The organism is Terrabacter koreensis, from assembly GCF_054783315.1.
The window spans coordinates 54,986-111,671 of sequence record NZ_BAAGQU010000006.1 but is presented as its reverse complement, the minus strand read 5'-3'; the positions used below and the strand labels follow the sequence as shown (position 1 = coordinate 111,671).

Below are 56,686 nucleotides of genomic sequence, written 5' to 3'. Positions count from 1 at the left end.
GGCATCATCGTCGACGAGCCGGATCCGCTGCCGTCCCTGTTCGCCGCGGGCGAGGCAGCACTGCGCGAGATCGAGTCGCTCGAGGCCGAGAAGGCCCGGCTGGAGGGTCGGCTCGTCGATGCCTACGCGTCGCTGCACACGGTCCTCGAGCAGCAGCAAGAAGTCATCGGACTGTCGAACGGTCCCGTCCCGCTGCGTGCCGACGCCGTCGTGACGCAGGAGATTGCCTGCGCGACAGGCGTCGGCGCCGCGGAGGTGTCACGACGCCTCGAGCTGGCCACCGCACCGCGACGTCACCGTGTGCTGCACGCAGCCCTGCGCACGGGCAGGGTCAGCCTGTACCGGGCGCTGCGCGTGGTCGCCGAGACCCGCCTGCTGGACGACGAGCTGCTTCCCGCGATCGAGACAGCCGTGCTCGCGCCCGCCCCCGACGGGTCGATCGCCTCGCAGCGGTTGTTCTCGGCCAGGCTGCACCGTCTGGTCCGGTCGGCCGACGACCGGTCGGGCGACGAACGCCGCCGGTGCGCCGAGGCGTCACGCAACGCTCATGGCCGGCTCACCGACGACGGCGTCGGCACCTTGACGGTCACGGCACCGGCCGAGACCGTGGTGGCAGTGCTCGATCGGGCGGACGCCATGGCTCGCGCGGCCCGAGCAGCGGGCGACTCGCGCACCCTCGACCAGCTGCGCAGCGATGCCATCTGCTCACTGGCACTCTTCGGCTCCCTTGCGGCTGAGCACAACTCGTTCGGCGCCGCCGTGCCCGCCGCCAGCGTGCGCATCGTCGTGCCGTTCGAGGTCGCGGCCGGTCTCTCGAACGCCGCGTGCGAGCTGCCGGGCCACGGCTGGGTCACCGCGGCCCACGCGCGCCGCATCATGACTGCCGAGGGCTCGGTGTGGCAGCGGCTGGCCGTCGACGTCGACACGGGTCGGACGCTCGAGCTCTCCATCGACCGCTACCGCCCAACCCGCGCCATCGTCGAGCATGTCCGTGCCGTCGACGGCGTGTGTCGCGCGCCAGGGTGTCAGGTCCCCGCCGACCGTTGCGACCTCGACCACCTCGTGCCGTGGCCGCTGGGCGCGACCACCGTGGGCAACGCACAGTCCCTGAGCCGCGGCTGCCACCACCCGAAGACCGCCGGCCTGTGGTCGGCGGCACGCGCGCCCGACGACGGCATCCGGTGGACGACCCTCACCGGCCGTGAGTACGTCGCCTACCCCCGCGACTGGCGGGAGGCCCTCCACGACACGGGCGCGTCACCCCCGTCCCCCGCTCCCCCACCTGACGAGCCGCCTCCGTTCTGAGATCAGAACGTGCCGTCGTGACGGCGAGCGCCCGCCACAACGGCAGCCAGATCGACACCGTGCGCCTGCCGCCCGGTGACGGCGTAGTCGGCCAGCCTCCCGGCAGCCCGCTCGAAGAGACGGCCGGCACCGACCTGGTTGCCCCGCGCCTCGTGCGTCATCGCGACGCACAGCTGCGCCAGGCCCTGCCACAGGTCGCGCTCCTCGTCGGGACCGGCCTTCCACCGTGCCTCGAGGACCTCGTGGGCCGAGAACGGCCGGCCCTCAGCCACCAGCTCGCGCGCCACCCGCAGCGTCTCGTCGGGAGGCAGCGCCTCCTCCGGCACCGGCTCCACGCCGTCGGCGCCGTACGGCAACGGGCGCCCTAGAGCGTCCCGGGGTCGAGCCTGGCGGGCGCGACCCCGGGTGTCGCGGTCGCGATCAGGAGTGGTCACGACCCCAGCCTGTCACTGGACGGAGATGAGCACTGCCTCGCCTCTGGCCGCGGCGTGCGTGTAGAAGTCGCGCAGTCGGGCGACGTTGGGCATGAGGTACGCGTCCAGCACCCCCGGCTCGTCCCACACCTGCGGATAGATGTCGAGCCGCTGCATCTCGCCGGCGTCGAACCGTGCTCGCAGGTCTGCATCACTCACCCTCCCGAGGGCGGCAGCAACCTCTCCGACCGCCTCCGGCTCGAGCAGGCGCGCGGGCCCGTAGCCGTTGTCCTCCCCCACGGGCCGACCGCCCAGGATCGCGCCCCCCGCCGCGCCGGAGTCACCAGCCGTCCAGTCGGTGCCGGTCAGCAGGAAGTGGATGCCGTGCCAGGACTTGTCGAGGTCGAGCCAGATCGGCTCGCTCCCGGGTCGGTCTGAGCCGTCGGCTTCGTCGTCCTCCTCCTCGTCCCAGACCAGCTCCTCCGCCAAGGACTCGTCGGCGTGCAGGCTCGCCAGGAGCTGCTCGTCGAGGGTCCGCGCCACCACCGTCATTCCCATGGGCCCGACCCTAGGGCCCGCCGGCGCTCGGGAGGGGCCGCGACGGCATACCTTGGCGCGCATGAGCACAGGGGACTCGAAGACGACCCAGTCGGCGACGACGGCGGAACCGCAGGGATGGCTCGCGGGGCCCGTGAGCCGAGGGCTCGCACTCGTCCTGCTGGCCGCGAACCTCGTCGTGCTGGGCCTCATGGCGCAGACGCAGGCGGAGGCACTGGAGCGGCTCGAGCGGAACGTCGCGTCACTACCCGCCCCTGACGTATCCACCGAGGCGGACCCAGAGCTCTGCTGGCTCGTCGGTTCCCTCGCCTACGCCTCGGGCCAGGGCGACAAGCTCAAGACGGTGCTCGACACCGCCGGCAGGGACACGCCGTGCGCGACGGACGCGCTGCGGGGGGCCGCGGGAGTCAACCGCTGACAGGGTCCGGACGGCTGGAGGTGGGGGTGGTCGACCTCGTTAGAGTGTCGGTCTCGACACCTACGTGAAGGGGTACCGATGACGAGCCCGGTTCGGCTGGACCTCGACTACCGCGCCCGAGCGTGGAAGCGCCTTGCCACCAAACAGTTCGACGTGCTCGTGATCGGGGGCGGCGTGACCGGCGGCGGCGTCGCGCTCGACGCGGCCACGCGCGGCCTCTCGACCGCCCTCGTGGAGCAGCGTGACTTCGGCTCGGGCACGTCGTCTCGCTCGTCGAAGCTCTTCCACGGCGGCCTGCGCTACCTCGAGCAGATGAACTTCGACCTCGTCCGCGAGGCGCTCAAGGAGCGCGAGCTCATGCTGAGCCGCATCGCGCCGCACCTCGTCAAGCCGGTCTCGTTCCTCTACCCGCTGACGAACCGCGGCTGGGAGCGCCCCTACGTCACCGCGGGCCTGACCCTCTACGACTCCATGGGTGGTGCTCGCTCGGTCCCCCGGCACAGGCAGCTCACCCGCACCGGCGCCCTCAAGCTCGCGCCGGCCCTCAAGCGCGACGCGCTGACCGGCGGGCTGCTCTACTACGACGCCCAGGCCGACGACGCCCGGCACACGTTGACGACGGTCCGCACCGCGGCGGCGTACGGCGCGACGGTGGTCTCGAGCGCGCGCGTCGTCGACCTGCTCCGCGCCGGCGAGCGGGTGGTCGGCGCCGTCGTGGAGGACGTCGAGACGGGCGAGACCGTGCAGGTCAAGGCCTCCGTCGTCATCAACTGCACCGGCGTCTGGACCGACGACATCCAGACCATGGCGGGCGGTCGGGGCCGGTTCCACGTGCGGGCCAGCAAGGGCGTGCACATCGTCGTCGCCCGCGACCGCATCAACTCCGAGACCGGCCTCATCCTGCGCACCGAGAAGTCCGTGCTCTTCGTCATCCCCTGGGGCACGCACTGGATCGTCGGCACCACCGACACCGACTGGGAGCTCGACCGCGCGCACCCGGCGGCCACCCGCGCCGACATCGACTACATCCTCGAGCACATCAACACCGTGCTGAAGGTGCCGCTGAGCCACAGCGACATCCAGGGCGTCTATGCCGGCCTGCGGCCCCTGCTCTCCGGTGAGAGCGAGGACACCAGCCAGCTCTCGCGCGAGCACGCCGTCGCCCGCCCGCAGCCCGGCCTCATCTCCATCGCCGGCGGCAAGTACACGACCTACCGCGTCATGGCCGCCGACGCGGTCGACGCCGCTCGCGAGGACATCGGCGGCGATGTCTCCGACAGCGTCACCGAGTACATCCCGCTCTCGGGCGCCGAGGGCTACGTCGCGCTCGTCAACCAGATCGACCGGCTCGCCCGCCACCAGGACCTCCCCGTCTGGCGCATCACGCACCTGCTCGAGCGCTACGGCTCGCTCGTCCACGAGCTCTTCGCGCTGGCCGAGGACGACCGGTCGCTCTACGAGCCGCTGCCCGGCGCCGAGGAGTACCTCAAGGTCGAGGCCCTGTATGCCGCCACGCACGAGGGTGCGCTGCACCTCGACGACCTGCTCGCCCGCCGCACCCGCATCTCCATCGAGACGCCGAGCCGCGGCATCGACAGCGCCCGCGCGGTCGCCGAGATCGTCGCGCCGGTGCTGGGCTGGGACGCCGACCGGGTCGAGGCCGAGGTGGCCGCGTACGTCGCCCGTGTCGAGGCCGAGCTCGAGTCGCAGAAGGAGCTGGCCGACTCCGAGGCCAACGCCGAGCGGCTCAGCGCCCCCGACGCGCGCCGCATCCCCGTGAGCAGGGCGGGCGACCCGTCCTGACCCTTCTCGCGCGCCGAGTTCCTACACTGACGAGGTGAGGACTCGACGCGGTCTGGCCGCGGTCGCCGTGGCGGCTGCGACGCTGCTCGCGGCCGCCTGCGGCGGGCCGACCCCTTCATCGGCCCCCGGCGCAGTGACCACCTCGCACACCGAGCACTCGACCTCCGCCGCGCCCAGCCCTGCCGCACCCACGCCGCTGCGGGTGGGCGAGTCCCTGCGCTCGGTGGCATCGCCGGTCTCGTACACGCCCCAGGCGCCGACGACGGGCACCGACGACTACCGCTGCTTCGTCCTCGACCCGAAGCTGGCGAAGGACCAGTTCGTCACCGGCTTCGACATCACGCCCGGCCAGCCCGACGAGGTCCACCACGTCATCCTCTTCCGCGTGCCGCCGTCCGCCGTCGACGCGGCCAGGGCTCGCGACGCCGAGAGCGGAGGCAGGGGCTGGACGTGCTTCGGCGGAACCGGGCTCGGCTCCCGCGGCGCGACGCTCGACGACGCGCCCTGGGTCGGCGCGTGGGCCCCCGGCGGCCGCGAGAACGTGCTGCCGGCCGACGTCGGCATCCCCATGCAGCGTGGCTCGCTGCTCATCATGCAGGTGCACTACAACCTGCGCCACGGCGTCACACCCGACCGCACCTCGGTCTCGCTGCGCCTCTCGTCGTCGCCGGGGCTCAAGCCGCTGGAGACGATGCTCTATCCGGCACCTGTCGAGCTGCCCTGTCGCCCAGGGAAGTCCGGATCGCTCTGCGACCGGTCCAAGGCCATCGAGGACGTCACCAGTCGCTTCGGTGCCATGTCGCCTCGCATCGTCAACGGGCTGCTGCTCGTCTGCAACGGCACGGTGCTGCCCTCGCCGGGGCCGACCCAGTCGTGCACCCGCACGGTCGAGGAGGCTGCGACCGTCCGCGCGGTGGCCGGCCACATGCACCTGCTCGGGTCGTCGCTGCGCGTCGAGCTGAACCCCGACACGGCGTCGGCGCGCACCCTGCTCGACATCAAGGTCTGGGACTTCGACAACCAAGGCGCCGTGCCCGTGCCGGCGACGTCGATCAAGCCCGGCGACTCGATCCGTGTCAGCTGCACCCACGACCAGTCGTGGCGCGACAAGCTGCCAGACCTGCAGGGCCTGCCCGAGCGCTACGTCGTCTGGGGTGAGGGCACCACCGACGAGATGTGCCTCGGCCTGCTGAGCGTGACCCGCCCATGAGCGGGAGTCACCGGGAGGCGACGACGGACGTCCTCGTCGTCGGCGGCGCCGGCGTCGACACCATCGTGCGCGTCGACGACCTGCCGGTGCCCCTCGCCGACTCGCACGTCGTGCCGCCCATCGACACGGTCGTCGGCCACACCGGCAGCGGGGTCGCCCTCGGCTGTCACCGGCTCGGCCTCGCCACGTGCTTCGTCGACGTCATCGGCGACGACCACGAGGGCGCCATGCTGCGCGAGCGGTTCGCCCGGGAGGGCGTGCGCTTCGAGCACGTCGTGCACGAGAGCGGCACGCGCCGGGCGGTCAACCTCGTCGACGCCACCGGGCGGCGCATGTCGTTCTACGACCCGCGCCACCCCTACGACCTGGCGCCCGACCCGTCACTCTGGCGCGGCCCCCTCGGCGAGGGCGCGCGGCACGTGCACGCGTCGATCATGCCGTGGACCGTCGGCGCCCTCGCCGACGCAGCCGCTGCCGGCGCGACGACGTCGACCGACCTGCACGACTGGGACGGCCGTAACCCGCACCACCGACCGTTCGCGTATGCCGCCGACCTCGTCTTCGTGTCGGGCTCACGCCTCGGGCCGGCCGAGGACGACGTCGTCGCCGACATCCTCGACCGCGGCCCGGCCCGGCTCGTCGTCGTGATGGACGGCGCCGACGGCAGCCGCGTCACGGTGCGCGAGGGAGGCTCGTTCGCGGTGCCCGCCGTCGAGATCGAGGGACGGCCGGCGGTCGACTCGAACGGCGCCGGCGACGCGTACGTGTCGGCTTTCCTGCACCGGTGGCTCGGCGGCGGTGACGCCCGCGCCGCCGCCCGCGCCGGCACCGTCGCCGGTGCCTGGGCGTGCGGCACCCCCGGGACGCACTCGAGCCTCATCGACGAGGCCGAGCTCGGTCGCCGGACGGCTGCCGCCTTCGGCGGTGCGGGCCGAGGATGAGGCCCAGCCCGCTCCGCGACAGGTCTCAGGCCGAGGGGGCCTCGCCCGACTGGTCGCCCGCGATGTTGACGAGCCAACCGATGCCGAACTTGTCGGTCAGCTGCCCGAACTCGTCGCCCCACATCTGCTTCTCGAGGGGCATCGAGACGTTGCCGCCCTCGGAGAGCTTGTCGAAGTAGCCGCGCAGCTCGTCGGAGTCGTCGCCGCTGAGGCTGACGGTGATGTTGTTGCCGGGCTCGTAGCTCATGCCCTCGGGAGTGTCGGACGCCATGATCGTGTAGCCGCTGGGCGTCTCGAGCTGGGCGTGCATGACGTTGTCGGCGCCGGGGCCGGTGTCGCCGTACTGCCCGAACGTGCTGACGTTGAGCTCACCGCCGAAGACGGACTTGTAGAACTCCATCGCGTCGCGGGCGGTGTCCTTGAAGCTGATGTAGGGGTTCAGGCGGGAAGACATGTGACCGTGCTCCTCTCGGGGAATGGGTGTCTCTCACCCTAGGACCGGCGTCCGACACCGAGGTGGCGTTCGGAGGAACAGGAGCCGTCAGTACGACCGTCGCGAGCGCCCGGCCCCCCGGGTCGACCCGAGGGGCGCCTGTCGTCGCCCGTCGTCGGTCGGGCCGAGCCCGCCCTGGCAGCCGGGGCAGTAGAACATCGTGCGCTCACGCGTCGGCTCGCCGATGGGGGCGACCCGCACCGTGGTGCCGCAGCGCCGGCACGGCCGTCCGCTGCGGGCGTGCACGTAGTGGGCCTCGCCGAGCTGGTAGCTGCCGGTGCTCGACTGCAGGGCGTGGCGGCGGCCGTTGTCGATGAGCCGGTGCGCGCGGCTCACCACGCGCTCGACGACGTCGCGGTCCAGCTCGCTCGTCGGCGTCCACGGCGGCATGCGCTCGAGGAAGAGCGTCTCGGCGCACCACATGGTGCCCACGCCGGCGAGGTTGCGCTGGTCGAGCAGGGCCTGACCCAGCGGCTGGCCGGAGCCCAGCACGTTGTCGACGGCTCGGGGCAGGTCCCAGTCAGGGCCGAGCACATCGGGGCCGAGGTGCCCGACGAGCTCACCCTCGCGCGCCGTCGGCACGAGGTCGAGCATGCCCAGGCGCAGCCCGAGCGCGGTCCAGTCCTCGGCGGAGACGAGGGCCCGCAGCTGCGGGTTGCGGCGCCACCGCTCGGCGAGACCGGGCGTCGCCTCGACGCGCCACTGGCCCTCCATCCGCAGGTGGGAGTGCAGCGTGAAGCCACCCTCGACGCGGTGCAGGATGTGCTTGCCGCGGCTGACCACCTCGAGCGTCGTGCGGCCGGACAGGTCGGCGGTCGCGATCTCGCCGGGCCAGCGCAGGTCGGACTCGACGATGACCCGGCCGGCGAGCGCCTCGTTGAGGCGCGTCGCCGTCCGCCAGACGGTGTCCCCCTCCGGCACGGCACCTCCTCGTTCGCTGGTGATGGCTCGCTGCGCAATGGGCCGCTGGCACACGCTGTCGGCCCGGTGCTGGCGCGCCGACCCATGCCACGCCCGCAGGCCCGGTGCCATCGTGACAAAACGGACATCGACGAGGATGCCCCGGACCGGAGGCGACGATGACTTCGACGCGAACACTCACCCTTCCCGTACCCGCCAGAGCCGTCCGAGCGGTCGGAGTGCTGCTCGCCCTCGCGGTGACGGTGGCGACGACTCTCGTCGTGGGGGCGGCGCCTCCGGCGCAGGCCGCCACGCTCCAGCAGGTGGCGAGCTTCGGCAGCAACCCGGGTGCGCTGACGATGTTCAGCTACCGCCCGGACGGCTGCCCTCCGGCGCACCGGTCGTCGTCGAGCTCCACGGCTGCACGCAGGACGCGACGACCTACTTCACGAACTCCGGCTGGCGCACCTTCGCCGACCGCCACGGCTTCGCCCTGCTGCTCGCGCAGCAGAGCAGCAGCAACAACTCGAACAAGTGCTTCAACTGGTTCGAGCCCGGCGACATCACGCGCGGCCAGGGCGAGGCCGCGAGCATCGCCCAGATGGTCGACTACGCCGTCGCGAACTACGGCAGCGACTCCCGACGCGTCTACGTCACGGGCCTCTCCGCCGGTGCGGCCATGACCGCCGTCGTGCTCGCCGCATACCCCGACAAGTTCGCGGGCGGCTCGATCAACGCCGGCATCCCCTACAGGTGCGCGACCTCGATGACCGCCGCGTTCTCGTGCATGAACCCGGGCGTCGACAAGACGCCCGCCGCCTGGGGTGACCTCGTGCGGGGTGCGTATGCCGGCTGGTCGGGTGCGCGACCGAAGGTGGCCATCTGGCACGGCCAGTCCGACACCACCGTCGCCCCGCTGAACGGCGTCGAGCTGCGCGACCAGTTCACGAACGTGAACGGCGTCTCGCAGACACCGACCTCGACCGGCACCATCGCGCCGGGGGTGACGTGGGAGGACTACGGCGGCCGCGTGCGACTGACGAAGGTCGCCGGCATGAGCCACGGCACCGCCGTCGACCCCGGGACCGCCGCGAACCAGTGCGGCACCGCCGGGGCGTACTTCATCGACACGGTGTGCGCCGCGTACTACGACGTCGCCTTCTTCGGCCTCGACGGCGGCACGCCGCCGACCTCGACCGGCACGACGACAACGACGGCGACGCCCTCACCGACGACCACCACCACGTCGACACCGGCGCCGACGTGCATCACGTCGAGCAACTACGACCACGTCGTGGCCGGACGTGCCTACCAGTCGGGTGGCTACGCCTATGCGGTCGGCTCGAACCAGAACCTGGGCCTCTACAACACCTTCTACACGGCGACCCTGAAGCAGAGCTCCCCCGGCTACTGGGAGAGGTGCTAGGCGCAGGCGGGGCGCACCTCAGCGGCGCAGGCGCAGACCTCGTGGCGTCATGTGGAACCCGGCCTGCGAGAGCGCCTGCACGAGAGGGTGTCCCGAGCCGAGCACCGAGGCGCCGTCGGCCTTCTCGACGGTGAGCCGGCCGAGGGCGCCCTCTCGCACGGCGAGGGCGAGGGCGTCGGCGGCACCCTGGAGCCGGTCGGGGTCGTCGGACCAGCACAGCATCGTCTTGCCGCCCCGCTCGACGTAGAGCACGAGGTCGCCGTCGACGAGGACGACGAGCGCACCGGCCTTGCGGCCGGGCTGGTGTCCCTTGCGCCGGGAGCCCTTGCCGGAGTCGTCGGTGGCCGCACCGTCCGAGGACGAGTCGTCCGTCGCGTCGGTGACACCACGCTCGGGCCAACCGATGGCGGCTCCGTAGGGGTTGGCGGGGTCGCTCGCAGCGAGCACGAGGGCGGGCGGGCCGGTGCGTTCGGGGCGGTTGCGACGGTCGCCGCGTCGGGCCGGTTGCGACGGCGTCAGCCACTCGTCGCCCTCCGCAGGGTCGACGCGGTGGCCGCCGCCGCTGTCGGCGCCGGCGCTGTCCGCTCCCGGTAGTCGCGACATGGACCGCAGCCGGTCGACGGCCCCGGTCGACGCGAACTGCGACGCGCCGAGTCCCTCGACGAAGTAGCCGCGGCGCACCTTGCCCGCCTCCTCGGCTGCCACGAGCACACGGTAGACCGCGGCGAAGCCACCGGGCACGTCCTCGGTGGCGACGGAACCGCGGGTCAGCACGCCGTAGCGGTCGAGGAGCAGCTCGGCGTTGGTGACGGCGCGCACCGTGGGGTCGGTCTCGGCGGCCGGCAGCGCCGTCCAGCGCCCCACACCCGTCGACGGCCCCGACCCGACCGCACGCCCGGCGGCGAGCGCCTTGGAGGTCGCGGCGTCCTCGGCGGCCTCGACCTGCGCAGACGTCGTGCCCGCGAGCGGGCCACGGAGAGAGCCGAACCGGCCGAGTGAACCCCGCCGGCCGGCATACCTCGTGGAGCGGGGTCCAGAGGTGGTGCGCTTGTGCGCGGTGCGGCCGCCGGCGAGGAGCGCGCGCAGCGGCGCGATGGTGTCGTTCGTGATGCGGCCCGACCACAGCAGGGACCACAGGGCGTCGTTGAGCTCGGTGTCACCGAGGCCCACGCGCGTCGACAGGGCCCGGAAGAAGTACGCGCCACCGCCCTCCAGCGCGTCGAGCACGGCCTGCTCGGCGTCGGTGAGGTCGACGACCTCGGGCGGTGTGAGGGTGAGGTGGGCGGCGTCGGCCAGGTGCAGGCTGACCCAGCCGTCGTCGCCGGGCAGCGAGCCGTGACCGCGCCACACGACCTCGCCCGAGCTCATCACCTCGTCGAGCAGGGCGGGGGTGTAGCCGGCCACGCGCGCGGGCAGCACGAGCGACTCGAGCGCGCTCGCCGGCACCTCGGCTCCCGTCAGCTGCTCGACGGCACGCAGCAGCCCCTCTCGCCCGCGCAGGCCACCGCCGACGCCCTGCCACTGCGGCAGGAACCGCGCGAGGTCGGCCTGGGCGACCGGCTCGACCTCGTGGCGCAGTGCGGCGAGCGAGCGGCGGCGGAGCAGGCGCAGCACCTCGGCGTCGCAGAACTCGGGGCCGTGGCCGCCGCCGTTCTCGGTGGGCAGCAGCTCACCCTCGACGACGCGACCGGCCGACACGAGCCGGCGCAGGGCGTCGTGGACGACGGCCGGGCCCACGCCCCACCACGCGGCGACCGTCTGCACGGCGAAGGGACCGTGGGTGCGGGCGAACCGCGCGACGAGGTCGGCGAGCGGGTCGGGCACCGACTCGAGGAACGCCTGCGGCACGCCGACGGGCAGCGCGGTGCCCAGGGCGTCGCGCAGCCGGGCGGCGTCCTCGATGGCGGCCCAGCGGTCCTCGCCGCCGACGCGCACGGCGATGACCCGGCGCGCCGCCTCGAGCTCGGTGAGCGCGGACTCGACCGCGGCGGGCTCGAAGCCCTCGGCCGCGCGGGCCACGACGTCGCGCAGCGAGAGCGGGCCGAGAACCCGCAGCAGGTCGGCGACGTCCTCGGCGTCGCGGGCGCCGCGCTCGGGCGTGAGCCGCTGCAGCTCGGCCTCGGTGCGGGCGACAGCCTCGGGGTCGAGCAGGTCGCGCAGCGCGAGCGCCTCGCCCTGACCGAGCAGCTCGGACAGCAGCGAGGGGTCGAGCGCCAGCGCCGCCGCCCGACGTTCGGCGAGGGGTGAGTCGCCCTCGTAGAGGTACTGCGCGACGTAGCCGAAGACGAGCGACTTCGCGAAGGGGCTCGGCTGGCTCGACTCGACGTCGACGACCTTGACCGACCGCGAGCGGATGTCGGTCATCAGCTCGACGAGACCCGGCACGTCGAAGACGTCCTGCACGCACTCGCGCACTGCCTCGAGCACGATCGGGAACGAGGGGTACTGGCTGGCCACCTCGAGGAGCTGGGCGGCCCGCTGCCGCTGCTGCCACAGCGGCTGGCGGCGGTCGGGGCGGCGACGCGGCAGGAGCAGGGCGCGCGCCGCGCACTCCCTGAACCGCGCTGCGAACAGGGCCGACCCGCCGATCTCCTGGGTGACGAGCTCGCTGACCTCCTCGGGCTCGAGGGTGACGAGCTCGACGAGCTGCTGGCCGACGGCAGCGCCGTCGTCGAACTCGAGGTCGGGCAGGCGGAAGACGATGCCGTCGTCGCCGTGCATCGCCTGGACGTCGATGCCGAAGCGCTCGCGCATGCGGGCGGCCACGCAGAGCGCCCACGGCGCGTGCACCTGCCCACCGAACGGCGACAGCACGGCGACCCGCCAGTCGCCGATCTCGTCGCGGAAGCGCTCGACGACGATGGTGCGGTCGTCGGGGACGTGCCGCGTGGCCTCCTTCTGCTCGGTGAGGTAGCCGATGAGGTTGTCGGCCGCCCACTCGTCGAGCCCTGCCGCGGTGACGCGCTCGCGGGCGCGCTCAGGCGTGAGGCCGACGAGCTCGCGGACGAAGCCGCCGAGGGCGCGGCCGAGCTCGGCCGGCCGGCCCTGCTGGTCGCCCTTCCAGAACGGCAGCCGGCCGGCCTGGCCGGGGGCCGGCGTGACGAGGACGCGGTCGTGGGTGATGTCCTCGATGCGCCACGTCGACGTGCCGAGCGTGAAGACGTCGCCGACGCGCGACTCGTAGACCATCTCCTCGTCGAGCTCGCCGACCCGGCGACCGGGGCCCTCGCCTGACGCGAGGAAGACGGCATACAGGCCGCGGTCGGGGATGGTGCCGCCGCTCGTGACGGCGAGGCGCTGGGACCCGCGGCGGCCGCTCAGCGTGTCGGTGACGCGGTCCCAGACGATGCGCGGGCGCAGCTCGGCGAACTCGTCGGACGGGTAGCGGCCCGCGAGCATGTCGAGCGTCGCCTCGAGGACGGAGCGCGGCAGCGACGCGAAGCTCGCCGAGCGACGGACGAGGGCCTCGACGTCGGCGACGGTCCAGTCGTCGAGCGCGCACATCGCGACGACCTGCTGCGCCAGCACGTCGACGGGGTTGGCGGGGATGCGGAGCGACTCGATGGCGCCGGCCCGCATGCGCTCGACGACGACGGCCGTCTGGACGAGGTCGCCGCGGAACTTCGGGAACAGCACGCCCTGGCTGACCGCGCCGACCTGGTGACCGGCGCGGCCCACACGCTGCAGGCCGCTCGCCACCGAGGGCGGGCTCTCGACCTGGATGACGAGGTCGACGGCTCCCATGTCGATGCCGAGCTCGAGGCTGCTCGTGGCGACGACGGCGGGCAGGCGTCCGGCCTTGAGGTCCTCCTCGATGGCGGCGCGGTGCTCCTTGCTCACCGACCCGTGGTGCGCGCGGGCGAGCACCGCGGGCGCGCCACGCGAGGCACCGGACTGCGCCATGACCTGTGCCGGCGGCTGCGTCGACAGCGCCGCGAGGTTCGGCGACGGCAGTCCCTCCTGCTCGGCGAGACGTTCCTCCCAGATCTCGTTGAGCCGGGAGGTCAGGCGCTCGGCGAGGCGCCTCGAGTTGGAGAAGACGATGGTCGAGCGGTGCTCGGCGATGAGGTCGACGATGCGCTCCTCGACGTGCGGCCAGATGCTCGCCTGGGGCGCGTTGCCCGCGGCCGGGCCCGAGAGGTCGGGCACCCCCGGCGAGATCTCGGCAGCTGCCCCAGACAGCTCGCCCATGTCGGGCACGGGGACGACGACGTCGAGGTCCCACTGCTTGGTCGACGCGGGCTGCACGATCTCGACCGGACGGCCGCCGGCGAGGTAGCGCGCGACCTCCTCGACCGGGCGCACCGTCGCGGAGAGGCCGACCCGCTGGGCCGGCTTGGGCAGGATCGCGTCGAGGCGCTCGAGGCTGAGGGCCAGGTGCGCGCCGCGCTTGGTGCCGGCGACGGCGTGGACCTCGTCGACGATGACCGTCTCGATGCCCTTGAGCGCCTCACGCACCGACGAGGTCAGCATGAGGAAGAGCGACTCGGGCGTCGTGATGAGGATGTCGGTGGGGGTGCGCGCGAACGCGCGACGCTCGTTGGCGGGGGTGTCACCCGATCGGACGCTGACGCTGATGTCGGGCGGCGGCAGCTCGAGCCGGGTGGCGGCGTGACCGATGCCGACGAGCGGCGCCCGCAGGTTGCGCTCGACGTCGACGGCGAGCGCCTTCATGGGCGAGACGTAGAGCACGCGGCACCGCTCGAGGCGCTCCTCGGGCACCGGCTCGCTCGCCATCCGGTCGATGGCCCAGAGGAACGCCGAGAGGGTCTTGCCCGAGCCGGTGGGCGCGACGACGACGCAGTGGTGCCCCGAGCTGATGGCGTCCCACGCACCCTCCTGGGCGGTCGTGGGCGCGCTGAAGCTGCTCCGGAACCACTCTGCGGTCGCCGGAGAGAACCGCTCGAGCACGTCGGCTCGCTTGCTTCTCGCCATCGGGGCCAGCCTGCCATCCGGCGCCGACACGCGCCGCGCAGCACCGTCAGACGGCTGCGGCGACCTGCCGCTCGAGCGGCTCGAACATCGCCGCCTCCTCCTCCGGACGCAGCGCGGTCGGGCCGTAGAGCCAGTCGACGAACGAGTAGTCGCGCACGTCGCGGTCGCGCATGACGTGGTTGCGCCACAGCCGGTCCTCGCCGGTGAGGTGCCACAGCCGCCCCCACGCCCGCGCCGTGGTGAGGACACGCCGACAGTGCTCGGGACGCACCGCCTGGTACGCCGCCAGCGCGGTGTCCCAGTCGAGCGTGCTGCCGTCGGCACCGGCGTCGAGCTGGGCGCCGACGTGCTCGGAGAGCACCCAGGCGTCCTCGATCGCCATGACCGCGCCCTGGGCGAGGTACTGCAGCGGCGGGTGGGCGGAGTCGCCGGTGAGGGCGATGCGGCCGACGACCCACTGGTCGATCGGGTCGCGGTCGTACATCCGCCACCACTTGTCGCGCCACATGAGCGGCAGACCGGCGCGCACGTTGTCGCAGGTCTGGTCGAAGGCGGCGTCGAGCTCGTCGGGGGTTCCCCAGTCCTCCTCTCCCGCAAGGGCCTTCGGGGACTCGAAGACGGCGACCTGGTTGAACATCTCGCCGCCACGCAGCGGGTACTGCACGAAGTGGCACTTCGGCCCGACGTAGACGACGACGTCGCCGAGAGCGATGTCGAGCTGCTCGACCTGACCCATCGGCACGGCACCGCGGTAGGCGACGTACGCCGACGAAACCGGCTGGTCGTCGGAGATGAGCTTCCTTGCGACGGAGTGCAGTCCGTCCGCGGCGATGACGACGCGTGCTGCCTCCCGCCCGCCCGCGTGCACGACGGTTGCGCCATCCGACCCCTGCTCGTATGCCGTGACCGCCACGTTCGTGACGAGGTCGACACCCGCGCGCTCGCAGGCCCGGAGCAGCGTGCCGTGCAGGTCGCTGCGGTGGATGACGACGTAGGGGAACCCGTAGCGCTCGCGCGCGTCGCCGAGATCCAGCCGGGTCAGCTCGGAGCCGTCGACCGCGTCGCGCATGACGAGGTTCTCGGGCACGACGCCCAGGGCGACGACCTCGTCGAGCAGGCCCCACTGGTCGAGGATCCTGGTGCAGTTCGGGGCGATCTGGAGGCCGGCGCCGACCTCGCCGAACTCGGCAGCCCGTTCGAGCACGCGCACGCGCAGTCCCTTGCGGGTGAGGGCGAGCGCGTTGGCGAGGCCGCCGATGCCGCCTCCGACGACGATCGCTTCGATGCCGTCGACCGGCTGGGTGGGGTTGTGGTGGATGGTCATCTCGACTCCTTCGTCGTCAGGGCGTTCAGCGGGTTCAGGGGGCTTCGCGTGGTCAAAGCCACGGCGGCAGGACCGGGACCGCGCCCCCGTCGGAAGTGAGGCCGGTGTGCTCGCGGCCGGTCGCGTACGCGGCGAGCTGGGCGAGCGGTCCGCGCACGTGGACCGGCTCTCCTGCGCCCACGACGGGCCAGGCCGTGCTGCGCGGCGTGCCGTCGACGGAGTCGGTGGGGTCGGTCGAGACGAGCACCACGGCCGGGCCGTCGGCGCTGCGGGACCGCTTGGCCGCGACGTCGTGCAGCACCTCGAGGAGGAAGTCCGTCGGCAGGTCGTCGAACCCGACGCCACCGTCGAGGTCGACGGCGTGCACCATCACCTCCCGGGTGCGCATCCACGGCACCTCCGTCGCCGGGACGGTGCGTCCCTGCGCCGTGCGCACGAGCCGGGTCCAGCCCGCTCCGTCGAGGACCCCCAGGGCCGTGTCGAGCGCGGCAGCGCTCTCGGAGAACCACTCCCGCAGCCGGGCAGGGGCGAGGAGCGACCCCTTCTCGATGGCGGCCCCACGCTGCTCCGGGGACGCGTACATCGGCGTCTCGACGTCCGTGCGCGCCCACGTCGCGAGGTTGACGAGCGCCTCCGCGTTCGCCGCGACGTGGGCGACGACGTGCGCCCGGGTCCAGCCGGCGAGCGCGGTCGGATCGGCGAAGGACGCGTCGTCCAGGCCGTCCAGGGCCCGCTGGAACAAGGCCGTGCCGGCGGCGACGAGGTCGCGCGACCAGAGCAGCGTGGGCGACATCAGCTGCGCCCGTCCGCGACGACGACGTTCTCGCAGCGGCCGAGGCCCTCGATCTCGGTGACGACCTTCTGGCCGGCCTCGAGGTAGCGGGCGGGCTTGCGGGCGTGACCGACCCCGCCCGGGGTGCCGGTGGCGATGACGTCGCCGGGGCGCAGCGTGATCATCGTCGAGAGGTACTCGACGAGGGCCACGGGGTCGAAGAGCAGGTCGCCGGTCGTGTCCTCCTGGACGACCTCGCCGTCGACCTCGGCCCGGATGGCGAGGGTCGGGCGCACGCCGCCGGGCAGCTCGTCGGGCGTGACGAGCCACGGGCCGAGCGGCGTCGTCGACTCCCAGTTCTTGCCCTGCAGCCACTCCTTCGTTCGGAACTGCCAGTCGCGGGCGGTGATGTCGTTGAGCACCGCGAAGCCGGCGATGGCGGCCTCCGCCTCGGCGGTGCTGGCGCGGCGCACCGTCGCACCGATGACGACGGCGAGCTCGGCCTCCCAGTCGAACTGGTCGGTCTCGTCGGGGCGCAGGATGTCGTCCTCGGCACCGACGAGGGTGTCGGCGTACTTGCTGAAGATCGTCGGGTACTCCGGCAGGTCGCGTCCCATCTCGAGGATGTGGTTGCGGTAGTTGAGCCCGACGCAGAAGATCTTGCCCGGTCGCGGCACGACGGGGGCGTATGCCGCCTGGCCGGCTTCGGGCGCAGGTGCACCGGCCTCGGAGCCCGCGGCGATCTCACGCCAGTCCGGCTGCGCCAGAAGGGCACCGACGTCGGGGACGCCGAGGGGCACGAGCACCGGGCCCTCGACGCGTACGGCCTGGGTGGCGCCGTCGGCGGTGCGGACGGTGGCGAGCTTCATCAGATGGTTCCTTCGGTCTCGGTGCGGAAGAGGTTGAGGCGCTCGAAGATCGGCGCGTCGGAGAAGCGGAAGAGGTCGAGGGCGCCCGAGTCGGAGTCGGACGTGGAGGCCTCGGAGCGGACGGAGAGCGGCTGCCAGGAGGGGACGACGAAGAGGTCGCCGCGCGTCACCGACCAGCTGAAGTCTCCGACCGTGACCGTGCCGGCACCGTCGAAGACCTGGTAGACGGACGAGCCCGTCTCGCGGACCGGGTCCGTCTCGGTGCCGGATGCGACGCGGTGGAACTCGGTGCGGATCGTCGGCAGCACGTCGCCCCCGTTCGTCGGGTTGGTGAAGCGGATCGCGGCGTGGCCGTGCTCGACGGTGCCGCCGAAGCCCTCGGCCTCGAGCTCGAGCTGGTCGGTGAGGGCGCGGTCGGTGTCCTCCCAGCGGTAGCAGAGCAGGGGCGAGCCGGGCGTCGACCCGAGCTGGGACACCGGCGCGATGCCGGGGTGGCCCCAGAGGCGCTGCGAGCGGGAGCGCTCGGGCGTGGTGCGCTCCTCGTCGGAGATCTCATCGCGGCCGAACTCGAAGAACTGTGCCTCGACCTCGTACTGGAACGGGATGTCGAGACCGTCGATCCACGCCATCGGCCGGTCCGCCGCGTTGTGGTGGGCGTGCAGGTTCCAGCCGGCCTGCGGCAGGAAGTCGCCGCGGCGCATGGGCACCGGGTCGCGGCCGACGACGGTCCACACGCCCTCGCCCTCGACGACGAAGCGGAACGCGTTCTGCGTGTGCCGGTGCTCGGGGGCGTCCTCCCCCGGCATGAGGTACTGGATCGCGGCCCAGAGGGTCGGGGTGGCGTACGGCTTGCCGCCGAGCGACGGGTTGGCCAGCGCGATCGCGCGGCGCTCCCCGCCACGGCCGACGGGCACGAGGTCACCGGCGCGGCCGGCGAGCTCGAGCAGCGTCGCCCACTCCCAGCGGTGCGGCTGGGCCTTGGATCGCGGGTGCGGGGGCATGAGGTCGCCGATCTCGGTCCAGAGCGGCACGAGCAGCTCCTTCTCGAAGCCGCGGTAGAGGTCCTCGAGCTCGGGCGTCACGGTCGGCTGGTCGGGGGCGTCGACGGCGGCGAGGCTCACCGGGCTGGACGGGCTCACCGAGGAGGCGGAGGAGGGTGCGGACATCGTCGTTCCTTTCAGTGGACGAGCTCGGCCGGGGCGCCCACCGAGGTGACGCGGGCGGCGGGACGGGTGGCCAGGAGCGTGACGAGCAGGAGCAGTGCGGCCACACCGGCCGCGATCGAGAAGGCGAGGAAGTTGCTGCCGACGCCGAGGTTCGCGGCGAGCAGCCAGCCACCGACCTGGGGTGCGAGCACCGCACCGATGCGGCCGACGCCGAGGGCGAAGCCGAGCGACGTGCCGCGCAGCGCGGGCGGGTAGTGGTTGGCGACAGCGGCGATGATGAGGCACTGGGTGCCGTGGGTGCCGACGCCGGCGAGGATGAGGGCGCCGTAGACCGGCAGCAGGTCGCTCGGGTAGGTCAGCAGGAAGGCCAGGCCCATGGCCGCGGCGGCGGCCGCCCAGATCGCGCTCTTGAGCGGACCGAAGCGCATGCCTGCCCACGCGGTGACGACCGAGCCGAGCACGGCGCCGAGGTTGAGGGCGAGGAGGAAGTGCAGCGGCTGGCCCATGTCGAACCGGGCGTCGGAGGCCATGAGCTTGGGCAGCCAGGTGCCGAGGCCGTACCACGCGAAGAGGGTGGCGACCGTGGCGACGGCGAAGAGCACGGTGGGGCGCAGCCACTGGCCGCTGAGGATCGAGCGGAAACCGGGGCGGTGGTGACCTGCGGCACGGCTCTCGACGGCGTCGTGGACCAGGCCGTAGCGGGCCTCGACGGCGACCGCCTCGTCGACCCGGCCACGGGTGCGCAGCCACGTCGGCGACTCCGGCAGGAGGGCGGCGCAGAGCGGCAGCAGGACGACGACCGCGAGGACGGCGACGGCATACATGGACCGCCAGCCGTGCTGGGGCAGCAGCCACAGGCCGACGAGGGCGGCCGCGGAGCCGCCGATGGGCACGCCGGACATCATGATCGTCGAGACCGCGGAGCGGCGCCGGCGCGAGACGAACTCGGAGGTGAGGGCGTTGGCGGAGGGTACGAGGCCACCGAGGCCGAGGCCGGCCACGAAGCGGAACGCCCCGAAGGCCTCGGGCCCGGTGGCGACGGCGCAGAGGGCCGTGAAGACGGAGAACCAGAGGGTGCACCAGAGGATCGTGCGGCGGCGGCCGAGCCGGTCGGCGAGGTAGCCGGCGCCGAGCGCACCGACGAGCATGCCGGCGAAGGCGAGGCTGCCGATGAAACCCGCGGAGGCTGGAGTCAGGCCCCAGCCACGCTCCTTGAGCAGGGACGGGATCGTGGTGCCGTAGACGATGAGGTCGTAGCCGTCGAAGACGACGATGAGCCAGCAGAGGAGCGTGACCAGCCAGGCGGGGCGGCTGGAGAGCCGCCGGGCGGGGGCCGGGAGCGAGAGTGAGGGCGTCGTTGCCATGCCGACCATGGTGGGATCGTTCGACATGGCAGAACGAGACAATTCTGCATGGCAGAATCAAGGAGTCCCACATCCCGGAGACGAGCGAGGATCACCCGCATGACCACGGGCCTGAAGACGAAGCCGCAGTACGCCCTTCGTAGCGTCGACCACGCCCTGCAGCTCGCCGTCATCCTGCAGGTCGAGGGTCCGCAGACCGTCTCCGACGTCGCCGAGCGGCTCGGCGTCGCCCGCTCGACCGCGCACCGGCTGCTGTCCATGCTCGTCTACCGCGACTTCGCCCGGCAGGGCGCCGACCGCCGCTACCACGCCGGCCCCGTCATCTCCCTCGAGGCCGACTCGCGCAGCCACACCGCGCTGCTCCGGGCCGTCGCGCTCCCCCACCTGCAGGTGCTCGTCGACCGGGTCGAGGAGTCGGCCAACCTCATGGTCCTCGCGGGCGACCACGCCCGGTTCGTCGCCTCGGTCGAGTGCCACCAGTCGCTGCGCGTGGGCGACCGTGAGGGCATGGTCTTCCCGGCCCACCTCGCCTCGGGCGGCAAGGTGATGCTCGCCGACCTGCCTCCCGACGAGCTGGCGGCGCTCTTCACGGAGGACCGGTGGGAGGGCCGCGAGGCCCAGCGCCCGGACGTCACCGCCGTCGGCAGGGACCTGGCGGGCGTGCGGCGCCGCGGCTTCGCCATCAACAAGGACCGCACCGAGACGGGCGTGACCGCGATCGGTCGCGGTGTCCGCATCGGCGAGCGCACCGACGCGGCCGTGACCGTGTCGATGCCGACGGTGCGCTTCCGCGAGGACCGCCTCGTCGACATCGTCAGCGCTCTCGCCCTGACGACCCGCGACATCGAGCGGGACATGGAGCAGGCGCTGCGCGTCGAGCCTGCCTGACGGGCGTCAGTACGCCGGCAGCTCGCCCTCGCCCGGCGTCACCCGCAGGTCGGCCTCGTCGATGCGCACGTCGTTGATGCTCGCCTCCCGCCGGCGCATGTAGCCGAGGTCGTCGAACTCCCACTGCTCGTTGCCGTACGAGCGCCACCACTGCCCGTCGGCGTCCTGCGACTCGTACTGGAACCGCACCGCGATCCGGTTGTCCTCGAACGCCCAGAGGTTCTTGCGCAACCGGTACTCGCGCTCGCGGTCCCACTTGCGGCGGAGGAACTCCACCACCTGCTCGCGTCCGACGAGGTGCTCGTCGCGGTTGCGCCACTCGGTGTCCTCCGTGTAGGCGCCGGCGACGCGCTCGGGGTCACGGGTGTTCCAGGCGTCCTCGGCCGCCTGCACCTTCTGGCGCGCGGTCTCCTCGGTGAACGGTGGCAGCGGCGGACGGGGGTCCATGAGTTCAGCGTCGCACCTCACGGTGCGAGCCGTCGAGGCGGCGCGTCCAACCCCTGCCGTCGAGGTGCTCGAGCAGCGGGATGACCGTGCGCCGCGTGGATTCGAGCGCCATCCGCGCCTCACTCGTCGTGAACGGCTGTGGCAGTGAGGCGAGCACTCGCATGGCACGGGCCGGCGTGGCCGGCAGCAGCACGACGTCGTCGCCGAGCCGCAGCAGACGCCCGGCCCGCACGGCGGCGGCGACCTCTCGGGCGCCGAGGCCGTACGCCTGCAGCTCGCGTTGCTCGGGCGCGGCGAAGGGCTGGTCGGCGAGGCGTGCCTCGAGGGTGCGCAGCGCCGCGTCGACCTTCTCGGGCAGCGCCTCCCGGTGGCCCGGTGCGCCGACACGGCCGTCGCGCACCTCGAGGCCTGCGTATGCCGTCAGGTCGGGCAGGAGCGACCGGTCCGGCACGTCGGCGGCTGCGCGAGCGGCCTCGAGCGTCAGGGTCGCGTCGAGTGGATCGCGAGCGGCCTTGTGCTCCAATGCCTCTCGTAGTCGGTCGGCCCACTGCTCCCAGGTCTCGTCGGTCACCAGCCACCGCCCGCGCCGCGCGACGTTGGAGGCCGGACGGGCGCCGTCGGGCACCGTCGCACCGAGCGCGAGCGCGGCGTCGACGGTCATGGCGCCGCGTCGCCCGACCTCCTGCTCCAGGCTCGGCCCGGCGTGCTGGCGGGCCACCACCGCGGCGCGCACTGCCGCGGCGCCCCGCCGGGTCAGGGGCGGCGGGTCGGCGTCGACGACGACGGCGCCGTCGATGCGCCGCGACCCGGGGTCGCGGAGGATGAGGCGGTCGCCGGCGGTCAGGGGCAGCGGGCCGGGGAGAGCGAGGCGCACGGCGGTCCCACCGAGCGGCCGCAGCCGCGCCTCGACCGCCGTGGTGCCGACGTGGACCATGACGTGGAGCGGCAGCCGGGTCTGCACGTCCTCGGCCAGGCGCACGTCGAGCCGGGTGGTCGTCGGCCAGGCGCCACGGGTGAGCAGCAGGTCGCCGCGCCGGACCTCCTCGGCGGCGATCCCGCGGAGGTTGACCGCCACGCGGGCGACCGCGGCGACAGCGTCGTGCGGCTGCTCGAGCGACTGAAGGCCCCGCACGGTGACGTGCCGCTCGCGCCCCGAGGCGTCGTGCACGACGAGCTCGTCGCCCGTGCGGATCGTGCCCTCGCCGAGGGTTCCGGTGACGACGGTGCCGGCGCCGCGGATGGTGAACGACCGGTCGACCCAGAGGCGGGTGCGGCCCTCGACGACGGGTGCGGGCAGCCCGGCGACCAGGGCGTCGAGCGACTCGCGCAGCTCGTCGAGGCCCGTGCCGGTGCGGGCCGAGACCGCGACTGCCGGGCACCCAGCCAGCGATGAATGACCAACGCGCTCAATGGCATCCGACATGGCCGGAGCGGGGTCGGCGAGGTCGCTGCGCGTCACGACGACAAGTCCGTGGGTGAGGCCCAGCGCGTCGACGGCCGCGAGGTGCTCCGTCGTCTGCGCGCGCCACCCCTCGTCCGCAGCGACGACGAGCAGCACCGCCGGGACCGGGCCCAGCCCGGCGAGCATGTTGCCGATGAAGCGCTCGTGGCCCGGGACGTCGACGAACGCCACCTGCTCGCCCGAGGGGAGCGTCGTCCACGCGTACCCGAGGTCGATGGTGAGGCCGCGGCGGTGCTCCTCGGCCCACCGGTCGGGCTCGATGCCGGTGAGCGCCCTGACGAGCGTCGACTTGCCGTGGTCGACGTGACCCGCGGTGGCGATGACGCGCACGTCAGTCGCCGCGAGCCAGGGCCGCCAGCACGGCTCGCTCGATGTCACCGTCGGAATCCGCTGGGACACAGCGCAGGTCGACGAGGCACCTCCCGCGCTCGACCCGGGCCACGACCCCGGGATCACCGGTGCGCAGGCGCTCGGCGCACTGCTCGGGCAGGGCGACCGCCCAGCCGGGCAGCGGCACCCCGGGCGCCCCGCCCCCACCGACGCGCCCCTCGACCTGCACCACCGCACCGCCCACGGCCTCGGCGAGCCGCTCGGCGCGGGACCGCAGCCGGTCCGGTTCGGCGTGGAGGTAGGCGGTGACCGGGGGCACCGGCCCGCGCAGCGTCGCCTCGAGGGCAGCCAGGGTCAGCTTGTCGACACGCAGCGCCCGGGCCAGCGGGTGCCGGCGCAGGCGCTCGACCGTATCGGAGTCACCGAGCACGAGTCCGGCCTGCGGGCCGCCGAGCAGCTTGTCGCCGCTGGCCGTGACGACCGTGGCGCCCACCGCGAGCGTCGAGGCGGCGTCGGGCTCGTCGGGCAGCAGCGGGTCGTGCCGCAGCAGCCCGCTGCCGATGTCGACGACGAGCGGCACCCGCGCACCGTCGGGGCTCGTGACCCCGGCGAGCTGCTCGACCGAGGCTGCGCTCGTGAAGCCCTCGACCCGGAAGTTGCTCGGGTGCACCTTGAGGATGCACCCGGTGTCGGGACCGACCGCGGCGACGTAGTCGTCGACGGTGGTGCGGTTGGTCGTGCCGACCTCGCGCAGCCGCGCGCCGGTGGACTCGATGAGGTCGGGCAGCCTGAAGCCGTCGCCGATCTCGACCATCTCGCCGCGGCTGACGAGCACCTCGCGTCCGGCCGCGAGCGCCGTCGTGGCGAGCACGAGCGCGGCGGCGCCGTTGTTGACGACGAGCGCGCCGCTGGCGGCGGGCACGGCGTCGCCCAGGGCAGCCAGGGTGCCGCGACCGCGCCGGGCCCGCGCACCGGTGGCCACGTCGTACTCGACGTCGACGTAGCCTGCGGCAGCGGTCACCGCCTCGATCGCCGCCGCCGACAACGGAGCCCGGCCGACGTTGGTGTGCACGACCACCCCTGTCGCGTTGAGGAGCGGCCGCAGGGTCGTCGCGCGGGACGGCAGGGCCGCGCGCGCGGCGTCGGCGACCTCGCCGGGCTCGATCTCCCCGGTGCGGGCCCGGCCCTGCGCCACGCGTACGGCGGCCTTGACGACGTCGGCGCCGTGCCGCGTGACCGCGGCGGCGAGCACCGGGTCGGCGAGCAGCGCGTCGGTGCGCGGGATGCGCCGCCGTGGGTCGGTCTGCGTCACGCCGCCCTCCTCGAAAAGTGCTGTGGCGGAGGTGGACGGGAATCGAACCCGCCAGACCGAGATGCTCGGTCTCACCGGTTTTGAAGACCGTGGGGACCACCAGGTGCCCAGACACCTCCACGGGCCACCGTACCCATCGCGTGCTCGGGCCACTCGCCGACCTACGGTGTGGGTATGAGCGGGCTCGTGGAGCAAGTGAGACTGACCCAGTTCGCGCACGGCGGGGGCTGTGCCTGCAAGATCCCGCCGGGCGAGCTCGAGGAGATGGTGCGCGACCTCACGGGCGCGAGCCACCCCGACCTGCTCGTCGGCCTCGACTCCGGGGACGACGCGGCGGCCGTGCGCATCGAGGGCGGGGTGGCGGTGCTCGCGACGGCCGACTTCTTCACCCCCGTCGTCGACGACCCGTACGACTGGGGACGCATCGCCGCAGCCAACGCCCTCTCCGACGTGTACGCGATGGGTGGCCGCCCGGTGCTCGCCGTCAACCTGCTCGGCTGGCCGCGCGGCGTCCTCCCGATCGAGCTCGCGGCGGAGGTGCTGCGCGGCGGCCTCGACGTCGGGCGCCTCGCGGGCTGTCCCGTCGCCGGCGGCCACAGCATCGACGACCCCGAGCCGAAGTACGGCATGGCGGTGACGGGCATCGCCGACCCGGAACGCCTGCTGCGCAACGACGCCGCCGTCGCCGGACTACCGCTCAGCCTCACCAAGCCGCTCGGGGTCGGCGTGCTCAACAACCGGCACAAGGCGACCGGCGAGGTGTTCCCGCACGCGGTCGCGTCGATGGTGGCCCTCAACGACGTCGCGAGCCGGGCTGCCGTTGCGGCCGGCGTGCGCGCGGCGACGGACGTCACGGGCTTCGGCCTGCTGGGCCACCTCTACAAGATGGCCCGCGCCTCGGGAGTCTCAGCCGTCGTCGACGCGGCGGCCGTGCCCTATCTCGACGGGGCCCGCGAGTCGCTCGCGGCGGGCTTCGTGCCCGGCGGCAGCCGCCGCAACCTCGACTGGGTGCGACCGCACCTCGACGCGAGGGTCGGTGACGACGAGCTCGTGCTGCTCGCCGACGCCCAGACGAGCGGCGGCCTCCTCGTCGCCGGCGAGGTGCCCGGCGGCATCGTCGTCGGTGAGCTCGTGCCCCGCGGCGATCACGTGATCAGAGTCCGGTGAGCAGGGTCGACGACGCGCTGCAGGAAGCTCGTCGCCTCCTCGACCGCCTCACGCCCGAGGAGGCGTGGGCGGAGGCACGCTCCGGCGCACTCCTCGTCGACACGCGTACGGCAGCACAGCGCGCCCGACAGGGAGACCTGCCGGGCGCCCTCGTCATCGACCGCACCGTGCTCGAGTGGCGCCTCGACCCCACCAGTCCGGTGCGGATCCCCGAGGTGCACGACGCGGGCGTGCGCGTCGTCGTCATCTGCCGCCAGGGCTACAGCAGCTCCTTCGCCGCCGAGTCGCTGCGGCGCATCGGACTGGGCCGGGCCACTGACGTCGTCGGAGGGGTCGAGGCATGGCTCGCGGCCGGGCTGCCGCTGTCAGCCGACCCCGCCGACGTACGCGAGTAGCTCAGTCGGCTCAGTCGGCTCAGCGCCGCACCGTGTCGGGGCGACCTCGACGGGATCCGCGGGCACCGCGCGCGTCGAGGGACTCGGCCCCGTCGACCGCCCGCGGTTTCTTCGTGACGAGCGGCAGCACGAGCGCCACGAGCGTGATGATGCCGATGACCGTGAAACCGAGGTTGTACGCCTTGTCGCTGCCGATGAGCGAGGCGATGAGGAGCGGGCCGACCACGCCGCCGATGCTCCAGCCGATGAGCATGAGGCCGTAGATCGCGCCGACGTTCTTGACGCCGAAGAACGTGCCTGCGGTCGACGGCATCGTGCCGAACCCGCCGCCGTAGCAGGTGTAGACGAGGGCCGCGAGGACGGCGAACATCGCCGGGTTGGCGGCGTGCGGGATGAGGAGCAGGCAGACGCCCTGGATGCCGAGGATGCCGAGGAAGGCCGGCATCTTGCCGAGCATGTCGGACAGCCAGCCCCAGAGGATGCGGCCGGCGCCGTTGAAGAGGCCGAGCACGCCGACCAGGGCCGCGGCGCTGGTGGCGGAGTAGCCCGCGACGTCGCTGGCCGTGCCGGCGGCGACGGCGATGAGCGAGATGCCCGCCGTGACGCTCATCGTGAGGATGGCGGTGAGCAGGTACCACTGCTTGGTGTGCAGGGCCTCGCTGGGCGTGAAGTCACGCGTCGTCGTGGCGGGGCCGGCCGCCGCAGCCTTCGTGCCGGCGCCCGAGTCGGCTCGTACCGCGGGGTTGCGGAACACCGACGTGCAGATGAGCAGGATGACGAGGTAACCGATGCCCAGCCAGAGGAAGGCCTTGGTGGGCACGCTGGGCGAGTTGTCGATGAGCGCCTGGCCGACGGGTGCCGTGACCACCGCACCGAAGCCGAACCCGGCGACGGCGAGACCGGTGATGAGGCCCGGCTTGTCGGGGAACCACTTCTGCAGCATGGCGATCGGGACGATGTAGACCATGCCGAGGCCGAAGCCGCCGATGACGCCGTAGCCGAGGACGAGCAGCCAGAAGGCGTCGGGCGACTGGGCGAACGAGGCGAGGATGACGCCGACGGCGTAGATGATGCCACCGGTCATCGCCACGACGCGCGGGCCGCGGGCGTCCTGGAGGCGGCCGCCGACGTAGCTGCCGACGAAGATCATGCCGATGACGACGCTGAACGGCACGGCGGCCTTGGACTTGGACCACCCGAATGCGGCGTCACTCTGCAGCGCCTTGGCGAAGACGCTCCATGCGTAGACGGAGCCGATGGCCAGCTGGACGAGCACGGCGCACACGAGGATCACCCAGCGGTTCGCGCCCCGGCCGGTGGTGTCCGGCCCCTGTTCCAGCCCTGTGTCGGTCCTGCTCACAGCACTTCCCCTTTCCGGTGGTCCGGCGGCGCGTCGTTGCGCCGTCGGGGGCGGCGCTTCAGCGCGCCGTGGTGATGGAGTCGTTGACGATGCCCTTCGCCCGGCGCGCCTCGAGGCGCTCGCGCTGTGGCTCGACGGTGTACTTGGGGTCGATCGCAGAGGTCATACCCGCCTCGAAGACCCCGAAGCGGGTGCAGGCCGAGCCGGCCATGAGGGCCAGGCCGCTCAGGGCCGCTCCGACACGCGTACGCCCGAGGGTGACGGCGCCGACGGCGCCGGCCATGGTCAGCACCTTGCTCGCCCTGAGCAGCCGGGCGGCCTTGCCGGTGCGGAGCGGCTCGGAGAGGGTCGGGCCGAGCCTGTCCTGCATGCGCTCGAAGGCGAGGGTCTCGACGACCGCGCTCACGGCTGCGAGCCGGCGCGCCGGACCGTTCTGCCGGGAAGGCACCGTGAGCAGCGCGAGACCGGATGCGGCGAGGTTGGCCGAGCTGACGAAGACGAACGGCAGCTCACGGTAGGACTCGTGCCAGGTGGGCGTCGCCGTGTCGGCGAGCAGCACGGCCGTGTACGCGGCGAGCGGCGGCGCGAAGAGCGCCGAGCCTGCTGTCGCCGGGCCGTCGGCGATCTCGAGCATCCGGCTCACGCGGGCGAGCGCTGTGCCGGGCCCGGTTGTGCCGGAACGACTTTCGATGAGGGCTTGACCGAGCTCCGATGCGAGCGCGAGCCCCGAGAAACCACTGAAGGCGGTGAGGATCCACGAGCCGACCGACATCGGCGACGTGAGCTTGACGGTGCGCATCATGTTCAGCGCGCGGCTGGGCTTGCCGAGGTCCTTGGCGAGCGCCGCACCACCGAGGGCGGCCGCGCCGACGGCTCCGATGCGACCCGCGCGTCTCAGGGCGGGGTAGCCGAGCACCTTGCCGCCGGCTGCGAGCAGCGCCGAGCCGCCCGCGACGCCGCCGAGGAAGAGGTACGCCGCGATCTCCTTCTCCCAGGGCGCCGGCTTCACGATGTGGCGGCCGTAGTAGCTGTCGAACTGCGCGTCGGGCACCATGAGCGACTCGTCGCGGCGCCGCCGCCCGCCGTTCTGGCCGGCCTGGTGGCTGCCGTCGCGGGCGTTGCCGTGGCTCGCGACGTCTCGCCGCCGATCCTTCTCGGGCGGCCGGTCGGCGTCGAACGGGTTGGTCGTCATCGCTTCCTCCCGACGAACGCGGCCGCCGCCATGCCGAGCATCGCAAGGCCTGCCATGCCGGCCTTGCGGAACATGTCGGGGAGGTCGGCCGTGGTGACCCGGGGGTCGGGCGGCAGGCCGTAGACCTCCGGCTCGTCGAGCAGCAGGAACACCGAGCCGGTGCCTCCGACGCCGTCGTTCTCGTCGGCGCCGTAGAGCCGCGCCTCGGTGTAGCCGAGCTCGTGCAGCTCGGTCACGCGGGCCTGGGCGGTGGCCCGCATGTCGGCGAGGTCGCCGAACTTGATGGATGTCGTCGGGCACGCCTTGGCGCACGCGGGCGTCTGGCCGTCGCCGAGGCGGTCGTAGCAGAGGGTGCACTTCTGGGCGATGCCGACGTTCTTGACCTCGCCGTTGTGGGCCGGGTCGGCGCCGCCGCCGTTGATCGTGATGCCGTGCGACTGCCGGCCGCCCTCGTGGCCCTCGTCGCCGCGGCGGCGCTCGATGACGCCGAAGGGGCAGGCGGCGACGCAGTAGCCGCAGCCGTTGCAGACGTCGTCCTGCACGACGACGGTGCCGAACTCGGTGCGGAAGAGGGAGCCCGTGGGGCACACGTCGAGGCAGGCGGCGTGCGTGCAGTGCTTGCACACGTCGGACGCCATGAGCCAGCGCACGTCGGGCACGGCCGTGTCGGTGGGGCCGGGTCCCGCCGCGGCGCCGGAGCGGACCTCGCCGGGAGCCTCGAGCGTGGCGGTGGCCGTCGCCGAGTCCCGCACCGTCGGCATGCCGAGCTGGACGAGGCGACGACCCGACTCCCTCGCCTTCTCGATGCGGTCGCTGCTCTGCTCGACGAACGCGACGTGGCGCCACGTGCTCGCCCCGAGCGCGCCGGTGTTGTCGTAGGACTGGTTCAGCAGGTCGAGGCCGTCCTCGGGGATGCCGTTCCACTCCTTGCAGGCGACCTCGCACGCCTTGCACCCGATGCAGATCGAGGTATCGGTGAAGAAGCCCTTGCGCGGCTCGTGGCGGTCCCACGCCGCGTCCGCCGCAGGGTCGGTGGGACCGGACAGCTGGTTGCGCCAGAAGGCCACGTCTCAGCCCTCCTTCTTCGTCGTGGTCGCCGTCCCGGGAACCGACTCGGGGTGTCCGGTGCGCAGCTCGTTGCCCGTCATGGCGGTCGAACCGGACCGCGACTGGTACTCGGCGACGAACCGCAGCAGGGCCTCACCGGTCGGACGCCGGCCGGGCACGATGTCGCACGAGCCGGCCTTGCTCTCCTGGATCTGCACGTTGGGGTCGAGCGCGACGCCGAGCAGGTCGTTGGCGGCGTCACCGCTGACGACGGCGGCGCTGCCGACACCCCAGTGGTAGGGCAGGCCGACCTGGTGGACGGTGCGGCCCCGGATGACGAGCGGCGTCATGCGCTCGGTGACGAGCACGCGGGCCTCGACGGCGGTGCGGGCCGAGACGATCGTCGCCCAGCCGCCCGGCTCGAGCCCTCGCTCCTTCGCGAGCTCGGGCGAGACCTCGCAGAAGAACTCGGGCTGCAGCTCGGACAGGTAGGGCAGGAAGCGGCTCATCCCGCCGGCCGTGTGGTGCTCGGTCAGGCGGTAGGTCGTGAAGACGTACGGGTAGACGTCGGCGCCGGGCTCGTCGCCCGAGGGGCTCCACAGGTTGTCCTTGCGCGGGAAGACGCGGCGCGCCGGGTTGGACTGCTGGTGGTAGAGCGGGTTGCGGACGGGGCTCTCCTGCGGCTCGTAGTGGGTCGGCAGCGGCCCGTCGAGCATGCCCTTCGGCGTGTAGAGCCAGCCCTTGCCGTCGGCCTGCATGATGAACGGGTCATCGCCGGCGAGGCCGTCGGGGCCGCCCGTCCCGGGCTCGGGCCGGTAGCTCGGCGCCTTCGCGACCGGGAAGTCCGGCACGTCGTGGCCCACCCACTTCTGCTCGTCGGCGTCCCACCACACGTACTTCTTGCGCTCGCTCCAAGGGTTGCCCTCGGGGTCGGCCGAGGCGCGGTTGTAGAGGATGCGGCGGTTGGCGGGCCACGCCCAGCCCCAGTCCAGGGCGGTGAGGTCCTGCTCGCGCCCGGGCCGTCGGTTGGCGGCCTTGTTGACGCCGCCGGCATAGACGCCGGTGTAGATCCAGCACCCGCCGCTGGTCGACCCGTCGGCCTTCATCTCGGTGAAGGCAGAGAGTGGCTGGCCCGCCTTGTCGCCCGTCAGGTGACGCCCGTTGACCTCGGCGAGCACGGCCTCGGCGTCGATCTCGCCGTCGGCATCGAGGGGATAGTCCCACGTGAGGTCGAGCAGCGGCCGGTCGCGAGGGTCGTCGGAGTCGGCGAGGATCTCGCGCACGCGCCGACCGAGCTCGTAGAAGAACTCGAGCTCGCTCTGGGCCTCGCCGGGCGGGGCGACCGCCTTGTGGTGCCACTGGAGCATCCGCTGCGTCTGGGTGAACGACCCAGCCTTCTCCGTGTGGGCCGCAGCCGGGAGGAAGAACACCTCGGTCTGGATGTCCTCGGGTCGCATCTCGCCGGTGGCGATCTCGGGTCCGTCCTTCCAGAACGTCGCCGACTCGATCATCGCGAAGTCGCGCACGACGAGCCACTTGAGGTGGCTCATGGCCTGGCGCTGCATGCGTCCGTGCGCCGACCCGACGGCCGGGTTCTGGCCGAGGAGGAAGTAACCCTCGACCTGGTCGTCGAGCATCGCCATCGTCGTCTGGTAGGTGCCGTGGGCGCCGGAGAGCCGGGGCAGGTAGTCGAAGCACCAGTCGTTCTCGGCGGTCGCGGCCTTGCCCCACCACGCCTTGAGCAGGCTGACGGCATACGTGTCGGCGTTGGCCCAGAAGCCCTTCTGCTCCTTGCTGCCGATGGCGTTCAGGTACTCGTCCCACGTGTCGTGCAGCCCGGCCACGGGCATCGCGAGGTAGCCGGGGAGGATGTTGTAGAGGGTCGGGATGTCGGTGGAGCCCTGGATGCTGGCGTGGCCGCGCAGCGCCATGATGCCGCCGCCGGGGCGGCCCATGTTGCCGAGCAGCAGCTGCACGATCGCCGCGGTGCGGATGAACTGCGCACCGAGCGTGTGCTGGGTCCAGCCGACGGCGTAGACGAACGCGGTCGTGCGGTCGCGCCCGCTGTTCTCCGTGACGGCCTTCGCGAGGTAGGCGAAGTCGTCGACGCTGACGCCGCACGTGTCGGCGACCATCTCGGGCGTGTAGCGCGAGTAGTGCCGCTTGAGGATCTGGAAGACGCACCGCGGGTCCTGCAGCGTCTCGTCGCGCAGCACGCGGGCGTGCTCGAGCGCGGGGCCGCCGGAGCCGTGCTCGTCGCCGGCCGCCCGCTCGGACTTGCTGTGGCCGTGCTCGTGCGCACCGTCGCCGCCGCCCTCGTGCCCGGCGGGCCCGCCGATGGTGCCCGGTGACGGGTCGCCGTCCTCCTCGCCGTCCTCGGACGTCGCGTACGCCCACGTGTCGGGGGCGTACTGCCCCGTCTCGTCGTCGTAGCCGGAGAAGAGCCCGTCGAGGTCCTCGGTGTCCTGGAACTTCTCGCTGACGAGGGTCGCGGCGTTGGTGTACGCGACGACGTACTCCTTGAAGTACAGCTCGTTGTCGAGGATGTGGTTGATGAGGGCGCCGAGCAGCACGACGTCGCTGCCCGCCCGGATCGGGATGTGCTTGTCGGACGTCGCCGACGTACGCGTGAAGCGCGGGTCGACGTGGATCACCTTGGCACCCTTGAGGCGAGCCTCCGTCACCCACTGGTACGCCACCGGGTGGCACTCGGCCATGTTGGAACCCTGGATGACGATGCAGTCAGCGTTGGAGAGATCCTGCACGTACTGTGTCGCGCCGCCGCGCCCGAACGAGGACCCCAGACTGGGGACCGTGGAGGAGTGTCAAATACGGGCCTGGTTCTCGATCTGGATCGCTCCGGCCGCGGTGAACAGCTTCTTGATGAGGTAGTTCTCCTCGTTGTCGAGCGTCGCGCCGCCGAGCGAGGCGATGCCCATCGTGCGCCGGAGCGGGCGGCCCTTCTCGTCGTGGTCCTGCCAGCCGGCCCGGCGGCTCTCGACGAAGCGCTGCGCGATCATCTCGACGGCCGTCGCCCGCGGCATACGCTCCCAGTCGGTGCCGCCCGGACGGCGGTAGAGCACCTCGCGCACGCGGGTCGGGTTGTTGACGAGCTGCTCGCTCGCGGAACCCTTGGGGCACAGGCGGCCCCGCGAGACCGGCGAGTCGGGGTCGCCCTCGATCTGCACGACCTTCTCGTCCTTGACGTACACCTTCTGGCCGCAGCCGACGGCGCAGTACGGGCAGACGCTCTGCACGACGCGGTCGGCCGTGGACGTGCGCGGCTGCAGGGTGCGCGTGCGCTCGGACGTCACGGCCGGGCCCCGGCCGAGGAAGTCACCGGAACGGACCTGCCGCAGCACGGGCCACGACAAGAACGTCTTCTTCGCCTCCATGGCGCCACCTTTCGCGGCGTGCGCGCACGCCGGCCGAGTGTCACGACCTCTCGTACCTCTGTATTCCCACAAGGCACGCTGTCGTAACCACCCTAGGCACGCGGACGCCCGAAAAGGCGGATAGGCGCCCCACCTAGAATCGAGGCCGATGAGAACGCGAGGGGTGGCCGGCGGGCTGCTGCGCTGGGGGCCACACGGTGGCGCCCACCGGGTCGCGCTGCGCGCCGGGGTGTCGGTGCTGGTCCCGTTGCTCGTGCTCGTCCTGTTCGGCCGCGTCGAGTGGACGCCGTATGCCGCGTTCGGCGCCTTCACGTCGCTGTACGGGCGCAACGACGCCCGGGCGCAGCGGGCCGGCATGCAGGTCGTGGCCGGCGTGGCCCTGACGGTTGCCGTCACCCTCGGGGCGCTCGTCTCGCTCGCACCCGACTCGCGCTGGCTCGTCGTGCCGCTGGGCGCGCTGCTCGCCGCGGCCGGGTCGCTCACGTCGGACGCCTACCGCTGGCACCCTCCGGGCCCGCTCTTCCTCGTCTTCGCCTTCACGGTCTGCGCCATGGTGCCGGCCACCCCCGTGACGGTCCTGGTCGCTGCCGCCGTCTCGGCCGCGAGCGTCCTCTTCTCACTGGCCGTGTCGCACGTCGGCGTCCTCCGCGGGCGCGGCGAGTGGCAGCGCCCCGACCTCCCGGCCCCCACCTTCCGCGACGCGCTCGACGCGCCGGGTGCCCGCACCCACCTGCTGCGCCACGTCGCGGCTCTCGGGGCCTCCGGCGCGATCGCGACGGCGCTCGGCTGGGAGCACCCGTACTGGGCGATGGTCGCGGCCGTCGTCGTGCTGTCGGGTCCCGACCTCGCGTCACGGCTCACCCGAGGGCTGCACCGCGTGGTCGGCACGGCCCTCGGCGTCGTCGTGGCCGCGCCCATCCTGCTGTGGTCACCGCAGGGGGCGTGGGCCGTGCTCGTCATCGTCGTGCTCCAGGTGCTCACCGAGCTCGTCGTCGGGCGCAACTACGGCGTCGCCCTGCTCTTCATCACCCCCTTGGCCCTGATGATGGGCCAGCTCGCGCACGCGGCCCCGGTGGGGTCGCTGCTGCGCGACCGCCTCTTCGAGACCGTCCTCGGCGCGCTGGTCGGGGCCGTGGTGCTGCTGCTCACCCCCGACCGACGGTGATTGGGCCGACGAGGCGGCCCGACGGCATACTCGCGTGGTGACGAAGAACCTCAGCGAGCGCATCCCGCGGGACCCCGACCCCGACGGGCTCTACGAGGTCTTCTCGGAGTGGACCACCGAGCGCGGGCTCACCCTCTACCCGCACCAGGAGGAGGCGTTCCTCGAGGTGCTGAGCGGCAGCAACCTCATCCTGTCGACGCCGACCGGCTCCGGGAAGTCGCTCGTCGCGACCGCCGCGCACTTCACCGCGCTCGCCGAGGACCGCGTGTCCTTCTACACGGCCCCCATCAAGGCCCTGGTGTCGGAGAAGTTCTTCGCCCTGTGCGAGCAGTTCGGCGCCGACAACGTCGGCATGATCACGGGCGATGCCTCGGTCAACGCCGACGCCCCCATCATCTGCTGCACCGCCGAGATCCTCGCCAACATCGCGCTTCGCGAGGGCAGCTCGGCCGACATCGGCCTCGTCGTCATGGACGAGTTCCACTTCTACTCCGAGCCCGACCGCGGCTGGGCGTGGCAGGTGCCGATCCTCGAGCTGCCGCAGGCGCAGTTCGTGCTGATGTCGGCGACCCTCGGCGACGTCACGATGTTCCGCGACGACCTGACCCGCCGCACCGGCCGGTCCACCGGGGTCATCACCGGCACCGAGCGCCCCGTCCCCCTCGAGTTCTCGTATGCCGTCACCCCGCTCCACGAGACCATCGAGGAGCTGCTCGAGAAGGACCGCGCCCCCGTCTACGTCGTGCACTTCACGCAGGCGGCCGCGCTCGAGCGCGCGCAGAGCCTCATGGCCGTGAAGATCACGACCCGCGAGGAGCGCGAGGCCATCGCCACGCGCATCGGCGGCTTCCGCTTCGGTGCGGGCTTCGGGCGCACCCTGTCGCGGCTCGTGCGGCACGGCATCGGCGTGCACCATGCGGGCATGCTGCCGAAGTACCGCCGCCTCGTCGAGCAGCTCGCCCAGGACGGCCTGCTCAAGGTCATCTGCGGCACCGACACGCTCGGGGTCGGCATCAACGTGCCGATCCGCACGGTCCTGCTCACCGGCCTGACGAAGTTCGACGGGACGAAGCAGCGGCTGCTCAAGGCCCGTGAGTTCCACCAGATCGTCGGGCGCGCCGGGCGCGCCGGGTTCGACGCGCGGGGCTGGGTGGTCGCGCAGGCGCCGGAGCACGTCGTCGACAACCTCCGCGCGGTCGAGAAGGCGGGCGACGACCCCAAGAAGCAGAAGAAGATCCAGCGCAAGAAGGCGCCTGACGGCTTCGTCAACTGGTCGGAGGACACCTTCGAGCGCCTCATCGCGGCCGAGCCGGAGCCGCTGCAGCCGCGGCTGCGCGTCTCCCACTCGATGCTCGTCAACCTGCTTGCGCGAGAAGGCAACCCGGTCGCACACGCCCTGCGGCTGTTCTCGGACAACCACCACGAGGCCAAGGACCAGCGTCGCCTCCAGCGGCACGCGCTCGTGCTCGCCAAGGAGCTGCTCACCTCCGGCGTCGTCGAGCGGCTCGCCACGGCCGAGTCGTCAGGCCGCCGCCACGCGCTGACGATCGACCTCCAGCGCGACTTCGCCCTCAACCAGCCGCTCGCGCCCTTCGCCTTGGCTGTCATGGACACTCTCGACCCCGAGTCCGACTCGTACGCAAAGGATCTCGTCTCGGTCATCGAGGCGATCCTCGAGGACCCGCGCCAGGTGCTGTGGGCGCAGGAGTTCAAGGCGCGCGGCGAGGCGGTCGCGGCGATGAAGCTCGACGGCGTCGAGTACGAGGAGCGGATGGAGCGGCTCGAGGAGGTCAGCTGGCCCAAGCCCCTGGCCGACCTGCTCGAGGTGACCCTGGCGGCCTACCGCCGGACCCACCCGTGGATCTCGGCCGACGCGCTCTCCCCCAAGTCGGTGGTCCGCGAGATGTACGAGCGCGGCATGACCTTCAACGAGTTCATCTCGTACTACGGGCTCTCCAGGTCGGAGGGGCTCGTCCTGCGCTACCTCACCGACGCGTACCGGGCCCTGCGGCGCACGGTGCCCGAGTCGCACCGCACGGAGGAGCTCGAGGACGTCATCGAGTGGCTCGGCGAGCTCGTGCGCCAGACCGACTCGAGCCTGCTCGACGAGTGGGAGGACCTCGTCAACCCGAGCGAGGCCGTCCTCGCCACCGCTGACGTGGCCCCGCCCGCGAGGCCGATCACGGCCAACGAGCGGGCGTTCACCGTCATGATCCGCAACGCGATGTTCCATCGTGTCGAGCTCGCCGCCCGCGACGAGTGGGAGGCGCTCGGCGAGCTCGAGGCCCGCGTCGCCGAGCTGACCGACCCACCGCAGAAGGTCGTGATGGACGCCGACGCGTGGAACGAGGCCCTCGGCGCCTACTACGACGAGCACGACGCGATCGCCACCGACCAGGGCGCCCGCTCCCCCGCCCTGCTGCAGGTCGAGAAGGTGCCCGGCGAGTGGCGACTGCGCCAGGTCGTCGTCGACCCCGACGACGACCGCGACTGGGGCATCACGGCAGTCGTCGACCTCGCGGCGAGCGACGAGGCCGGGGCCGCGGTGCTCACGGTCACGGCGTTCGAGCGCCTCGGCGGCTGAGCCGACCGGGCGTTCCCCGTCAGGTTCCCGACTCGGCGAGCCGCTTGAGCTCGGCCATCGCGCCCGTCGTCTGTGCCGGCAGCTGGCGCCTGATCATCGGCGTGAACACCTTGCCGAGGCCCTTGGTGTCGATGGTGATCGTGTGGGTCAGCGTGGTCTGGTCGGGCATCGCCCCGGGTGCGACGTCGAAGTCGACGGTGACGTCCATCATCTTGTCGGTGAAGCGGTTGGTCAGCTTGCGGTCCTGCTCGCGCGCGACGACCGAGCCGTCCATGACGCCGGTGCGGCTGCCGTCCTTGTAGTGGTACTTCAGCCGCGTGCCGACCGCGGTGGGCCCGCCGGAGAGGTTGTCGAGCCGCGTGCACCGCTTGAGCCACTCAGGGGCTCTGGTGACGTCGTCGAGGATGGCGAAGACCGCTGCGGGAGAGGCGTTCACGGTCTCGGTGTGCGAGTAGTCGGGCATGGTCCATGCTCCCACCGTCGATAGGTTGGGGACGTGGATCTGCGAACCCGGCCCTACGACCACGGCGGCGTGCTCGTCGCGCCTGCCGACGGCGGCAACGGCACCGGCGTGCTGGTGCTCTCCGGCTCGAGCGGCCGAGTCGAGACGGAGAGGGCGAGGGTGCTCGCCTCGGCCGGGGTGTCGGCCGCCCTCACCTACCGCTGGTTCGGCAGCCCGGGCCTGCCGGCGGCGATCTGGGAGTACCCGCTCGAGGCGTTCGGCAGTGCGGTCGGCACCCTCGCCGCCGAGTGCGAACGCGTGGTCCTCGTCGGGTCGTCCAAGACCGCCGAGGGCTTTCTCCTGTATGCCGTCGACGACCCCCGCGTCGACGCCGTCGTCGCATTGGCGCCGACCCACGTCGTCTGGGCGAACGTCGGGCCGGGTCCCGACGGCGAGCTGCGGCCGCAGCACTCCTCGTGGAGCCGGGGCGGCGAGCCGGTCCCGTTCGTGCCCTACGACGACGACGTGGAGGCGCTGGGCGACCCACCGGCATACGCGCCCGTGTATGCCCAGAGCTTGGACACGGCCGCCTCCCTCGTGCCCCGGGCGACCATCGCCGTCGAGCGGTTCTTCGGCGACGTGCTGCTCGTCGCAGGAGGGGACGACCAGGTCTGGCCTGCCGTCGCGTCCGCGCGCGCCATCGAGACGCGGCGCACGGCATACGGGTTGCCGACCAGCGTCGTGACCCACCCCGACGCCGGCCACCGGGTCGTCCTTCCCGGCGAGCAGCCGGCCGCCGGCGGGCAGCGGATGGCGCGGGGCGGCACCGACGCCGCCGACCGCGAGCTGGGCGAGCTGGCGTGGCCCGACATCCTGAGGGTTCTCGACCTGGTCCGCTGAACCGGAACCGCGGCTGAGGACGCCCGCGTGGGTATGTTCTCCAGTGCTCACGGGGACCCCTCGATCGACAGGACACGTGCATGGACTCCACAGACGTCAAGGCCGCCTCTCGGCGGGCCGGTGACCACCCGGCCCTCGAGACGACCGCACGCATCGGCTACGCCGTCAACGGCGTGCTCCACATCGTCATCGGTGCGATCGCCCTGAGGCTCGCGTTCGGGTCGAAGAGCTCCAGCGCGGACCAGTCCGGCGCCCTCGGCTCGATGGCCGAGAACGGCTTCGGGGTCTTCGTCCTCTGGGTCGCCGTGGTCGCCTGGCTGGGCCTCGCGATCTGGCAGGTCACCGAGGCGATCTCCGGCGGCCTCGAGACGAGCGACCGGCTCAAGGCGGCCGCCAAGGCCGTCGTCTACCTGGCCCTCTCGTGGACCGCCTTCACGTTCGCGAGCGGCAGCGGCAGGTCGAGCAAGAGCCAGTCGGCCGACTTCACGGCCAGCCTGATGAAGCAGCCGGCCGGCACCTGGCTCGTCGGCGCGGTCGGTCTCGCCATCATCGGCGTCGGCGTCTACCACGTCGTCAAGGGCTGGAAGCGGAAGTTCCTCGAGGACCTCGAGACGCACCCGAGCCCCTGGACCGTCAAGGCCGGCCGCTTCGGTTACATCGCCAAGGGCGTCGCCCTCGCGATCGTGGGCGGCCTCTTCATCCTGGCTGCCGTGCGGCACAAGCCGAGCGAGGCGCGCGGCCTCGACGGCGCGCTGCGCAACCTGCTCGGGGCGCCCGGCGGTCCGGTGCTGCTCGCACTGGTGGCCCTCGGCCTCATCGCGTTCGGCGTCTACAGCTTCGGCCGGGCCCGCCACGCACGCGTCTGACCCAGCGTTCGCCGGAACTGCGAAAAGCCCGAGACCCGCCCAATCAGGGCGGGTTTCGGGCTTTTTCGCGCTGTCGTGCATCAGGAAGGACCCGGCGCGCTCTGTCTGGTCACGCATCACGAGTGCAGGAGGGGCACCATGAACACGCATTACCTGAACGAGGCCGTCGCCCGTCAGCGCACCGCCGACCTGAGCCGCCGGACGCGCCGCGCCCAGCGACCCGTCGTCGACTCGCCGACGACTCCGCGCGGCGGGATCGTCCTCGCTCTGGGGTGGCTCACACGCCCGTCGCCCGTGCCCCGCTCAGCGTGACACGGCCTCCCGGGCCTTCGCGCCCACGCGGCCGCTGTCGGTGCGCCGGCGCAGGTAGTGCCACGCGAGGAGACAGCAGACGATGCCGTTGACCGCGCCGACGAGGATGTCGACGAGGTGGTGCATGCCCCGGTAGAGCCGCGCGTAGGCGACGAGGAACGGGATGATGACGCACACGGCGGTGACGAGCCGGCGCAGCCACGCGCGCTCGATGCGCTGGGCCATGAGGGCGAACGTGAGGTAGAGGGCCGTGGCAGCACCGACGTGGCCGCTGGGGTAGCTGGACGTCGGCGGCGCGGGGTCGAGGTGCGCGACCTTCGGGCGCGGGCGGTCGGCGATCGTCGTCGCGGCGACGAACACGCTGGCCTGCATGGCGATCGCGATGGCGGGCACGACGGCATACCACCACTGCTTGGTGCGCCACCAGATCAGCGCGACGGCGATGACGCAGACGCCGATGATGATCTCGGTGTTGCCGATGCGCGACCAGACCATGGTGATGGAGTTCCACAGCTCGGTGCGGCCGGACGCCACGGACCTGCTGATGTCCTCCTCCCACGGCATCCCGCCGAACGGGCCCGTGATGAGGAAGCCGAAGCCCGTGATCAGGGCGAAGAGGACGAGCGCGGGGACGAGCACCCTCAGCGCGGCGTCACGCAACGCCGACCCGGGGGTCGGCCTGGACGAGTCGATCTCGTAACGGTGGACGAAGGTGTGGTTCACGGGGTGCCTTTCGCTTGCTCGGGCCCGGACAGTCCCTCTGGGGGAGGGGCGTCGTCCGGGCTCTGGGGGTTCCACCCGAGGTATCCGACGTAGGACGCCGAGCCCAGGCCGATGCCGAAGAGCACACCGGCCAGGACGTCTGAGGGGAAGTGCACGCCGAGGAAGACCCGGTCGAGCGCTGTGATGACGACGTATGCCGTGAGGCCGGCCACCAGCCAGCGCCGCGCGGTCGCCGACAGAACCGGCCAGAGCAGCAGCGTCAGCACCGTCGCGATGACCGCCGCGTTGGCAGCGTGGCCCGACGGGAAGCTGTAGCCGGGGGCGTGCGAGACGGGGTCGCTCACGACGGGACGGGCGCGCCGGACGACCTCCTTGAGGACGAGCTGGAGGTTCCAGCCGACCATCATCGTGATGAAGGCCCAGAGGCACCGGGTCGCGAGGTCGCGGTGCCGGCGCCACAGCACGAGGCAGACCCCGGAAGCGACGATGTAGACCCACTTCGGCTGGGTCGCCTCCTGCCAGATCAGCAGGGCGGTCTTGAACCAGGGGTTGTCGCGGGTGATGTCGGTGGCGCCGATGATGAGGCGCTCGTCCAGCTCGATCATCGGCAGGAACTTCTCGCGCACGACGAAGGCCAGCGCCGTCACCGGCACCGCGAAGGCCAGCCCGAACCCGACCGCCTTGAGCAGGCGTCGGCCGCGGCCCGGCGGCCGCGTCGAGATGCGGTGCCGGTCAGCCAACGCGTACCACCAGGGAGTCAGGGATGACCCGTGCGGCGAGCGCGCGGTGCGCGCCGACCGGGTCGCCGTCGATCTCGGCCTCGACCGGACGCTGCGCCTCGACGGTCAGCCGCTCGGCGACGAGTCGGTCGAGACGCTGGTGCCCGGCCCGGTGACGGGTCGCGACGTCGGCCACCACCGAGGCCCATCCGAGCGCCCCACGAGGAGCCAGGACGACCGCGTCGAGCACACCGTCGTCCACCTTCGCGTCGGGCATCAGCTCGACCCCGCCCTGGAGGGTTCCGCAGTTGCCGACGATGACGGCCGCCGCGTGCCTGCGGACGTCGGAGCCCGTCGCGCCCACGACTCCCTCGCCCCCGTGGGCCTTCACGTCGACCGTGAAGCCGCGACCGGACACCTTCTTGAAGGCAGCCAGGACGTACGCGACCCAACCGACGGCCTCCTTCACCTTCTCGTCGGTGTCGGCCATGATCTCGCCGTCGAGCCCGAAGCCGGTCATGACGAGGAAGACCTCCTCGTCGTCGGCGACACCTGCGGGGCTGTCCTTGGTCGCCCGGCTCGACTCCGGCTCGGGCAGGTCGTCGGCGAGGCGCACGGCGCCGACGTCGATCCGCCGGTCGCGTCCTTCGACGAGGGTCCGGGCCGCCTCGTCGAGGGATCCGACAGGGAGTCCGAGGTTGCGCGCGAGCAGGTTCCCGGTGCCGCCGGGCAGCAGGCCGAGAGCGACGTCCGTGCCGACCAGGGCCGACGCGACCGCTCGAACGGTGCCGTCCCCACCGAGCGAGGCGACGACGTCCGCGCCGTCACGCACCGCCTCGCGCGCCTGCTTCTCGCCCGTCTCCTCCGCGGTGGTCTGCACCCAGCGCGGCTCGCCCCATCCGTTGTCGGCACAGATCTTCGCCACGGTCGTCCGGGCGTCGTCGAGGTCGTCGACCCGGTGCGGGTGGTAGACCACGGTGAGACTGCGCCGGGCGGTGGAGAGGTCTGACATGTAGGGATCCTAGGGCTCGGGTCGGAGGTGCGGCGGCCGCGAACTCGACCGGTGGATGACATACCCCGACCCCCCACCCAGCGGACCACCAGCCAGCTTCCAGCAAGCGGCGGACGGTCGGCGGTAGCCTCCGGATCGTGCCCACCATCCGGCGTCGCCTCGCCATCGCCGTGGTCGTCGGCGTGCTCGCCGGAGTCCTCGCCGGGGACCTCGCCCCGCTCGGCGCCGCCGACACCGGACGCGGCCTCCTCGTGCACGCCCTCGCCGGCTTCGTCGTCGGTGGGCTCGCGTTCGCGCTGCCCCTGCTGCTCCACGTGCTCGGCCACGACGCGCCCGCCACCCGCGAGAAGGTCCAGGGCCGCGACGGCGACGCCGCCTGGTACGACGTCGTCGTCATCCTCGTCGGCCTCGCCAGCCTCACCGGTGTCGGCATCCTGCTCGTCGGAGGGCGCCAGCGCGGCAGCGAGGCGCTCGTCGACGCGCTCGTCGGAGTCGGCGCGGTCGCCGTCGGCTGGCTCTGCGTGCACACCGTCTACGTGCTGCGCTACGCGCGCGTGTACTACGCCAGCCCACGCCCGCCGATCGACTTCAACCAGGACGACGACCCGACGTTCTCCGACTTCGCCTACTTCTCGTTCAACCTCGGCATGACCTACCAGGTGTCCGACACGGGGCTGAGCGGTTCCGGGATCCGCCGCGTGGTGCTCGGGCACTGCCTGCTCGCGTACCTGTTCGGCACGGTCGTCATCGCCTCGACGATCAACCTCGTCGCCGGGATCGGCGGGAGCATCGGCTAGAGGCGCTCAGGACGTCCCGAGCCGCGACTTCTCGTCCTTGACCCAGAGGCCGAGCAGCCCACCGAAGTGCGCCATGAACGTGTCGCGCTCGTGCGCCGGGTAGGTCGTGACCACGGTGGCGCGCAACAGGTTCCGGAACGCGTCCGACTGGACCCACTCGAGCACGGCCGAGTCGAGGTGCGGCAGGTACTTCTCACACCACGCCCAGTACTTGTCGGTCTCGAAGTACTCGTCGGCGATGCCGAGGTAGGCGTCGAGCTTCTGCTCGTCGCTGAGGTCGTCGCGGTCGGCGACGTCGAAGTAGCGGCGCATCTCGAGGTCCATCGGCCCCTTGCGGCCCGTGACGACGCAGTAGGCCGACCAGCGCACGAGCGCCTTGATCGCCCACGGGAAGTAGTAGTGCAGCGAGGTGACGGCGACGTCGGGGCACGCGTTGGCATAGTCGATCGGGTAGACGTCGTCGCCCTTGACGAGCATCTCGCACGAGTTGAACTCCCAGCCGAACATCGCGTTGACGATGCGGCTGATGGCGGCTGCCTGGCGCCCGGCCGACGGTTGCAGGAAGTCGTAGCTCACGGCATACCTGTTGTGCATCGGCTGCTCGGGGCGGAAGTCCATGACCATCGTCTCGGGCCCGATCGACAGCGCACGCGCGAAGTGGTCGTACTCGACGGTCGACTGGAGGTGCATGAGCATCTCGCCCGACTCGTCGTAGGCCTTGACGAGGTCCTTCTCGTCGTTGATGCGCGAGACGCCGCGCCAGCCGCCGCCGTCGAACGGCTTCATGTACATCGGGTAGCCGAGCTTCTGGGCGATCTGCTTGAGGTCGAACGGGCGGTTGTACTTGGCGCTCGTGTAGGCCCACCGGACGTTGTCGACCGGGTTCTTGTAGGGCACCAGCCAGGTCTCGGGGACCTTGAGCCCCAGGCGCATCAGGGCGACGTACGCGCTGTGCTTCTCCATCGACTGGAACGTGAAGGGGCTGTTCAGCAGGTACGTGTCGTTCATCAGCGCGGCCTTCTTGAGCCACTCGCGCGGGTGGTAGTACCAGTAGGCCAGGCGGTCGATGACCAGCTCGGTGCGCACCGGCTGGCGCAGGTCGAAGGGCTCGATGGTGAGCCGCTCGCTCGTCAGCTCGTGGGTGACCCCGTCGTCGGTCGTGATCGGCCCGACGAGCTTCAGCAGCTCCTCGAAAGCGGTCGGCCAGTCCTCCTCAGCCCCCAGCAGCAGTCCGATCAGGTGGTTTCGGGTCTCAGCCATGTGCCTCTCCAGGTCGAGGTTTCGGGTGCCCCGATCCTTGCAGCAGTGTCAACAGGAAGGGGTCGAACGCCGCCGCCCAGTCGCGCCAGTCGTGCCGGCCCGGCAGCTCGTGGAAAGCGACGTCGTGGCCGGTGCGCGCGAGCACCTCGGCCATCTGCCGGTTGTTGGCGAGGTTGCCCTCGTCGGTGTTGCAGGTCATCACGATGCGCGCGCTCGTGCGGCGCCTGCGGGCGCGGCGCACACTCGTGACGAAGGCGGTGACGCGGTCCCAGAACTCGAAGTCCTCCTCGTCGTCGAGCCGCTTGCGGAAGAACGAGCCCGACTGCAGGAACAGCGCCCCGAACGTGCCCGGGTGGCGCCACTCGGCCTGAAGCGAGGCGAGCCCGCCGAGGCTCGCCCCCATGAGGGCGGGTCTGCCCGAGCTCGCGTATGCCGTGTGGACCGCCGGCAGCACGTGCAGGGTGAGCGTGTCGGCCCAGTCGGTGTTGGCGGCGTAGCGCTCGTTGCGCGGGCCCGGTTCGAGGAGGGCCACGCGGGTGGGCGGGATGCGGCCGGAACCCATGGCTTCGCGGAGGGTGGAGACGAGGTGGGCGCGGCGGGAGTACTCCGGACCGTCGTGTGCCACGAGCAGCGGCAGCGGGTCCCGACGGCGCGTGCCCGCCGGCGTGACGACGACGAGGTCGACGTCACCCACCGGGGTGTCGGTCACCGTCAGCCTGTTCCGCGCCATGGGCGAGACCCTAGATCGAAGCAGAGACGGTCGGCGACGACCAGACAGTGCTCTCGCTTCGTTCCCAACGAGATCAGTTGTCGGGCAGCGTAATTCGTTGTCCACAGATGTGTCGCAGCCCTTGCCATGTTGTCGAACATTTGTTCTACTGGAGGTAGGGCAACGAGCAGACAGGGGAGGTGGCCGTATGCCGTACATCGCGTCGTCGCGAGCCTCCGCCGGCCTGCTCGGTGGCGGTTCACCCCGGGTGCTCGACGTGACCTGGGTGCGTGACTCAGAGCCTGTCGGCGGCTCGCTGCGGCCGGTCGTCTCGGTCCTGTCGCCGCGCCTCGCTGGGGAGGTCGAGTACGAGAGCTCGAGCAACCACGGCGAGACGCATCGCGCCTCCCGGTCTCCCGCGCGGGATGAGCGGGCCCGGTCGGTCGAAGTGACCGAGTCCCTGCTGCGGGCGAGTGAGCGGGTGATGGCGCGGGTCGAGGCGCTCGAGGCCGCGAAGGCGCGCGTGGAGGCCGACCTGATGGCTGCGTACGGGGCGTTGCACACCATCGCCGAAAAGCAGGTCCAAGCGCTGCCGGCGGGTCCTCGCGTCGGGCCGCGGCGCTGGTCTTGCCGGTGCGGGTCGTCGCGGAGGAGATCGCGCTGGCGACCGGGGTCGGCGCCGGTGAGGTGGGGCGGCGGCTGACGTTGGCGACGTCCCCGCGGCGGCACCGGCGTCTGCTGGCGGCGCTGCGTGAGGGCGGCACGTCGCTCTACCGGGCGGTGCAGGTGGCGTGCGAGACGGTCCAGCTGCCGGATGCGGACGTCGCGGCGGTGGAGGAGGCGGTGCTCGCCCCGTCGCGGGACGGGCGGCCGGTGGGGCAGCGGACGTTCTCGGCCCGGTTGCGGCGGGCCGTCGCCTCGGTCGACACCCGCGGCTCCCAGGAGCGGCGCGACCAGGCGCGGTCGCGGCGGGGGGTGTTCGGGCGGATGGTCGAGGACGGTATGGGCTGCCTGACGATCACCGCTGACGCGGGCACGATCGCGGGGGTCCTGGACCGGCTCGACGCCGATGCCCGCGCTCTGCGCGGCTCCGGCGACCCGCGCACCCTGGACCAGCTGCGCTGCGACCTGGCCACCGCAGCCCTGCTCAGTGGCCACCTCGACCCCGGCAAGGTGACGGACGAGATGACCGGTGACGCGGCGGCGCGGGTGTGGCTGGTCGTGCCGTTCGAGGTCGCCACCGGGCAGAGCGACGCCGCGTGCGAGCTGCCCGGGCACGGTTGGGTCACCGCCGCCCATGCCCGCGAGCTCATGACCCGCCCCGGCTCGGTGTGGCAGACCCTGCCGGTCGACCTGCGCGACGGCCACGCGATCACCCGCCCCACGAAGGCCTACCGGCCCACCAGGGCGATGGTCGAGCACGTCCGCGCCGTCGACGGCACCTGCCGCGGACCCGACTGCCACGTCCCCGCCGCCCGCTGCGACCTCGACCACGAGACGCCCTGGCCGGCCGGTGAGACAGCCGTGACGAACTTCTACGCCAAGGAACGCCGGCACCACAACCTCAAGACCCACCAGGTCTGGACCAGCACCCCGGTCGAGCACGACGGCTTGCAGTGGACCACCCTCACCGGGGCCAGCTACACCACCTACCCCAAGAACTGGCGCGACGGACTCGACCCGCCACGCGACGCGAGCCGCTCACGCCGCCCATCGGTCGACGACGATCCTCCGCCCTTCTGACCCGTCGCCGCGTCTCGCCCCCACCCCCACCGGGCCGGGCCGCGCTCCCGACCGCACGAACCGGTCGGGAGCGCACGCGCCCGTTCACGCATACCCGGACCACTCCCCGTTCGGTTGTGATGGCTGTGGCTCAGTCGCCGTCGGCCGGGGCGGACGTGTCCGGCACACCCAGGACGATGCGCGTGCCGGGCGGAGCCGACTGCACGAGCCGCAGCCGCGCGAGAGCCGGGTGGGCGTCGAGCAGCTTGGCACCGTTGGCGAGCGAACGCAGGGCAGCCGTCTCCGCCCGGGCTGCCTCGAGCTGCGCCTCGCCACGACGCCGCGCGGTCGCCAGCTCGGCCGCGGCAGCCCGCAGCTCGACCGGCACGATGACGTCCTTGACGACGACCTCCGCCACGTCGGCGCCGACCCGGCGGGACACCTCGGCGGTCGCCGCGGTGATGGAGGCAGCCGGCAGCGCAGCCCCGCGGCCGACCACCCCGTCGGCGGTCAGCGTCGCGAGAGCGTCGCGCAGGGCGACCTGCGCCGCGAGGTACACCGTCGCGGCCGGGTCGTCGGACACCTCGGCGAAGGCGACCGGGTCGCCGACCGACCAGCGCACCACCGCGCTGACGCGCACCGACACCCCGTCCGAGGTGAGCACCTCCTGGGGCGCCAGCTGGAGCAGCCGCTGCCGCAGGTCGAGCACCACGAGACGCTGACCACGCAGCCGACGGTGGCGGCCCGCGGGCAGCACCTGCTCGAGGACGCCGTGTCGGTAGCGCAGCGCGCAGTGGCGCGGCTCGATCGTGAACTTCGTCAGGGACATCGACATTCGGGGCGACCTCCTTCGCGGGTCGGCTCGGCGGGACACATAGGTGGCGGATCTGCTGGTGAGCGTCGCCGACCGTGCGACGTGCGTCGCGGGGACCGGGCGCCGTGACGTGAACGACACGGGTCCGGTCCGCAGGGCGGCACACGACTTCTCACGGGCGACGACGCCCTGGGGATTCGAACCCCTGGTGCTGGGCACCGTTACCTGGAGTGGGCGCTTGGACAGAGCGCTGCATCCGTGGGCGGGTCCGACGCGCAGGACCGCAGGTGGCACGCCACCGCGGCTGCTTGCCCACCCCGTGCCTGACCAGAGTGACGGCTCGGCAGGTCTGTGCGCCAGTGGTTTTCGCCCACGCTCGTGTGCCAGCGCGCATCTCGTCAGCGGTGCCGGCTCGCCACCTGGTCCCGCGCGCGGGCGAGCCATGCTCGACGTTCTGCTTCGGGCATCCCCGGCGGGAGGCTCCGGTATGCCTTCATCCGGCGGGTGCCCATCGTGAGCACTCCCGACCCGGGCACCGCGTCGAGCTCGGCCAGCGCGTCGTGGCCCAGCTTCACCCCGATGCGGTCACCCATGGCGACCGCGAACACGTGTCCGTCGACGAGCGCGGCGAGCGTGCCGAACATCGGTCGCAGCTCGACGGAGCCGTCGTCCCCGACGAGCGCGCGCAGCTCGTCGCGGGCCGCCTCCTCGTCCAGTGACGACACGGTGCCTACTTCTTCGGCTTCTTGACCTTGGGCGGCAACGTGGCGACGTGGTCACGCGCCCGGTCGACCCACGTGGTGCGGGCGGCGTCGTCGAGGTCGGTCGGCAGCGACAGGTAGCCGCCCATCGGTCGTCCCGCCGGGCCGAAGGGGCCGCTCCCGGGGAGCGCCCGCAGCTCGTCGAGCCCGGCGGGGTCGAGCTTGACACCGACGTCCTCGCCGAAGAGCCCTGCGAACATGTTGCCGTTGACGAAGGCACCGAGGCTGCCGAACATCGGCTTCACCTCGACACCGGGAGCGTCGTTCACGAGGGACCGGAAGTGTGCCTTGGCCTCGTCGCTGTGCTTCGGCATCTGCATGACCCCATCACACCACTCCCCGCGCGATGCGTGACCTGTCAGGCGCGAAGTGGTCGTTGCGAGGCGTGCACGACGAGGAGGAAGACGGCTGCTGCGAGCGCGGTGACCCCGCAGATCGCCCAGACCGTCAGGTAGCCCGAGAGCGACGCGTGCGCCGTCGCCTCTGCGTCCACCGACCCGGCCGACGCCAGGGCGATGGCGAAGACGCTCGACGCGAAGGCGCCGCCGATGGTCTTCGTCGTGTTCGTCATGCCCGTCGCCAGGCCCGTGTGCGTCGGGGGCGCCTGTGCGGCAGCAGCCGTGGGGAGTCCCGCCACGAGTGCTCCCGAGCCGAGGCCGGCGACCACCATGTTCGTCAGGGTCTGCGCGAGCGTGTCGTGGAAGGGCAGGAAGAGCAGGTAGCCGACCGCCACCAGCAGCGCGGCGACGACCATCGCGATGCGGGTGCCGACCCGGCGACCCAGCACGTGCAGCAGCAGCGCGCCGACGGCGAGGGACAGCACGTAGCCGCCGATGATGATCGAGACGCGACCCGCGCTCGCGCCGAGACCGTAACCCGTGACCGCGGGGTCGGTGCGGGCGAACGTGGACAACGGGATCTGCGCCCCCAGCACCGAGACGCCGAAGAGGAACGCGGTCGCCTGCACCGGCCACTGCCCGCGGGCGGAGAGGATGCGCAGGTCGACGAGCGGCTCGGGGTGCGCGAGCTCGGCGCGCGCGAACGGCACGAGGGCGGCGAAGCCCAGCAGCACGACGAGCCATGGCCAGGGGCTGCCCGGCCCCACGACCCGCAGCATGACGAGACCGCCCATGACGAGACCCAGTGCCAGCGTGATCAGCCCGAAACCACGCCAGTCGACCCCGCCGGTGCCCAACGCCGGTGACTCCTCGACACCGAACCAGATCGCGACGAGTGCCAGTGTGACGACGACCGCCGGGAGCGCGAGCAGCCCTGTCATGCCGAGGGACTCGGACAGCGCACCGCTGGTGAGCGCGCCGGCGATGACCCCCAGCTCCAGGCCTGCGACGAGCAGCCCGGCCGCACCCCGCACCCGGCTCTCGGCTCCCCCGGTGCGCCAGTGGATGATCGCGACCTCCATCGGCAGCCACACGACGTAGAAGCCCTGGATCGCCCACGCGACGAGGAAGGTCCCGAAGCTCGGCGCGAAGGCCACTCCCCACGACGCCACCGCCGTCACGACCGTCGACAGGAGCAGCACCTTGCGGTGCCCGAGGAGGTCACCGAGCCGCGCGAGCAGGGGCACGACGAGCGCCGACACGATCAGCTGCGCCGCCTCGAACCAGTTGACGTCGGCGTCCTTGATCGACAGGTGCCGCGCGATGTCCGTGAAGATCGGCGTGTAGTAGCCCTGGAGCACCCCGCTCGCGAGCTCGACGCAGATGAGGAACCCGACCACCTTGGTGATCGGGCTGCGGGCGACGGCCCGTGCGGCGTCGGAGACGACCGTGTTGTCGGACATGCGGATCCTGTTCTCGCTCAGGTACTTCGAGGATCAGAGCTGCTCGATGAGGCGGCGGTACCACGCGACCCCGTCGAGGAGGTCACGCACGCCGATGCGCTCGTCGACGCCGTGGATCGACGCCCGCTGAGCATCGCTCATCCGGAACGGCGTGAACCGGTAGACGCGCGGCCACACGCGGTGGAAGTGGCGTGAGTCCGTCGCCGCGAGCATCACGTAGGGCACCGCGACCGTGCCCGGGAAGACGTCGGCCACCGTCGCCTCGAGGAGGGCGTACGCGGTGTCGTCCGTCGGCGACACCGGGCTGGGTTCGTCGCCGCTGACGAGCGAGACCTCGACGTGGTCGTCGCCGACCGTCCGCCGGATCCGCTCGACGGCCCCGTCCACCGTCTCGCCCACCATGACGCGCATGTTGACGTGGGCACGCGCGGTGGCGGCGATGACGTTGGCCCCCGGTGACCCGCTCAGCTGGGTCACCGCGACCGTCGTGCGCGTCAGGGCTGCGGTCTCGTGCCCGAGCCGCGGCAGCACCCGCGAGAGCAGCGGACGAAGGCGGCGCGCGTTGCCGAAGACCGCGGCGTACGGCATACGGGCGTGGGCACCGGCGCGCTCGAGCATGTCGACGGTGGCGTCCGGCAGGTGGCTGGGGAACGGCTTGCGCTCGAGGCGAAGGATGGCTCGGGCGAGCCGGGCGGTCGCGCCCATCCGGCGGGGCGCGGACGCGTGACCGCCGTCTCCGCGTGCGACGAGGTCGACGTCGACCGTGCCCTTCTCGGAGACGCCGATCACCGCCATCGGGGCATCGACGCCCGGGAGCGCGCCCTGGACGATCGCCCCGCCCTCGTCCACGACGAACCACGGCTCGACACCACGCTCGCGCAGCAGCGCCACGGCGTCCTTGGCCGCCCGCCCCGACACCTCCTCGTTGCAGCCGAACGACAGCCACACGTCGCGTCCCGGCACGATGCCCTCGGCGAGGAGCGTCTCGACGGCAGCACACGTCGCGACCAGGGACCCCTTGCAGTCGAGCGCCCCACGGCCCCAGACGAACCCGTCGACGAGCTCGGCTGCGAAGGGCGGGTGCGTCCACACCGACGCGTCGTCGACCGGCACGACGTCGAGGTGCGCCATGAGCACCACCGGTGCCTCGCGCGTGCGACCGGGCCACCGCACCAGCAGCGCGTCACCACTGATCCGCTCGACCTCGCACTCGGCGTGCAGCCGCGGGAAGCGTTCGCGCAGCTCCGTCAGCAGGGACTCGAAGGCCGCGCGGTCCTCCTCGTCACGGTTCCAGGCCGAGACCGTCGGGATGCGGATGAGGGCGCGCAGGGCCTCGACGGCAGCGTCGGCAGCGTCGTCCCCGGTCATGGACCGGAGCGTATGCCACGCTGACGGCATGGACTACGGGCACGAGCTGCAGTTCGGGGTGTTCGCGAGCCCGGACGCGTCACGCGTGCACGAGACGCTCGAGCTGGCCCAGCTCGCCGACGTGCTCGGGCTCGACCTGTTCACCGTCCAGGACCACCCGTACAACGCCAGGCACCTCGACACGCCGACCCTGCTGACGGCCGTCGCCGCCCGCACGTCGTCGATCCGCGTCGCGGCCAACGTCGCCAACCTGCCGTTGCGCCATCCGGTCGGCATCGCCAAGCAGGTGGCGACGCTCGACGTCATCAGCGGCGGCCGGGCCGAGCTGGGGCTCGGGACCGGAGCCTTCTGGGACGCCATCGTCGCGGCCGGCGGCGAGCGCCGCTCGCCCAAGGAGGCCGTCGACGCGCTCGTCGAGGCGATCCGCGTCATCAGGGGCGCGTGGGGCCAGGACCCGGACCACCCCGGCGCCCGCTCCGTCACCGTGGAGGGGGAGCACTACTCCGTGCGAGGCCTGCGCGCGGGGCCCGTCCCGGTGCACCCCGTCGAGATCTGGCTCGGCGCCTACAAGCCCCGCATGCTCCGCCTCACCGGCAGGCTCGCCGACGGCTGGCTGCCGAGCCAGGGCTACGCCGAGCCGGACGCGCTGCCGGCACTCAACGCCGTCATCGACGAGGCCGCCGTCGCGGCCGGCCGCGGCCCGCAGGCTGTCCGCCGGATGTACAACGTCTCCGGCCGGTTCGGCACCGGCGGCGGCTTCCTGCGCGGCACGGCGGAGGTGTGGACCGAGCAGCTCGCCGAGCTGAGCCTCACGGCGGGGGTGAGCACGTACATCCTGGGCACCGACGACCCCGACGTGCTGCGACGCTTCGCGGGCGAGGTCGCCCCGGCCGTGCGCGAGCTCGTCGACACCGAGCGGGCCCGTCGCGCGGGCGACGGCTCTCGGCGTATGCCGTCCGGTGCACCTGTCACCGCGCCCGTCACAGCCGACCGCCGTCCCCTCGAGGTGCGCCCGAGTCCTGACAGCCCGCGCCTCGGCTCGCAGGTGCCCTGGCGCGAGGACGACCGCCCCGTCGCCGCGAAGCCCGATGACGCCACCTACACCGCCGCCGAGCAGGCGGTGCCCCAGCACCTGCTCGACGTGCACGACCACCTCCGCGGCGAGCTCGCCCAGCTGCGCGACGTCGTCGGTCAGGTGCGTCGCGGGGCGCTGTCCACAGGAGCGGCGCGGTCGGTGCTTAACACGATGGCCATGCGGCAGAACAACTGGACGCTCGGCGCCTACTGCGAGACGTACTGCCGACTCGTCACCGGCCACCACACGCTCGAGGACCACAGCATCTTCGTGCACCTGCGCCGGGCCGACCCCGACCTCGGGCCGGTGATCGACCGGCTCGAGCAGGAGCACCACGTCATCGCCGACGTGCTCGAGCAGGTCGACGAGGCACTCGTGGGGCTGGTCGGCACCGACGGCTACGGGCACGCGGGCGAGGGCGCGCTCGACGAGATCGAACGCGCCCTCGACCTGCTCACCGACACGCTCCTGTCACACCTGGCGTACGAGGAGCGAGAGCTGCTGCACCCGTTGGCGCGCCACGGTTTCGGCTGAGCCGCTGCCGGCCCGAGGTCCGGGGTCAGGCGGACCGGGCTGCGGCCCCGTGCTCCAGCGCCTCCACCACGGCGCCGCAGAAGTCCGGCAGGTCGTCGGGCTTGCGGCTCGTGATGAGGTTGCCGTCGATGACGAGCGACTCGTCGACCCAGTCGCCGCCGGCGTTGCGGATGTCGGTCTGCAGGCTCGGCCACGACGTGAGCCGGCGACCCTTGAGCACGTCGGCCTCGACGAGCGTCCACGGCGCGTGGCAGATCGCGGCGACCGGCTTGCCAGACGCCACGAAGTCGCGCGCGAACGCGACCGCGTCGGGCTGCGTGCGCAGGGTGTCGGGGTTCGCGACGCCGCCGGGCAGCACCAGGGCATCGAAGTCGTCGGCCCTGGCGTCCGCGACGGTCACGTCGACGGTCTTTGTGTCGCCCTTGTCGAGGTGGTTGAACATCTGCACCTCGCCCGACTCGGGGCTGACGAGGATCGCCTCGTGACCGGCGTCGGTCACGGCCTTCCACGGGTCGGTCAGCTCGACCTGCTCGATGCCCTCGCTCGCGACGAGGAATGCCACTCGCTTGCTCACGTCGTCCTCCTGTGCCGCCTCGTTGGCGGGTGGTCGGGTCGTGGCGGCGGTACGACCGCCACCTTCGGCCCCTACCCGAAGCACCCCGGTTCTCTCACGGGCCGCGAGCCCCCGCGGCGATCGACGGCCGGGCTATCGTCGGCCCATGGCCCAGGCCCCGGTCGTCCAGCTCGCGCCGAACGTCTGGCGCATCCGCCTCGTGCGCGACTTCGTCAACGGCTTCGTCCTGCGCGACGACGACGGGCAGGTGACCCTCGTCGACATGGGCGTCAAGAGCTCGGGTCCGAAGGTCATGGCGGCGCTGGCGGTCATCGGCTCGGCCCCGTCCGACGTGACGCGCCTGCTGCTGACGCATGCCCACCCCGACCACGCGGGCGGCGCGGCGCACGTGGCGCGCGAGACCGGCCGCGGCTTCACGCTGCACCACGACGACGCGGCCTACGCGAGCGAGGGGTCCTCGCCCCCACGCGACCGGAGCTTCCTGCTGGGGCGGCTCGTCGACCGCTTCTCGCGGCCCGGCCGCGACTTCGAGCCGGTGCCGGTCGAGCGCGAGCTCACCGACGGAGAGGTGCTCCCCGTCGCCGGCGGGCTCCGAGTGGTGCACACCCCCGGCCACTCCCCCGGGCACGTCTCGCTGCTGCACGAGGAGTCACGCCTGCTCATCACGGGCGACGCGATCTTCAACGTGCGTGGCGTGCGGTGGCCGGTCAAGGCGTTCTGCACGGACTTCCGGATGACCCAGCGCACCGCCCACGTGCTCGGCGACCTCGACTACGACGTCGCCGCCTTCACGCATGGGCCCGAGCTGCGCGACCGCCCCCGCGAGGCCATCCGGAGCTTCCTGTCACGGCACCGACCGGACTGAGATCCACAGGCTCTCCACAACTGTGGACAAAGGTTGGACGAGACGTGGGCGGACGAGCGGGTACGTCGGGGGCGTGACCAACTTCGGATACGCCCTGATGACCGAGCAGAGCGGCCCCAAGGACCTCGTCCGCTGGGCCGTGGCCGCCGAGCAGGCGGGCTTCGACTTCGAGGTGAGCAGCGACCACTTCTCGCCCTGGCTCACCGAGCAGGGCCACGCCCCGTACGCGTGGGCCGTGCTCGGCGCCGTCGCCCAGGCCACCGAACGCGTCGAGCTCATGACCTACGTGACGTGCCCGACGATGCGCTACCACCCCGCCGTCGTGGCCCAGAAGGCCGCGACGATGCAGCTGCTCGCCGACGGGCGCTTCACGCTCGGGCTCGGCAGCGGCGAGAGCCTCAACGAGCACGTCGTCGGCGACGGCTGGCCGGGGGTCGACACGCGCCAGGAGATGCTGCGCGAGGCGATCGAGGTCATCCGCCGGCTGCACTCGGGCGACCTCGTGACCCACCACGGCGACTACTTCGACGTCGACTCGGCGCGCATCTGGGACCTGCCCGACCTCACCGTGCCCATCGCCGTGGCCGTGAGCGGCGACGCGTCCATCGAACGACTCGCGCCGCTGGCCGACCACATGATCGCCGTCGAGCCCTCGGCGGACCTCGTGTCGGAGTGGAACCGCACCGACGGCGCGCCGCGGGTCGGTGCGGACGCCCGCGCGGTCGGGCAGATCCCGATCTGCTGGGACCCCGACGAGAGCGCCGCGGTCGAGCGCGCGCACGCGCAGTTCCGGTGGTTCGGCGGTGGCTGGTCGGTCAACGCCGACCTGCCGACGCCCAAGGGCTTCGCCGGCGCCACGCAGTTCGTGCGCCCCGAGGACGTCGCGTCGTCGATCCCGTGCGGGCCCGACCTCGACGCGATCGTCGAGGCCGTACGCCCGTGGTGGGAGGCCGGGTTCACAGACGTCGCGCTCGTCCAGGTGGGCGGAGACGCGCAGCAGCGCTTCCTCGACGAGGCCGCGGGTCCGCTGCTGGAGAAGCTGCGCGCGGCAGCCGGCTGACGGGCCGCCTCAGGCCGCCTCAGGCAGCGGCGGCCCGCTCGGCCAGCAGCCGCTCGCGCCGCTTCGTGATGTCGGCGCATTCGAGGCAGACCTCCTCGGGCACGAGGCCGACGCGCATCAGCGCGGAGAAGAGCAGGCACCCGACGCAGATGCCGAAGACCGACTCGAGCGCCGGGAAGACGACCATGACGACGCCGATGCCGATGACCCAGCCGGCGGCGACCGGCGACCCCGAGCCCAGGCTCACGAGCCAGAGCACGGTCGCGGCGACCGTCATGACAGCCCCGATGGTCGCCGCGAACCGCTTGGGCGGACCAGCAGTGGGGCGCTTCGGCGCGGCGACGGCGGGTCGGATCCACCGCTGCACGAGCCGGGCGACCGGGCTGGCCTTGGGCCCGAGCGCTGCCCGCAGGGAGAAGTCGACGGCGAGGACGGCGTAGAGCCACCACTGCGAGGTGGCCAGGGCGATCACGCCGACGACGAGGACGACAGCCGCGATCAGCCGCACGGTGACGTCGTCGACCACGGCGGGGAAGCGCGAGGAACTCATGCAGACATTATTGACTGCATAAGGGTTGCTTATGCAAGCGCGCCAGTATCCGGACGCGACTCCCCCGCTCGCGTGCGCCGCGCGTAGACGAGGTGCTCGCCGATGTGGAAGAGCAGGTCGAGCAGCGTCTTGAGGCCCATGAGCAGGGCCACCACGCCGAGGTCGTCCGCGGTGCGGCCGTCCGGACCGCCCAGCAGGAAGAAGCCGGCGATGACCGTGACGTGCAGTGCGATCATCCGCGGGTAGGGCGCCGCCATGGCCCAGCCCGGGCTCACGGCGCTGCGCTCCCCGCCGCCGAGCCAGTGCAGGCCCAGCGAGAGCATGTGGCTGAGCAGGATCGCCCCACCGGCCGCGACCCAGTCGAGCAGCCCGCCACGCACCCCCGACAGGCCGGCGAGCACCGCCGCGAAGACGCCGTGCACGAGCGTGAAGAGGCCGAAGTGCAGGGCGAAGAAGAGCGCGAGCGCCGGGTCGCCGGTCACCCACGTCTTGGCCGCCAGCGTCGACTCGAGCCGGCCGAAGTCGCCCCGGCGGCCGGCCGGGCCGCGCAGGAACGGGCGCCGCGCGGGGCGCCGGGCGGTGAGGATGCGCATCGTCGTCGCGAACCAGATGACGACGTTCTCGAACCAGTAGACGAGCAGCACGTCGCCCATCCCGAGCCGGCCCTCGAGCACGGCCCAGACGGGCAGCAGGTTGGCGCCGACGAGCATGAGCCCGCTGACGAGACGGGCCGCCGGCGCCGGGAGCCGTCGACCCAGCTGGGCCATGAGCTCGACACCGAGGATGCGCAGGAGGGCAGTCACGGGCGCCCATCGTGCCAGAGCACGGGGCGCCCGTCCTGCCGGGTGACCGGCGGCGGCTGCGCTCCTCAGCGGTCGCGCAGCACCCGGAGGGCGGCCAGCGCGCAGACGACGAACATCACGGCGCCGACCCCGGCGACGACGTCGAGGCTCGTGGAGAACGCGGCCTGGGCCGCGGCGACGAGCTCATGGGCGGCCGTCGCCGGCAGGGTCGTAGCGGCCTGCACGGCCCCCGCGAGCGAGTCGAGCGCGGAGGTCGTCGCATCGCCCGCGTGCGCGGCGGCATACGGCTCGAGCTGAGCGCGGTAGACGAACGTCGCGAGGGAGCCCAGACCCGCGACGCCCACGGCGATCCCGAACTCCGCCGACGTCTCCGACATC

51 protein-coding genes and 1 tRNA gene (2 of these 52 cut by a window edge) are annotated in these 56,686 nt (G+C 72.5%); 19 read left to right on the top strand and 33 right to left on the bottom strand.

From position 1 onward, the window contains the following. On the top strand, positions 1-1,305 hold the 3' portion of the coding sequence (locus ACYVNR_RS16905; protein WP_461049565.1) for an HNH endonuclease signature motif containing protein. 63 nt of this gene lie to the left of the window's left edge; 1,305 of the gene's 1,368 nt are visible here — the last part of the coding sequence; its start codon lies beyond the left edge, outside the window; it ends in the stop codon at positions 1,303-1,305. Positions 1,306-1,307: 2 nt separating this feature from the next. On the opposite strand, the gene ACYVNR_RS16900 is transcribed toward ACYVNR_RS16905, so the two are convergent. Both ACYVNR_RS16900 and ACYVNR_RS16895 read right to left on the bottom strand, forming a co-directional pair. Continuing rightward, positions 1,308-1,739, bottom strand: a complete 432-nt coding sequence (locus ACYVNR_RS16900; protein WP_461049563.1) for a DUF309 domain-containing protein — start codon at positions 1,737-1,739, stop codon at positions 1,308-1,310. Between the two features lie 12 nt (positions 1,740-1,751). Beyond that, positions 1,752-2,276 (bottom strand): YfbM family protein, encoded by a 525-nt coding sequence (locus ACYVNR_RS16895; protein WP_461049561.1) that lies wholly within the window; start codon positions 2,274-2,276, stop codon positions 1,752-1,754. 61 nt (positions 2,277-2,337) lie between these two features. On the opposite strand from ACYVNR_RS16895, the gene ACYVNR_RS16890 reads away from it, so the two are divergent. The 4 genes from ACYVNR_RS16890 to ACYVNR_RS16875 all read left to right on the top strand — a co-directional run bounded on the left by ACYVNR_RS16890 (position 2,338) and on the right by ACYVNR_RS16875 (position 6,648). Then, positions 2,338-2,694: a hypothetical protein gene (locus tag ACYVNR_RS16890; RefSeq protein ID WP_461049559.1), complete on the top strand. Its 357-nt coding sequence runs from the start codon at positions 2,338-2,340 to the stop codon at positions 2,692-2,694. A 78-nt stretch (positions 2,695-2,772) separates the two neighbouring features. Continuing rightward, positions 2,773-4,497, top strand: coding sequence for a glycerol-3-phosphate dehydrogenase/oxidase (locus ACYVNR_RS16885; protein WP_045189942.1), 1,725 nt, complete (start codon positions 2,773-2,775; stop codon positions 4,495-4,497). 34 nt (positions 4,498-4,531) lie between these two features. Next, the gene (locus tag ACYVNR_RS16880) at positions 4,532-5,707 is read left to right on the top strand and encodes a hypothetical protein (protein WP_461049557.1); all 1,176 of its coding nucleotides are present in this window, start codon (positions 4,532-4,534) and stop codon (positions 5,705-5,707) included. Beyond that, on the top strand, positions 5,704-6,648 hold the full coding sequence (locus ACYVNR_RS16875) for a carbohydrate kinase family protein (RefSeq protein WP_461049555.1): 945 nt from the start codon (positions 5,704-5,706) through the stop codon (positions 6,646-6,648). Before ACYVNR_RS16880 ends, ACYVNR_RS16875 begins: the two co-directional genes overlap by 4 nt. A 25-nt stretch (positions 6,649-6,673) precedes the next feature. On the opposite strand, the gene ACYVNR_RS16870 is transcribed toward ACYVNR_RS16875, so the two are convergent. Beyond that, positions 6,674-7,102 (bottom strand): VOC family protein, encoded by a 429-nt coding sequence (locus ACYVNR_RS16870; protein WP_045189936.1) that lies wholly within the window; start codon positions 7,100-7,102, stop codon positions 6,674-6,676. 87 nt (positions 7,103-7,189) lie between these two features. Continuing rightward, positions 7,190-8,062, bottom strand: a complete 873-nt coding sequence (locus tag ACYVNR_RS16865) for a DNA-formamidopyrimidine glycosylase family protein (protein WP_461049553.1) — start codon at positions 8,060-8,062, stop codon at positions 7,190-7,192. A 136-nt stretch (positions 8,063-8,198) separates the two neighbouring features. Between ACYVNR_RS16865 and ACYVNR_RS16860 the strand changes: the two genes are divergently transcribed. Beyond that, the gene (locus ACYVNR_RS16860; protein ID WP_461049551.1) at positions 8,199-9,467 is read left to right on the top strand and encodes an extracellular catalytic domain type 1 short-chain-length polyhydroxyalkanoate depolymerase; all 1,269 of its coding nucleotides are present in this window, start codon (positions 8,199-8,201) and stop codon (positions 9,465-9,467) included. An 18-nt stretch (positions 9,468-9,485) separates the two neighbouring features. On the opposite strand, the gene ACYVNR_RS16855 is transcribed toward ACYVNR_RS16860, so the two are convergent. Genes ACYVNR_RS16855 through ACYVNR_RS16830 form a run of 6 tightly spaced genes read right to left on the bottom strand, consistent with a single transcriptional unit; the run spans position 9,486 to position 19,897 of the window. Then, positions 9,486-14,402: an ATP-dependent helicase gene (locus ACYVNR_RS16855; RefSeq protein WP_461049549.1), complete on the bottom strand. Its 4,917-nt coding sequence runs from the start codon at positions 14,400-14,402 to the stop codon at positions 9,486-9,488. Between the two features lie 46 nt (positions 14,403-14,448). Then, positions 14,449-15,726, bottom strand: a complete 1,278-nt coding sequence (locus ACYVNR_RS16850; RefSeq protein WP_461049547.1) for an FAD-dependent monooxygenase — start codon at positions 15,724-15,726, stop codon at positions 14,449-14,451. Positions 15,727-15,778: 52 nt separating this feature from the next. Next, positions 15,779-16,519 carry a maleylpyruvate isomerase family mycothiol-dependent enzyme gene (locus ACYVNR_RS16845; RefSeq protein ID WP_461049545.1) on the bottom strand — a complete coding sequence of 247 codons (741 nt, stop codon included), beginning with the start codon at positions 16,517-16,519 and terminating at the stop codon, positions 15,779-15,781. Further along, positions 16,519-17,367 (bottom strand): fumarylacetoacetate hydrolase family protein, encoded by an 849-nt coding sequence (locus tag ACYVNR_RS16840; RefSeq protein WP_045189922.1) that lies wholly within the window; start codon positions 17,365-17,367, stop codon positions 16,519-16,521. Before ACYVNR_RS16840 ends, ACYVNR_RS16845 begins: the two co-directional genes overlap by 1 nt. Continuing rightward, a complete protein-coding gene (locus ACYVNR_RS16835) occupies positions 17,367-18,533 on the bottom strand; it encodes a cupin domain-containing protein (RefSeq protein WP_461049543.1) in 1,167 nt (388 codons plus the stop codon). Before ACYVNR_RS16835 ends, ACYVNR_RS16840 begins: the two co-directional genes overlap by 1 nt. An 11-nt stretch (positions 18,534-18,544) precedes the next feature. Continuing rightward, on the bottom strand, positions 18,545-19,897 hold the full coding sequence (locus tag ACYVNR_RS16830) for an MFS transporter (RefSeq protein ID WP_461049541.1): 1,353 nt from the start codon (positions 19,895-19,897) through the stop codon (positions 18,545-18,547). Positions 19,898-19,996: 99 nt separating this feature from the next. Here ACYVNR_RS16830 and ACYVNR_RS16825 point away from each other — a divergent pair, with 99 nt between their 5' ends. Then, complete coding sequence (locus ACYVNR_RS16825) at positions 19,997-20,785, top strand: IclR family transcriptional regulator (protein ID WP_045189918.1); 789 nt, start codon at positions 19,997-19,999, stop codon at positions 20,783-20,785. 6 nt (positions 20,786-20,791) lie between these two features. Here the strand turns inward: ACYVNR_RS16825 and ACYVNR_RS16820 are convergent, their stop codons facing one another. The 4 genes from ACYVNR_RS16820 to ACYVNR_RS16805 form a co-directional block, all read right to left on the bottom strand. Next, positions 20,792-21,232 (bottom strand): nuclear transport factor 2 family protein, encoded by a 441-nt coding sequence (locus ACYVNR_RS16820; RefSeq protein ID WP_461049539.1) that lies wholly within the window; start codon positions 21,230-21,232, stop codon positions 20,792-20,794. A 4-nt stretch (positions 21,233-21,236) separates the two neighbouring features. Then, positions 21,237-23,072: a selenocysteine-specific translation elongation factor gene (selB, locus tag ACYVNR_RS16815; protein ID WP_461049537.1), complete on the bottom strand. Its 1,836-nt coding sequence runs from the start codon at positions 23,070-23,072 to the stop codon at positions 21,237-21,239. Beyond that, positions 23,026-24,336, bottom strand: a complete 1,311-nt coding sequence (selA, locus tag ACYVNR_RS16810; RefSeq protein ID WP_461049535.1) for an L-seryl-tRNA(Sec) selenium transferase — start codon at positions 24,334-24,336, stop codon at positions 23,026-23,028. Before selA ends, selB begins: the two co-directional genes overlap by 47 nt. A 23-nt stretch (positions 24,337-24,359) precedes the next feature. Continuing rightward, positions 24,360-24,455: transfer RNA gene (locus ACYVNR_RS16805), tRNA-Sec, on the bottom strand. Positions 24,456-24,510: 55 nt separating this feature from the next. Here ACYVNR_RS16805 and selD point away from each other — a divergent pair. Beyond that, positions 24,511-25,503 carry a selenide, water dikinase SelD gene (gene selD / locus ACYVNR_RS16800; protein ID WP_045189911.1) on the top strand — a complete coding sequence of 331 codons (993 nt, stop codon included), beginning with the start codon at positions 24,511-24,513 and terminating at the stop codon, positions 25,501-25,503. Beyond that, on the top strand, positions 25,500-25,898 hold the full coding sequence (locus tag ACYVNR_RS16795; protein WP_461049532.1) for a rhodanese-like domain-containing protein: 399 nt from the start codon (positions 25,500-25,502) through the stop codon (positions 25,896-25,898). Before selD ends, ACYVNR_RS16795 begins: the two co-directional genes overlap by 4 nt. A 19-nt stretch (positions 25,899-25,917) precedes the next feature. Here the strand turns inward: ACYVNR_RS16795 and ACYVNR_RS16790 are convergent, their stop codons facing one another. The 4 genes from ACYVNR_RS16790 to fdh are packed head-to-tail and all read right to left on the bottom strand — an operon-like array spanning position 25,918 to position 32,892. After that, a complete protein-coding gene (locus ACYVNR_RS16790; protein WP_461049530.1) occupies positions 25,918-27,258 on the bottom strand; it encodes an L-lactate MFS transporter in 1,341 nt (446 codons plus the stop codon). Positions 27,259-27,316: 58 nt separating this feature from the next. Further along, complete coding sequence (gene nrfD / locus ACYVNR_RS16785) at positions 27,317-28,450, bottom strand: NrfD/PsrC family molybdoenzyme membrane anchor subunit (RefSeq protein ID WP_461049528.1); 1,134 nt, start codon at positions 28,448-28,450, stop codon at positions 27,317-27,319. Beyond that, the gene (locus ACYVNR_RS16780) at positions 28,447-29,517 is read right to left on the bottom strand and encodes a 4Fe-4S dicluster domain-containing protein (RefSeq protein WP_045189907.1); all 1,071 of its coding nucleotides are present in this window, start codon (positions 29,515-29,517) and stop codon (positions 28,447-28,449) included. The genes nrfD and ACYVNR_RS16780 overlap by 4 nt, the downstream gene beginning before the upstream one ends. A 3-nt stretch (positions 29,518-29,520) precedes the next feature. Continuing rightward, entirely contained in the window at positions 29,521-32,892 is a 3,372-nt protein-coding gene (gene fdh / locus ACYVNR_RS16775; RefSeq protein ID WP_461049526.1) for a formate dehydrogenase, read from the bottom strand. Between the two features lie 148 nt (positions 32,893-33,040). Here fdh and ACYVNR_RS16770 point away from each other — a divergent pair, with 148 nt between their 5' ends. Beyond that, on the top strand, positions 33,041-34,057 hold the full coding sequence (locus ACYVNR_RS16770) for an FUSC family protein (RefSeq protein ID WP_461049524.1): 1,017 nt from the start codon (positions 33,041-33,043) through the stop codon (positions 34,055-34,057). 34 nt (positions 34,058-34,091) lie between these two features. Next, entirely contained in the window at positions 34,092-36,641 is a 2,550-nt protein-coding gene (locus tag ACYVNR_RS16765) for a DEAD/DEAH box helicase (RefSeq protein ID WP_461049522.1), read from the top strand. Between the two features lie 19 nt (positions 36,642-36,660). Here the strand turns inward: ACYVNR_RS16765 and ACYVNR_RS16760 are convergent, their stop codons facing one another. After that, positions 36,661-37,104 carry an SRPBCC family protein gene (locus ACYVNR_RS16760; protein WP_461049520.1) on the bottom strand — a complete coding sequence of 148 codons (444 nt, stop codon included), beginning with the start codon at positions 37,102-37,104 and terminating at the stop codon, positions 36,661-36,663. A 33-nt stretch (positions 37,105-37,137) separates the two neighbouring features. Here ACYVNR_RS16760 and ACYVNR_RS16755 point away from each other — a divergent pair, with 33 nt between their 5' ends. The 3 genes from ACYVNR_RS16755 (at position 37,138) to ACYVNR_RS16745 (ending at position 39,161) form a co-directional block, all read left to right on the top strand. Further along, positions 37,138-37,983 carry an acyl-CoA thioester hydrolase/BAAT C-terminal domain-containing protein gene (locus ACYVNR_RS16755; protein ID WP_461049517.1) on the top strand — a complete coding sequence of 282 codons (846 nt, stop codon included), beginning with the start codon at positions 37,138-37,140 and terminating at the stop codon, positions 37,981-37,983. An 80-nt stretch (positions 37,984-38,063) separates the two neighbouring features. Beyond that, positions 38,064-38,849 carry a DUF1206 domain-containing protein gene (locus ACYVNR_RS16750; protein WP_461049515.1) on the top strand — a complete coding sequence of 262 codons (786 nt, stop codon included), beginning with the start codon at positions 38,064-38,066 and terminating at the stop codon, positions 38,847-38,849. A gap of 138 nt (positions 38,850-38,987) precedes the next feature. After that, the gene (locus tag ACYVNR_RS16745) at positions 38,988-39,161 is read left to right on the top strand and encodes a hypothetical protein (RefSeq protein ID WP_461049513.1); all 174 of its coding nucleotides are present in this window, start codon (positions 38,988-38,990) and stop codon (positions 39,159-39,161) included. On the opposite strand, the gene ACYVNR_RS16740 is transcribed toward ACYVNR_RS16745, so the two are convergent. The 3 genes from ACYVNR_RS16740 to ACYVNR_RS16730 are packed head-to-tail and all read right to left on the bottom strand — an operon-like array spanning position 39,153 to position 41,615. Continuing rightward, positions 39,153-39,884 carry a phosphatase PAP2 family protein gene (locus ACYVNR_RS16740; protein ID WP_461049511.1) on the bottom strand — a complete coding sequence of 244 codons (732 nt, stop codon included), beginning with the start codon at positions 39,882-39,884 and terminating at the stop codon, positions 39,153-39,155. The genes ACYVNR_RS16745 and ACYVNR_RS16740 overlap by 9 nt on opposite strands. Further along, entirely contained in the window at positions 39,881-40,624 is a 744-nt protein-coding gene (locus ACYVNR_RS16735) for a phosphatase PAP2 family protein (protein WP_461049509.1), read from the bottom strand. Before ACYVNR_RS16735 ends, ACYVNR_RS16740 begins: the two co-directional genes overlap by 4 nt. Further along, positions 40,617-41,615 carry a diacylglycerol/lipid kinase family protein gene (locus tag ACYVNR_RS16730; RefSeq protein WP_461049507.1) on the bottom strand — a complete coding sequence of 333 codons (999 nt, stop codon included), beginning with the start codon at positions 41,613-41,615 and terminating at the stop codon, positions 40,617-40,619. Before ACYVNR_RS16730 ends, ACYVNR_RS16735 begins: the two co-directional genes overlap by 8 nt. A 137-nt stretch (positions 41,616-41,752) precedes the next feature. Between ACYVNR_RS16730 and ACYVNR_RS16725 the strand changes: the two genes are divergently transcribed. Beyond that, the gene (locus ACYVNR_RS16725) at positions 41,753-42,412 is read left to right on the top strand and encodes a DUF1345 domain-containing protein (protein ID WP_458801184.1); all 660 of its coding nucleotides are present in this window, start codon (positions 41,753-41,755) and stop codon (positions 42,410-42,412) included. 6 nt (positions 42,413-42,418) lie between these two features. On the opposite strand, the gene ACYVNR_RS16720 is transcribed toward ACYVNR_RS16725, so the two are convergent. Together ACYVNR_RS16720 and ACYVNR_RS16715 are read right to left on the bottom strand one after the other, a co-directional pair. After that, a complete protein-coding gene (locus ACYVNR_RS16720) occupies positions 42,419-43,672 on the bottom strand; it encodes an ATP-grasp domain-containing protein (RefSeq protein WP_461049505.1) in 1,254 nt (417 codons plus the stop codon). Further along, a complete protein-coding gene (locus ACYVNR_RS16715; RefSeq protein WP_461049503.1) occupies positions 43,665-44,402 on the bottom strand; it encodes an alpha/beta hydrolase in 738 nt (245 codons plus the stop codon). The genes ACYVNR_RS16720 and ACYVNR_RS16715 overlap by 8 nt, the downstream gene beginning before the upstream one ends. Positions 44,403-45,014: 612 nt before the next feature. Between ACYVNR_RS16715 and ACYVNR_RS16710 the strand changes: the two genes are divergently transcribed. Next, the gene (locus ACYVNR_RS16710) at positions 45,015-46,124 is read left to right on the top strand and encodes a DUF222 domain-containing protein (protein WP_461049501.1); all 1,110 of its coding nucleotides are present in this window, start codon (positions 45,015-45,017) and stop codon (positions 46,122-46,124) included. Between the two features lie 130 nt (positions 46,125-46,254). On the opposite strand, the gene ACYVNR_RS16705 is transcribed toward ACYVNR_RS16710, so the two are convergent. The 5 genes from ACYVNR_RS16705 to ACYVNR_RS16685 all read right to left on the bottom strand — a co-directional run bounded on the left by ACYVNR_RS16705 (position 46,255) and on the right by ACYVNR_RS16685 (position 50,847). Beyond that, the gene (locus ACYVNR_RS16705) at positions 46,255-46,938 is read right to left on the bottom strand and encodes an SPFH domain-containing protein (protein WP_045192064.1); all 684 of its coding nucleotides are present in this window, start codon (positions 46,936-46,938) and stop codon (positions 46,255-46,257) included. Between the two features lie 377 nt (positions 46,939-47,315). Then, complete coding sequence (locus tag ACYVNR_RS16700) at positions 47,316-47,642, bottom strand: TfoX/Sxy family protein (RefSeq protein WP_461049498.1); 327 nt, start codon at positions 47,640-47,642, stop codon at positions 47,316-47,318. A 5-nt stretch (positions 47,643-47,647) separates the two neighbouring features. Beyond that, on the bottom strand, positions 47,648-47,998 hold the full coding sequence (locus ACYVNR_RS16695; RefSeq protein ID WP_461049496.1) for a TfoX/Sxy family protein: 351 nt from the start codon (positions 47,996-47,998) through the stop codon (positions 47,648-47,650). A 38-nt stretch (positions 47,999-48,036) separates the two neighbouring features. Beyond that, complete coding sequence (locus ACYVNR_RS16690; protein WP_461049494.1) at positions 48,037-49,479, bottom strand: MFS transporter; 1,443 nt, start codon at positions 49,477-49,479, stop codon at positions 48,037-48,039. A gap of 33 nt (positions 49,480-49,512) precedes the next feature. After that, positions 49,513-50,847 carry a M20/M25/M40 family metallo-hydrolase gene (locus ACYVNR_RS16685; protein ID WP_461049492.1) on the bottom strand — a complete coding sequence of 445 codons (1,335 nt, stop codon included), beginning with the start codon at positions 50,845-50,847 and terminating at the stop codon, positions 49,513-49,515. 28 nt (positions 50,848-50,875) lie between these two features. Here ACYVNR_RS16685 and ACYVNR_RS16680 point away from each other — a divergent pair, with 28 nt between their 5' ends. Beyond that, on the top strand, positions 50,876-52,456 hold the full coding sequence (locus ACYVNR_RS16680; RefSeq protein WP_461049490.1) for an LLM class flavin-dependent oxidoreductase: 1,581 nt from the start codon (positions 50,876-50,878) through the stop codon (positions 52,454-52,456). 25 nt (positions 52,457-52,481) lie between these two features. On the opposite strand, the gene ACYVNR_RS16675 is transcribed toward ACYVNR_RS16680, so the two are convergent. After that, positions 52,482-53,030 carry a type 1 glutamine amidotransferase domain-containing protein gene (locus tag ACYVNR_RS16675; protein WP_461049488.1) on the bottom strand — a complete coding sequence of 183 codons (549 nt, stop codon included), beginning with the start codon at positions 53,028-53,030 and terminating at the stop codon, positions 52,482-52,484. 145 nt (positions 53,031-53,175) lie between these two features. Here ACYVNR_RS16675 and ACYVNR_RS16670 point away from each other — a divergent pair, with 145 nt between their 5' ends. Beyond that, complete coding sequence (locus ACYVNR_RS16670; protein WP_461049486.1) at positions 53,176-53,895, top strand: MBL fold metallo-hydrolase; 720 nt, start codon at positions 53,176-53,178, stop codon at positions 53,893-53,895. Between the two features lie 73 nt (positions 53,896-53,968). Continuing rightward, a complete protein-coding gene (locus tag ACYVNR_RS16665; RefSeq protein ID WP_461049484.1) occupies positions 53,969-54,955 on the top strand; it encodes an LLM class F420-dependent oxidoreductase in 987 nt (328 codons plus the stop codon). A gap of 19 nt (positions 54,956-54,974) precedes the next feature. Here ACYVNR_RS16665 and ACYVNR_RS16660 read toward each other — a convergent pair whose 3' ends face one another. The 3 genes from ACYVNR_RS16660 to ACYVNR_RS16650 all read right to left on the bottom strand — a co-directional run. After that, positions 54,975-55,505: a DUF4395 domain-containing protein gene (locus tag ACYVNR_RS16660; protein ID WP_461049482.1), complete on the bottom strand. Its 531-nt coding sequence runs from the start codon at positions 55,503-55,505 to the stop codon at positions 54,975-54,977. A 29-nt stretch (positions 55,506-55,534) separates the two neighbouring features. Then, positions 55,535-56,308, bottom strand: a complete 774-nt coding sequence (locus ACYVNR_RS16655; protein ID WP_461049480.1) for a DUF6498-containing protein — start codon at positions 56,306-56,308, stop codon at positions 55,535-55,537. Between the two features lie 65 nt (positions 56,309-56,373). Next, a protein-coding gene (locus tag ACYVNR_RS16650) for an MFS transporter (protein WP_461049478.1) crosses the window boundary here: on the bottom strand, positions 56,374-56,686 show its end. Its footprint extends 1,238 nt past the window's final position; 313 of the gene's 1,551 nt are visible here — the last part of the coding sequence; its start codon lies off the right edge, out of view; it ends in the stop codon at positions 56,374-56,376.

Coding starts and splice junctions, on each gene's coding strand:
- ACYVNR_RS16855 (WP_461049549.1), bottom strand. CDS start 14,402: ATGGCGAGAAGCAAGCGAGCCGACGTGCTCGAGCGGTTCTCTCCGGCG.
- ACYVNR_RS16670 (WP_461049486.1), top strand. CDS start 53,176: ATGGCCCAGGCCCCGGTCGTCCAGCTCGCGCCGAACGTCTGGCGCATC.
- ACYVNR_RS16890 (WP_461049559.1), top strand. CDS start 2,338: ATGAGCACAGGGGACTCGAAGACGACCCAGTCGGCGACGACGGCGGAA.
- ACYVNR_RS16840 (WP_045189922.1), bottom strand. CDS start 17,367: ATGAAGCTCGCCACCGTCCGCACCGCCGACGGCGCCACCCAGGCCGTA.
- ACYVNR_RS16715 (WP_461049503.1), bottom strand. CDS start 44,402: ATGGCGCGGAACAGGCTGACGGTGACCGACACCCCGGTGGGTGACGTC.
- ACYVNR_RS16830 (WP_461049541.1), bottom strand. CDS start 19,897: ATGGCAACGACGCCCTCACTCTCGCTCCCGGCCCCCGCCCGGCGGCTC.
- selD (WP_045189911.1), top strand. CDS start 24,511: ATGAGCGGGCTCGTGGAGCAAGTGAGACTGACCCAGTTCGCGCACGGC.
- ACYVNR_RS16660 (WP_461049482.1), bottom strand. CDS start 55,505: ATGAGTTCCTCGCGCTTCCCCGCCGTGGTCGACGACGTCACCGTGCGG.
- ACYVNR_RS16695 (WP_461049496.1), bottom strand. CDS start 47,998: ATGCAGATGCCGAAGCACAGCGACGAGGCCAAGGCACACTTCCGGTCC.
- ACYVNR_RS16875 (WP_461049555.1), top strand. CDS start 5,704: ATGAGCGGGAGTCACCGGGAGGCGACGACGGACGTCCTCGTCGTCGGC.
- ACYVNR_RS16690 (WP_461049494.1), bottom strand. CDS start 49,479: ATGTCCGACAACACGGTCGTCTCCGACGCCGCACGGGCCGTCGCCCGC.
- ACYVNR_RS16685 (WP_461049492.1), bottom strand. CDS start 50,847: ATGACCGGGGACGACGCTGCCGACGCTGCCGTCGAGGCCCTGCGCGCC.
- ACYVNR_RS16705 (WP_045192064.1), bottom strand. CDS start 46,938: ATGTCGATGTCCCTGACGAAGTTCACGATCGAGCCGCGCCACTGCGCG.
- ACYVNR_RS16885 (WP_045189942.1), top strand. CDS start 2,773: ATGACGAGCCCGGTTCGGCTGGACCTCGACTACCGCGCCCGAGCGTGG.
- ACYVNR_RS16680 (WP_461049490.1), top strand. CDS start 50,876: ATGGACTACGGGCACGAGCTGCAGTTCGGGGTGTTCGCGAGCCCGGAC.
- ACYVNR_RS16850 (WP_461049547.1), bottom strand. CDS start 15,726: ATGACCATCCACCACAACCCCACCCAGCCGGTCGACGGCATCGAAGCG.
- ACYVNR_RS16845 (WP_461049545.1), bottom strand. CDS start 16,519: ATGTCGCCCACGCTGCTCTGGTCGCGCGACCTCGTCGCCGCCGGCACG.
- ACYVNR_RS16835 (WP_461049543.1), bottom strand. CDS start 18,533: ATGTCCGCACCCTCCTCCGCCTCCTCGGTGAGCCCGTCCAGCCCGGTG.
- nrfD (WP_461049528.1), bottom strand. CDS start 28,450: ATGACGACCAACCCGTTCGACGCCGACCGGCCGCCCGAGAAGGATCGG.
- ACYVNR_RS16895 (WP_461049561.1), bottom strand. CDS start 2,276: ATGGGAATGACGGTGGTGGCGCGGACCCTCGACGAGCAGCTCCTGGCG.
- ACYVNR_RS16760 (WP_461049520.1), bottom strand. CDS start 37,104: ATGCCCGACTACTCGCACACCGAGACCGTGAACGCCTCTCCCGCAGCG.
- ACYVNR_RS16750 (WP_461049515.1), top strand. CDS start 38,064: ATGGACTCCACAGACGTCAAGGCCGCCTCTCGGCGGGCCGGTGACCAC.
- ACYVNR_RS16860 (WP_461049551.1), top strand. CDS start 8,199: ATGCCCCGGACCGGAGGCGACGATGACTTCGACGCGAACACTCACCCT.
- ACYVNR_RS16770 (WP_461049524.1), top strand. CDS start 33,041: ATGAGAACGCGAGGGGTGGCCGGCGGGCTGCTGCGCTGGGGGCCACAC.
- ACYVNR_RS16820 (WP_461049539.1), bottom strand. CDS start 21,232: ATGGACCCCCGTCCGCCGCTGCCACCGTTCACCGAGGAGACCGCGCGC.
- ACYVNR_RS16730 (WP_461049507.1), bottom strand. CDS start 41,615: ATGTCAGACCTCTCCACCGCCCGGCGCAGTCTCACCGTGGTCTACCAC.
- ACYVNR_RS16870 (WP_045189936.1), bottom strand. CDS start 7,102: ATGTCTTCCCGCCTGAACCCCTACATCAGCTTCAAGGACACCGCCCGC.
- ACYVNR_RS16720 (WP_461049505.1), bottom strand. CDS start 43,672: ATGGCTGAGACCCGAAACCACCTGATCGGACTGCTGCTGGGGGCTGAG.
- ACYVNR_RS16825 (WP_045189918.1), top strand. CDS start 19,997: ATGACCACGGGCCTGAAGACGAAGCCGCAGTACGCCCTTCGTAGCGTC.
- ACYVNR_RS16745 (WP_461049513.1), top strand. CDS start 38,988: ATGAACACGCATTACCTGAACGAGGCCGTCGCCCGTCAGCGCACCGCC.